General features: G+C 45.8%; 53 protein-coding genes (1 of these 53 running past the window's edge). 31 read left to right on the plus strand and 22 right to left on the minus strand.

What is annotated here, in order from left to right:
- Positions 1-54 precede the first annotated feature (54 nt).
- Positions 55-594 (minus strand): GNAT family N-acetyltransferase, encoded by a 540-nt coding sequence (locus TY03_RS14485; RefSeq protein ID WP_042371172.1) that lies wholly within the window; start codon positions 592-594, stop codon positions 55-57.
- A gap of 21 nt (positions 595-615) precedes the next feature.
- On the minus strand, positions 616-1,896 hold the full coding sequence (locus tag TY03_RS14490) for an IgA Peptidase M64 (protein WP_042371174.1): 1,281 nt from the start codon (positions 1,894-1,896) through the stop codon (positions 616-618).
- 152 nt (positions 1,897-2,048) lie between these two features.
- Here TY03_RS14490 and TY03_RS14495 point away from each other — a divergent pair, with 152 nt between their 5' ends.
- A complete protein-coding gene (locus TY03_RS14495; protein ID WP_042371176.1) occupies positions 2,049-2,525 on the plus strand; it encodes an Lrp/AsnC family transcriptional regulator in 477 nt (158 codons plus the stop codon).
- Between the two features lies 1 nt (position 2,526).
- Here TY03_RS14495 and TY03_RS14500 read toward each other — a convergent pair whose 3' ends face one another.
- The 6 genes from TY03_RS14500 to TY03_RS14525 form a co-directional block, all read right to left on the minus strand.
- A complete protein-coding gene (locus tag TY03_RS14500) occupies positions 2,527-3,015 on the minus strand; it encodes a dihydrofolate reductase (protein ID WP_042371178.1) in 489 nt (162 codons plus the stop codon).
- A 37-nt stretch (positions 3,016-3,052) separates the two neighbouring features.
- Positions 3,053-3,847 (minus strand): thymidylate synthase, encoded by a 795-nt coding sequence (locus tag TY03_RS14505; protein ID WP_042371179.1) that lies wholly within the window; start codon positions 3,845-3,847, stop codon positions 3,053-3,055.
- A 45-nt stretch (positions 3,848-3,892) separates the two neighbouring features.
- Complete coding sequence (gene cls / locus TY03_RS14510) at positions 3,893-5,053, minus strand: cardiolipin synthase (RefSeq protein ID WP_394330891.1); 1,161 nt, start codon at positions 5,051-5,053, stop codon at positions 3,893-3,895.
- A 290-nt stretch (positions 5,054-5,343) separates the two neighbouring features.
- Positions 5,344-5,673, minus strand: a complete 330-nt coding sequence (locus TY03_RS14515; RefSeq protein WP_042371183.1) for a DUF5056 domain-containing protein — start codon at positions 5,671-5,673, stop codon at positions 5,344-5,346.
- Entirely contained in the window at positions 5,657-6,205 is a 549-nt protein-coding gene (locus TY03_RS14520; RefSeq protein WP_042371186.1) for an RNA polymerase sigma factor, read from the minus strand. Before TY03_RS14520 ends, TY03_RS14515 begins: the two co-directional genes overlap by 17 nt.
- Positions 6,202-6,870, minus strand: a complete 669-nt coding sequence (locus tag TY03_RS14525; RefSeq protein ID WP_042371187.1) for a DUF6249 domain-containing protein — start codon at positions 6,868-6,870, stop codon at positions 6,202-6,204. Before TY03_RS14525 ends, TY03_RS14520 begins: the two co-directional genes overlap by 4 nt.
- Before the next feature lie 106 nt (positions 6,871-6,976).
- Between TY03_RS14525 and TY03_RS14530 the strand changes: the two genes are divergently transcribed.
- Positions 6,977-8,425, plus strand: coding sequence for a methyltransferase RsmF C-terminal domain-like protein (locus tag TY03_RS14530; RefSeq protein WP_042371189.1), 1,449 nt, complete (start codon positions 6,977-6,979; stop codon positions 8,423-8,425).
- Between the two features lie 37 nt (positions 8,426-8,462).
- Here TY03_RS14530 and TY03_RS22490 read toward each other — a convergent pair whose 3' ends face one another.
- From TY03_RS22490 to TY03_RS14550, 5 genes are read right to left on the minus strand one after another with little or no spacing between them, the layout of a single operon-like run.
- Entirely contained in the window at positions 8,463-8,603 is a 141-nt protein-coding gene (locus tag TY03_RS22490) for a hypothetical protein (protein WP_154663602.1), read from the minus strand.
- A 27-nt stretch (positions 8,604-8,630) separates the two neighbouring features.
- A complete protein-coding gene (locus TY03_RS14535; protein ID WP_042371427.1) occupies positions 8,631-9,821 on the minus strand; it encodes a TolC family protein in 1,191 nt (396 codons plus the stop codon).
- 8 nt (positions 9,822-9,829) lie between these two features.
- Positions 9,830-12,958 (minus strand): efflux RND transporter permease subunit, encoded by a 3,129-nt coding sequence (locus TY03_RS14540; RefSeq protein WP_042371191.1) that lies wholly within the window; start codon positions 12,956-12,958, stop codon positions 9,830-9,832.
- Positions 12,959-12,990: 32 nt separating this feature from the next.
- Complete coding sequence (locus tag TY03_RS14545) at positions 12,991-14,181, minus strand: efflux RND transporter periplasmic adaptor subunit (RefSeq protein WP_042371193.1); 1,191 nt, start codon at positions 14,179-14,181, stop codon at positions 12,991-12,993.
- A 54-nt stretch (positions 14,182-14,235) separates the two neighbouring features.
- On the minus strand, positions 14,236-14,637 hold the full coding sequence (locus tag TY03_RS14550; protein WP_042371428.1) for a DUF6769 family protein: 402 nt from the start codon (positions 14,635-14,637) through the stop codon (positions 14,236-14,238).
- Positions 14,638-14,845: 208 nt separating this feature from the next.
- Between TY03_RS14550 and TY03_RS14555 the strand changes: the two genes are divergently transcribed.
- The 4 genes from TY03_RS14555 to TY03_RS14570 all read left to right on the plus strand — a co-directional run bounded on the left by TY03_RS14555 (position 14,846) and on the right by TY03_RS14570 (position 21,623).
- Positions 14,846-16,129 carry an IS1380 family transposase gene (locus TY03_RS14555; protein ID WP_042366226.1) on the plus strand — a complete coding sequence of 428 codons (1,284 nt, stop codon included), beginning with the start codon at positions 14,846-14,848 and terminating at the stop codon, positions 16,127-16,129.
- A 250-nt stretch (positions 16,130-16,379) separates the two neighbouring features.
- Entirely contained in the window at positions 16,380-19,526 is a 3,147-nt protein-coding gene (locus TY03_RS14560) for a SusC/RagA family TonB-linked outer membrane protein (protein WP_042371195.1), read from the plus strand.
- A gap of 21 nt (positions 19,527-19,547) precedes the next feature.
- A complete protein-coding gene (locus TY03_RS14565) occupies positions 19,548-21,092 on the plus strand; it encodes a SusD/RagB family nutrient-binding outer membrane lipoprotein (protein ID WP_042371197.1) in 1,545 nt (514 codons plus the stop codon).
- A 21-nt stretch (positions 21,093-21,113) separates the two neighbouring features.
- Complete coding sequence (locus TY03_RS14570; protein WP_042371199.1) at positions 21,114-21,623, plus strand: lipid-binding protein; 510 nt, start codon at positions 21,114-21,116, stop codon at positions 21,621-21,623.
- 324 nt (positions 21,624-21,947) lie between these two features.
- Here the strand turns inward: TY03_RS14570 and TY03_RS14575 are convergent, their stop codons facing one another.
- Positions 21,948-22,346: a response regulator gene (locus tag TY03_RS14575; protein WP_042371201.1), complete on the minus strand. Its 399-nt coding sequence runs from the start codon at positions 22,344-22,346 to the stop codon at positions 21,948-21,950.
- A gap of 112 nt (positions 22,347-22,458) precedes the next feature.
- Between TY03_RS14575 and TY03_RS14580 the strand changes: the two genes are divergently transcribed.
- From TY03_RS14580 to TY03_RS14590, 3 genes are all read left to right on the plus strand, one after another.
- On the plus strand, positions 22,459-24,096 hold the full coding sequence (locus TY03_RS14580; protein WP_042371204.1) for an ABC-F family ATP-binding cassette domain-containing protein: 1,638 nt from the start codon (positions 22,459-22,461) through the stop codon (positions 24,094-24,096).
- A gap of 112 nt (positions 24,097-24,208) precedes the next feature.
- The gene (locus tag TY03_RS14585; RefSeq protein ID WP_042371206.1) at positions 24,209-24,439 is read left to right on the plus strand and encodes a hypothetical protein; all 231 of its coding nucleotides are present in this window, start codon (positions 24,209-24,211) and stop codon (positions 24,437-24,439) included.
- Positions 24,440-24,638: 199 nt separating this feature from the next.
- Complete coding sequence (locus TY03_RS14590; protein WP_042371430.1) at positions 24,639-26,381, plus strand: S41 family peptidase; 1,743 nt, start codon at positions 24,639-24,641, stop codon at positions 26,379-26,381.
- A gap of 77 nt (positions 26,382-26,458) precedes the next feature.
- Here the strand turns inward: TY03_RS14590 and TY03_RS14595 are convergent, their stop codons facing one another.
- Positions 26,459-27,505: a hypothetical protein gene (locus TY03_RS14595; protein WP_042371208.1), complete on the minus strand. Its 1,047-nt coding sequence runs from the start codon at positions 27,503-27,505 to the stop codon at positions 26,459-26,461.
- A gap of 232 nt (positions 27,506-27,737) precedes the next feature.
- On the opposite strand from TY03_RS14595, the gene TY03_RS14600 reads away from it, so the two are divergent.
- From TY03_RS14600 to TY03_RS14615, 5 genes are all read left to right on the plus strand, one after another.
- Positions 27,738-27,974: a hypothetical protein gene (locus tag TY03_RS14600; protein WP_042371210.1), complete on the plus strand. Its 237-nt coding sequence runs from the start codon at positions 27,738-27,740 to the stop codon at positions 27,972-27,974.
- Between the two features lie 354 nt (positions 27,975-28,328).
- Entirely contained in the window at positions 28,329-28,601 is a 273-nt protein-coding gene (locus tag TY03_RS21965) for an NVEALA domain-containing protein (protein WP_074434185.1), read from the plus strand.
- Between the two features lie 143 nt (positions 28,602-28,744).
- Positions 28,745-29,773 carry a hypothetical protein gene (locus TY03_RS14605; protein WP_148335669.1) on the plus strand — a complete coding sequence of 343 codons (1,029 nt, stop codon included), beginning with the start codon at positions 28,745-28,747 and terminating at the stop codon, positions 29,771-29,773.
- A gap of 101 nt (positions 29,774-29,874) precedes the next feature.
- Entirely contained in the window at positions 29,875-30,870 is a 996-nt protein-coding gene (locus TY03_RS14610; protein ID WP_042371214.1) for a TolB-like 6-bladed beta-propeller domain-containing protein, read from the plus strand.
- Between the two features lie 100 nt (positions 30,871-30,970).
- Positions 30,971-32,023 (plus strand): BF3164 family lipoprotein, encoded by a 1,053-nt coding sequence (locus TY03_RS14615; RefSeq protein ID WP_042371215.1) that lies wholly within the window; start codon positions 30,971-30,973, stop codon positions 32,021-32,023.
- A gap of 271 nt (positions 32,024-32,294) precedes the next feature.
- Here the strand turns inward: TY03_RS14615 and TY03_RS14620 are convergent, their stop codons facing one another.
- Entirely contained in the window at positions 32,295-34,538 is a 2,244-nt protein-coding gene (locus tag TY03_RS14620) for an inorganic phosphate transporter (protein WP_042371217.1), read from the minus strand.
- A 79-nt stretch (positions 34,539-34,617) separates the two neighbouring features.
- On the minus strand, positions 34,618-36,732 hold the full coding sequence (locus TY03_RS14625) for an RNA degradosome polyphosphate kinase (protein ID WP_042371219.1): 2,115 nt from the start codon (positions 36,730-36,732) through the stop codon (positions 34,618-34,620).
- A 53-nt stretch (positions 36,733-36,785) separates the two neighbouring features.
- Here TY03_RS14625 and TY03_RS14630 point away from each other — a divergent pair, with 53 nt between their 5' ends.
- From TY03_RS14630 to TY03_RS14645, 4 genes are all read left to right on the plus strand, one after another.
- Positions 36,786-37,277: a metallophosphoesterase family protein gene (locus TY03_RS14630; RefSeq protein ID WP_042371221.1), complete on the plus strand. Its 492-nt coding sequence runs from the start codon at positions 36,786-36,788 to the stop codon at positions 37,275-37,277.
- A gap of 82 nt (positions 37,278-37,359) precedes the next feature.
- Positions 37,360-38,223 carry a glucose-1-phosphate thymidylyltransferase RfbA gene (gene rfbA, locus TY03_RS14635; RefSeq protein WP_042371224.1) on the plus strand — a complete coding sequence of 288 codons (864 nt, stop codon included), beginning with the start codon at positions 37,360-37,362 and terminating at the stop codon, positions 38,221-38,223.
- Positions 38,224-38,244: 21 nt separating this feature from the next.
- Positions 38,245-39,381 carry a dTDP-glucose 4,6-dehydratase gene (rfbB, locus tag TY03_RS14640; protein WP_042371226.1) on the plus strand — a complete coding sequence of 379 codons (1,137 nt, stop codon included), beginning with the start codon at positions 38,245-38,247 and terminating at the stop codon, positions 39,379-39,381.
- 70 nt (positions 39,382-39,451) lie between these two features.
- Entirely contained in the window at positions 39,452-41,008 is a 1,557-nt protein-coding gene (locus TY03_RS14645; protein WP_394330888.1) for a sulfatase family protein, read from the plus strand.
- Between the two features lie 9 nt (positions 41,009-41,017).
- On the opposite strand, the gene TY03_RS14650 is transcribed toward TY03_RS14645, so the two are convergent.
- Entirely contained in the window at positions 41,018-41,914 is an 897-nt protein-coding gene (locus TY03_RS14650; RefSeq protein ID WP_042371229.1) for a 1,4-dihydroxy-2-naphthoate polyprenyltransferase, read from the minus strand.
- A gap of 78 nt (positions 41,915-41,992) precedes the next feature.
- Between TY03_RS14650 and TY03_RS14655 the strand changes: the two genes are divergently transcribed.
- From TY03_RS14655 to TY03_RS14670, 4 genes are all read left to right on the plus strand, one after another.
- The gene (locus TY03_RS14655) at positions 41,993-43,039 is read left to right on the plus strand and encodes a metallophosphoesterase (RefSeq protein ID WP_042371231.1); all 1,047 of its coding nucleotides are present in this window, start codon (positions 41,993-41,995) and stop codon (positions 43,037-43,039) included.
- Between the two features lie 29 nt (positions 43,040-43,068).
- A complete protein-coding gene (locus TY03_RS14660; protein WP_042371233.1) occupies positions 43,069-43,392 on the plus strand; it encodes a PAS domain-containing protein in 324 nt (107 codons plus the stop codon).
- A gap of 193 nt (positions 43,393-43,585) precedes the next feature.
- The gene (locus TY03_RS14665) at positions 43,586-44,527 is read left to right on the plus strand and encodes a hypothetical protein (protein WP_042371235.1); all 942 of its coding nucleotides are present in this window, start codon (positions 43,586-43,588) and stop codon (positions 44,525-44,527) included.
- The gene (locus TY03_RS14670; RefSeq protein WP_042371237.1) at positions 44,524-45,717 is read left to right on the plus strand and encodes an acyloxyacyl hydrolase; all 1,194 of its coding nucleotides are present in this window, start codon (positions 44,524-44,526) and stop codon (positions 45,715-45,717) included. The genes TY03_RS14665 and TY03_RS14670 overlap by 4 nt, the downstream gene beginning before the upstream one ends.
- Before the next feature lie 6 nt (positions 45,718-45,723).
- Here the strand turns inward: TY03_RS14670 and nadD are convergent, their stop codons facing one another.
- The 3 genes from nadD to TY03_RS14685 are packed head-to-tail and all read right to left on the minus strand — an operon-like array spanning position 45,724 to position 47,803.
- Positions 45,724-46,311 carry a nicotinate (nicotinamide) nucleotide adenylyltransferase gene (nadD, locus tag TY03_RS14675; RefSeq protein ID WP_042371238.1) on the minus strand — a complete coding sequence of 196 codons (588 nt, stop codon included), beginning with the start codon at positions 46,309-46,311 and terminating at the stop codon, positions 45,724-45,726.
- 26 nt (positions 46,312-46,337) lie between these two features.
- The gene (gene gmk, locus TY03_RS14680) at positions 46,338-46,904 is read right to left on the minus strand and encodes a guanylate kinase (RefSeq protein ID WP_042371239.1); all 567 of its coding nucleotides are present in this window, start codon (positions 46,902-46,904) and stop codon (positions 46,338-46,340) included.
- A gap of 20 nt (positions 46,905-46,924) precedes the next feature.
- Positions 46,925-47,803 carry a YicC/YloC family endoribonuclease gene (locus tag TY03_RS14685; RefSeq protein WP_042371240.1) on the minus strand — a complete coding sequence of 293 codons (879 nt, stop codon included), beginning with the start codon at positions 47,801-47,803 and terminating at the stop codon, positions 46,925-46,927.
- A gap of 193 nt (positions 47,804-47,996) precedes the next feature.
- On the opposite strand from TY03_RS14685, the gene tsaB reads away from it, so the two are divergent.
- The 9 genes from tsaB (at position 47,997) to TY03_RS14730 (ending at position 57,369) form a co-directional block, all read left to right on the plus strand.
- Entirely contained in the window at positions 47,997-48,689 is a 693-nt protein-coding gene (tsaB, locus tag TY03_RS14690; RefSeq protein ID WP_042371241.1) for a tRNA (adenosine(37)-N6)-threonylcarbamoyltransferase complex dimerization subunit type 1 TsaB, read from the plus strand.
- A gap of 13 nt (positions 48,690-48,702) precedes the next feature.
- On the plus strand, positions 48,703-49,320 hold the full coding sequence (locus TY03_RS14695) for a DUF4290 domain-containing protein (protein ID WP_042371434.1): 618 nt from the start codon (positions 48,703-48,705) through the stop codon (positions 49,318-49,320).
- Positions 49,321-49,366: 46 nt separating this feature from the next.
- A complete protein-coding gene (gene murA / locus TY03_RS14700) occupies positions 49,367-50,671 on the plus strand; it encodes a UDP-N-acetylglucosamine 1-carboxyvinyltransferase (protein ID WP_042371242.1) in 1,305 nt (434 codons plus the stop codon).
- On the plus strand, positions 50,668-51,204 hold the full coding sequence (rimM, locus tag TY03_RS14705; protein WP_042371243.1) for a ribosome maturation factor RimM: 537 nt from the start codon (positions 50,668-50,670) through the stop codon (positions 51,202-51,204). The genes murA and rimM overlap by 4 nt, the downstream gene beginning before the upstream one ends.
- Positions 51,204-52,064, plus strand: a complete 861-nt coding sequence (locus tag TY03_RS14710) for a M23 family metallopeptidase (protein ID WP_042371244.1) — start codon at positions 51,204-51,206, stop codon at positions 52,062-52,064. The genes rimM and TY03_RS14710 overlap by 1 nt, the downstream gene beginning before the upstream one ends.
- 3 nt (positions 52,065-52,067) lie before the next feature.
- On the plus strand, positions 52,068-53,240 hold the full coding sequence (locus tag TY03_RS14715) for a 1-deoxy-D-xylulose-5-phosphate reductoisomerase (protein WP_042371245.1): 1,173 nt from the start codon (positions 52,068-52,070) through the stop codon (positions 53,238-53,240).
- 16 nt (positions 53,241-53,256) lie between these two features.
- Complete coding sequence (rseP, locus tag TY03_RS14720) at positions 53,257-54,612, plus strand: RIP metalloprotease RseP (RefSeq protein ID WP_042371246.1); 1,356 nt, start codon at positions 53,257-53,259, stop codon at positions 54,610-54,612.
- Positions 54,613-54,859: 247 nt separating this feature from the next.
- Positions 54,860-55,945 (plus strand): DUF4621 domain-containing protein, encoded by a 1,086-nt coding sequence (locus tag TY03_RS14725; protein WP_042371248.1) that lies wholly within the window; start codon positions 54,860-54,862, stop codon positions 55,943-55,945.
- Between the two features lie 23 nt (positions 55,946-55,968).
- The gene (locus TY03_RS14730; protein ID WP_042371251.1) at positions 55,969-57,369 is read left to right on the plus strand and encodes a DUF5723 family protein; all 1,401 of its coding nucleotides are present in this window, start codon (positions 55,969-55,971) and stop codon (positions 57,367-57,369) included.
- 78 nt (positions 57,370-57,447) lie between these two features.
- On the opposite strand, the gene TY03_RS14735 is transcribed toward TY03_RS14730, so the two are convergent.
- Positions 57,448-57,671: the 3' end of a YkgJ family cysteine cluster protein gene (locus tag TY03_RS14735; protein WP_042371253.1), read on the minus strand. The gene runs 259 nt beyond the window's last position; 224 of the gene's 483 nt are visible here — the last part of the coding sequence; its start codon lies off the right edge, out of view — the gene reads right to left on this strand; its stop codon occupies positions 57,448-57,450.

Here is a 57,671-nt window from a genome sequence, read left to right on the forward strand (position 1 = left end):
TAAAAATGATTTTAGACGCCCTTTTTTTATCTGTTCGTTTTTGATCTGGTTGCTTTAGTCAGCAACTACATTATATACCTCGCGGTATAGAGTCTGTTTTACCTCTTCGAAATCCTGTTCGGATTGAAGATTGCCATATACCATTAAGTGCATGGGCAAAAAGCCGTCGCCCGCTTTATAGGGAGGTTGCTGATATTCATTATCCCAAAGAACAAATCCTTGTCGTTTGTAGAAATTAATACGACGTTGTGCCATTTCTTCGACCGGTTCCTCTACCTCAAGTACAATCGGTTGCCGAATCTGTTGGCAGATATGTTGCAATACCTTTTGTCCGTACCCTCCGTTACGCTGATCGGGGTGTATGGCGAAGTGCTCAACGTAATAGAAACGTTCGAAATTCCAGTAAGTGATGAAACCGACAGGTGTGTTATCATCAAAAATGAGGTTGTTGTGAAAATGACCGGTTTGATCGGTGTAGTTGCGAAGATGCGATAATTCGCGGTATTCTTCGGGGGGGAAGGCTGCAATAAGCAACCTCTCCATGAACGTGTAATGCTCTGTATCAGCCGTGCTGATCGGTTGAAGTCTGATCATAAATATAGTTTGAATTGGATATTATTTATCTGTATAAAACTCAATCATTCTGCGAAGTGCACGTTGGCAAACAGGACAGAACGTTGGATATTCGTTCGTGCGCATTCTACAGTCATTTGCCGGACGATAGATGCCCTTAGCCGAGTAGCCTCCACCCTCGTATACTCCTACCGGAAAAGCATCTTTACTTGATACCGGGGTAGGAATAGGCGTAGCGACCGGAAGCATATCCTGCCATTTCTCTGCAAAGTTGACACGGGTTGTGATATTCTGCTCCCAAGGCTCTACAGAAAGAGGGTAAGTGTCGGTCATGACATCGTTGTCGTAAAAGTACTCATCGCCCAATCCGCCGAAGCTATGGCCGAACTCATGCACTACTACCGGTTTGAAAGTAGGGTGATGCGCTGCGGTCAATGTGTATGAGTTATAGATGCCTCCACCTCCATACTCCTTGGTGTTTACAATGATGATGATATGCTCGTAAGGTATACCGGCCAATGCTTCATGAATCGATTTCACGCGACTTGTGGTCAAGTATCGATCTGAGTAAAAGGTATCGAAGTGTGAGCTGAAAGCGGTTTGTTTCCAATCTTTTTTGCGGGGCACGCTCACTCCACTATCTTTGGATGGGCTGGCTACTGCCACTATATTGAACTTCTCCTTCATCGACTTGAATGGCTCGTAAAAGAATAAACTTTCGCAAGTAGCAGCGGCATCTTTATAAAACAGTTCCATTTCTGCTTCCGTATAACCTTCGGCCAGAATTGCCACATCAATGCAATCTTGTTCGCTACCGCTTCGTTGCATGTATTTATGCGGAGTAATATGAGATAGACCACGTTGGTGAATGAGGATGTCGTTTGGGTGTATCGTATGCTTCAAGGTGGCGATAACTTGGTGAGATGCATTACGCAATGTAATCTCAACTTCGGCGGTGCGTTGAGGATACGGTAATAGAAATGTGTTTTCGAATGCTTTGGCAGTCGTTTTGGCCTCGTCGGTACTCAACCACTCCTGAAATAGCGATGAAAATGAGGTTTTATAAATACAATCGTTGGTTGCAGAATCGCGTACAATGATTTCACCGTTTCCCTTTAGAGGCAATTCGGATAAGCGATGTTGCCTTCCGGCCCAGGTGGGTAACTGAGATAATTCGTCAACAAAAATTGTTTGCTTTGCAGCATCACCGCTGAATATATAATCAACACGTAACGTTTTATTAAGGAAATGGTCGGCAAAGTTTTGGGCATTCAGTGCGAATGTCAACATAAACGAAAGGCAAAGAGTAAGGCATTTTTTCATATTTGGTGTATATTTATGTTTCTACAAAGGTACAAACTATTATCGACTTATTCTATTTTAGGAAATAAAAGTAATAAATCATAGTATTTATTGAGCGGAAAATAGCTAACTTTGCATAAAAAGATTCAGGTTTAAAACAAATTGATTTAAAAATGGGACATCATCAATTGGATGCTTTAGATGAACAGATTCTGAAGCTGATTGCGGATAATGCACGTATTCCTTTTCTGGAAGTAGCAAGAGCGTGCAATGTATCTGGAGCAGCAATTCATCAGCGTATTCAGAAGTTAACGAATTTAGGAATATTAAAAGGTTCGGAATACATTATTGATCCGGAAAAGATAGGGTATGAAACATGTGCTTATATTGGTATCTATCTAAAAGATCCGGAGTCATTCGACTCTGTAACCAAAGCGTTGGAGAATATTCCGGAAGTGGTGGAATGTCATTTTACTACCGGGAAATATGATATGTTCATTAAAATTTACGCAAGAAACAATCATCATCTGTTAAGTGTAATCCACGATAAGTTGCAGCCATTGGGCTTAGCACGTACAGAAACGTTGATTTCTTTCCACGAGGCTATCAAGCGCCAAATGCCGATAGTTATCGATGTAGATGAGGATTAATTTATTTTCGGGCGTAATCGACAAAAGCATAAGAGCAGAGATGTTTTTCATCCACAGGATGAACTTCTCTGCTTTTTTCTTTCCATACAGTTGGAGAAACTTCGGGGAAGTATGCATCCGCTTCCGTAGCCGTATCGTCAATCTCGGTGAGGCAAAGCTCGTCGGCCAAAGGCATTGCTTGCTGATAAATGCTTGCTCCGCCGATAATATATACCTTCTCTTCCGCTTGACAGCTTTCTAACGCAGCTTCAAGGGATGAAAAGACCTCGGCTCCCGTACACTGGGTAGCCGGGTTGGAACTTAGAACAATATTTCTACGGTTAGGCAATGCTCCCTTGGGTAGAGACTCGAAGGTTTTGCGCCCCATGATGATGGTGTTTCCGGTTGTGAGTGCTTTGAAGCGTCTCAAGTCATTGGGTAGCCAGAAAAGAAGTTTGTTGTCGAAGCCGATGGCGTTGCGACGATCGATAGCGGCAATGATACTTATCATGGTGGGTGGAGCGTTTGAGAGTTTAAAACGGATTAAATTAAATAGCAACTTTTCCGGCGATGTGCGGATACGGATGATAATCGACTAATTCAAAGTCTTCAAACTTGAAATCGAAGATACTCTTTACATCCGGGTTTATTTTCATTTGTGGCAACGGACGGGGCTCGCGGCTTAGTTGCAACTCTACCTGTTCTAAATGGTTGAGGTAAATATGAGCATCACCGAGGGTATGTATGAAGTCTCCCGCTTGGAGTCCGGTTACTTGTGCCATCATTTGCAACAATAGTGCATACGAGGCGATGTTGAAAGGCACTCCTAGAAAGATGTCGGCACTGCGTTGATATAGTTGCAGACTCAGTCGTCCGTTAGCTACATAAAACTGAAAGAAGGCATGGCATGGGGGAAGATTCATTTGATCCAAATCTCCTACATTCCAAGCACTAACGATGATTCTTCGTGAGTCGGGGTTGTGCTTGATCATCTCTACTGCTTCGCTGATCTGGTCGATAAAGCCTCCGTTGTAGGTAGGCCATGAACGCCACTGATAACCATAGATATGTCCTAAATCGCCCTTCTCGTCGGCCCACTCGTTCCAGATACGAACGCCATTATCTTGTAGGTATTTTACATTGGTATCTCCTTGAAGAAACCAAAGTAACTCGTGTATGATGGACTTTAAGTGTAGCTTCTTGGTTGTCAGACAAGGAAATCCCTCATCTAAATTGAACCGCATCTGATGTCCGAAAACACTAATGGTGCCTGTGCCTGTGCGGTCACTCTTCTCTGCACCTTCTGCGAGTACACGGTTGAGTAGGTCTAAATATTGTTTCATACGGCAAAGTTATAAAAAATGCAGCGAGTTAAAAAATATACCGGGCTATAAAAACGGAGTGAATATATTAGCAAACCAGCCAACGAACTTTCTCCATGGGGAACGCTTTTTCCAATACTCCGGGGTGAGTTGTGTGCAGTTAGCAATGTCTTCATCGAACATCTCATTGAGTTCTTGTGTCACCTCCTTATCGAAAATAAAAGCATTCGTTTCATAATCGTATCGTAGGCTTCGGCTGTTGAGGTTGGCAGTGCCAACGGTACAGAACTTATCATCGACCATCATAATCTTTGAGTGATGGAAGCCTCCATTGTATAGGTAAATGGTCGCTCCCCGCTTCATCAGTTTATGCACTTTGTAGAGCGATGCATCGGGTGTAAAAGGAATATCGGACTTGGAAGAGATCATAATCTCGACCTTCGTACCGCGATCAATAGCCATATTTAGCGTTTTACGGATAGAGGAAGTGGGCACGAAATAAGGATTCACAATCCGTACATTGTGTTGGGCGGCATAGATAGATACTGCATACGAGTGGCTCATGATGCGAGTCTGTGTTTTGGGCGTACGATCTACGATGGCTACCGTTGTGTTGCCTGCGCTATCTGCCGCCTGAAAATAAACATCCCCTTCGATCTTTTGCTTGGTCGTTTTGTTCCAAATGGTGAGAAAGATGCGTTGCAGGTCTTCCACTGCCGGCCCTTCTATATGTATATGCATATCGCGCCATGCACCGATTTCGGGTAGTCCCTGTATGTAGTAATCGGCAATATTCATACCTCCGGTGTATCCGATACGTCCGTCAATGACTACAATCTTTCGATGATCGCGGTGAGCGGCATGGTTGATGTACGGGAAGGTAAACGGATCGAACTTAACTATTTCAATGCCTCGGCTGCGGATCGAATCGAGGTGCTCTTTCTTGAGCGGTTGGTTGTTCGACCAATTGCCAAAGGCATCGAACATAGCCCGCACCTCTACACCCTCCTTTGCTTTCTCGGCCAGCAGGTCGAATAAAGCATTGGCTATGGAGTCGTTTCGAAAGTTAAAATACTCGAGATGAATATGGTGTTTGGCTTCGCGAATATTGGCAAAGAGGTCAATGAACTTTTCACGTCCGCTTTTGAGTAACTCAACCTTATTATGATGTGTGATGGGTACGTTGGCGTGCTGAAAGAAGTCAAGCAATACGGTATCGCTTGGTATTTGACTTACGTCATGTAATTGCACCAGTAAACTATCTTTTTTCTCCGTGCCGGTGCTACTTAAAGAAACGAGTAATAGAAGGATGAATATAATTTGTCTCAAACTGTTTTTTCTTAAGGGTCATTTTATGAAGAAAACAAAGATACAACTTCTCTGTTCTAGGCTTCTTTTGGTGATCGATAAATTTATTGTAAATTAACAAAACACGGTACTATTGAGCCGGTGCATCCACGACCTGCATAGTCTATGGATGCACCGGCTCAACGGTACGGTGCGGTAATACGCTGTCTTTATTGCACCATGGCCCACGCTTTGCGTACTCCCAGAAAAGCGAGTACGATTACAGCGATAAGCAATGATCGAGGGTCGATGCTTGTGGTACTGCTTTGTACGATCGATACAAAAACATCGCGCAAGGTCGAAATGATTCCTTGAAATCCATCACAAACAAAGAATAAGGCAATAGCCACCAGCGTAATAAACACTGCCCATGCCTGTGCCAACCGATTTACCCGATGGGGTAGCTTCCGGAGTACCCGGCGGCTGAATCCGTTGTCTGCTATCTCTTTTTTCTCTGCAGCGAAGAAATCGCGCAGGAGTTTGTCATCTGTTTCCGTCATAGCCGTTTCTTTTTAAATAGGTTGCTAACTTCTCTTTTCCCCGCGAGAGATGGCTCTTCACCGTTCCCGTCGGTATGCCTGTTATGCCGGCAATTTTATCTATGCTTACATCTTCCATATAAAATAGGGTGATGCAGGTTCGTTCCACTTCTTTCAGCATTTTGAGCGACTGATATACGTCCATTTGTTGCCCCACATTTTCCTGTTCGGTACTGTTCATCACATCTACCTCCCGGGCATCGAGGTCTGCCGTCTCTTTTCGACTGCGAATATAATCATAAAAAACATTATAAGCAATTCGATAGAGCCACGTCGAGAAACTCGATAGGTTTTTAAAGGAAGCAAGGCTGGTATATGCTTTTATGAACGTATCTTGTGCCAAATCGTCACTCAACTCGCTATCGCCACAGGTCTGGTTCAAGAAGAAGCGCCGGATGGGCGACTGATACTTCTGAACCAGCTGGTCGAAGGCTTTGGTATTCTTAAATACCACGACCTGTGCGACTAACGATATGTCGTTGAGTTGACTCATTTCTCCTCGTTGGTAGGGTGTTGATTGCGTGCTACCAACCATTGTCCGATACCGGTAAACATAACCAGCAAACCGATACAACCGACGCCAAAGCTATTGGTGATGGCCCATAGGAAGATGAATAGTCCGATGCCCAGGCAGATGTTTTTGATCCCTTTCGAGCGTGTATCCAGATTCAGGCTCTCCTTGAATACACCTTCGGGGATGGGTTGTCCGGCAGCCAAGGCTTGTTCTACCAATTTATACCGTGCTTTCTTGCTGCGGTAGCGGAAGTAGAAAGCCAGAAAGATGATAAAGAGCGGGAAACCGAATACGAACAGGAAGGTGATGGTAACCACTGTAATGGCCATATTGGCTGCATCTTTGGGTACGTTGAGGTCGTTGAAGAAGTCGAAATCATGATTGCTGCTATCGCTATCGGTGCTTTCGCTGCTTCCCACATAGGTACTGTCATCCGGAGTATCGGTAAACTCGGCGATGTAGGTAGAGTCGTCATTGTCGGCACTCGATACGGTTACCGCACTGCCTTTCGGGGCAGGGGTTGTTTGGGTGACACTTACTTTTACCTTACCAATGGTGTCTTTAAGGATGGTTGTTTTCTGTTGTGCCATTGCCAACGAACAGAGGGTGGATACGACCATCAGGCTCATAAGAATACGTTTCATATCTTTTGTTTTTATTGTTTCTTTGCGAGTTAGACGTAGTTAATATCACGGAAAGTTGCAAAGAGACGAAATAATTTTGATATTTGCACCCATTAACAGTATAAAGATGAACTTACCCGCCCCGTTTGCCCTATCGAGCCGTGCCCTGTTGGGCGACGAAGAGTACGAGAAACTAGCCATTGCCTTGCAACAGGAATCCCCCGTAAGTGTGCGACTGAACGAAGCCGTGCAGGTAGATGCCGGGTTGAATGTGCCGCTCTCCGAGATTCCCTGGTCTACTGCCGGACACTATCTGGAGCAGCGGTTGACGTTTACCTTCGATCCCCTCTTTCATGCCGGATGCTACTATGTGCAAGAAGCCTCGTCGATGTTTGTCGAGCAGGCCTTGAAGCGCTACCTCCCTACTGCTCCGGTGGTGATGCTCGATCTCTGCGCAGCCCCGGGCGGCAAGTCGACCCATGCACGCAGTGTATTGCCGCAGGGCAGTTTGTTGGTTGCCAACGAGGTGGTTCGCAACCGTTCGCAGATACTTGCCGAGAATCTTACGAAATGGGGACACCCCGATGTGGTGGTAACCAACAACGATCCGGCCGACTTTACACCGCTCACCTCGTTCTTCGATGTGATCTTGACCGATGTGCCCTGTTCGGGCGAGGGAATGTTTCGCAAAGACCCCAACGCAGTCGAAGAGTGGAGCCCCGAGAATGTAACCGTCTGTTGGCAACGGCAGCAACGCATCCTCTCCGATATCTGGCCCTGTCTTCGTCCCGGCGGTATGCTGATTTATAGCACCTGCACTTATAATACGAAGGAGAACGAGGAGAACGTGCGCTGGATGTGCGAGGAGTTTGGTGCCGAGGTGCTTGGGCTCGATGTGCCCGATAGTTGGAACATCACCGGCAACCTTTTGCCCGATGCCGACTTCCCCGTCTATCGCTTTCTGCCCCATCGCACCCAAGGCGAGGGGTTCTTCTTGGCCGTGGTTCGTAAACCCGAAACGGCCTGTGCCGAGCGTTCATCGGCTTATGAAGCGACCGAGCGTGCCCCATCTGCCAAACGGAAGAATAAAAAAAACACCCCTCCCACGCCCCCTCTTGTATCGAAAGAACAGTTAGCCTTGGCGAAGAGCTGGTTGCTTGCCCCCGATGATTACGAACTGTCGGTGAGCGGTTCCGTTGTTTCCGCTTTCACCCGTACCCGTTCGGGCGAGCTGGCTTCGCTCTCTTCGTTGCTGCGCATCGTGCAGGCAGGCGTTACGCTGGGCGAGGCAAAGGGCAAGGACTTGATTCCCAACCACGCTTTGGCCATGAGCCGGGTGCTCAAACCGGGTGCTTTTCCTACCGAAGAGGTGAGCTACGACCAAGCCATCGCCTACCTGCGCAAAGAGGCCATCTCCTTATCGGAAACAGCCCCTCGCGGTTATGTGTTGCTTCTGTACAAACAGGTTCCGTTGGGTTTTGTGAAGAATATCGGCAACCGTGCCAACAATCTCTACCCCCAAGAGTGGCGCATCCGCAGCGGCTATCTGCCCGACGAGATACGGACACTTTTCTAAGGGTCCGGACAGGTCTAACATCACCCTTACCTTGATCCTACATCACCCTTACCTTGATGTAGGATGAGGGCAAGGGTGATCCTACATCAAGGTAAGGGCGATCTAACCTCGGTCCGTCACTGTGATAGCCTCGATCCGTCACTAAGGCTACCTCGGTGACGGACTTGTCTTTTCTCACCCTTTCGACTCTCCTTTCTCCCCGTTTCTACAACAATCCCTTATAGATTCTGGCCACTGCCTTTTGGTACTGATTCTCCAGCAACAGGTAGTTCTGGCGGCTCTGATACACGACCGAGAGCTCCACGAAGTACTCGATCATGTTGATCTGCCCCCCTGCCAATGCCTGTTTGAGCAAGGAGAGGTCTTGCTGCGCCTCGAACGTCTTCCGGTACTCTTCCATCGAGGCGTACAGGCTTTGGGCTTCGGTGTACGCCTGCGTCAGTTCCGAAGAGACCTGCGTGGCAGTATTCTCCCTGAGCAGATCGATGTTGAGCGACTGCGCACGGGCTGCTTTCACCTTGTTCCGATTCTGAAAGAGGGGGAAGGAGAAGCCCACCACCACGCCGTTGAAGGGCTCGCCCGACTCCGTATTGCGTCGATAACCCAACTCCAACTGCGGCAGCCAGTTCTGTTTGTTCACCGCCACCTGCTTGCGGGCTACGAGGCTCTCGCTGGCCAAGGTTTGCAGCGTAGGGTCGGTGGCCAAGGCTTCGCGGCGCAAGGCTTCGTAGTCTGCCGGCAGCGTTACCGACGGATACGTAGCGAGGTCGACCGCCAACGGTTGATTGCCATTCAGCGCCGTAAGTGCCTCCAGCTTGTTGCGCAGAGCGGTTTCGTTCATGGCGGCTTCGGTCTTTACATTGAGCAGTTCGAGGTTTATCTTGTTCGTCTCCAACCGATTGGCATCGCCTGTGGCCAAGCGACGGGCATAGACCTTCGACAGCTCCTCGGCATTGCTCCTTCGCTCGTTCAGCACCTCTTTCTGCTGTTTGAGCCAGATGATGTCGAGGCAGAGCTCTTTGGCTTGCAAGAGGATGTCTTGGCGCATCCGGTTCTGCTGCCCGTCGAAAGAGGTGGCGCGAAGACGGTTCAGCTGCGCCCGGCTGGCATAGAGCGTGGGAAAGTCGAACGCTTGCGAAACCACCAGCTCGCCAATCGTATTGTTCTTGTCCTTATTGCCCCACAGATGGGCATACGACAGGGTAGGGTCGGCCAGGTTGTTGTCGCTCCTTGCCGCCAGTTTCTGCGAGGCGATGAGTTGCGCATTGGCCTGCAACTCCTTATTGTTTGTTTCGATGCCACGGAGTATGCGGTCGATACCGTGGTCGTTCTGAGCCGCCGCTCCGAGGCTTAGAGCCAGGAGGGCAGCGGTGGTGAATCTCTTGATATGTTTCATATTCATTGTTATGCATTAATGGGGTTCATGTCTTCTGCCGGAGTTTGCGCATCGCTCTCTTTGCGGCGCATCATCAAGTAAACAATCGGGATGATGAAACCGTTCAGGAAGGTCGATGTTAACAATCCTCCGAGGATGACTTTGGCCATGGGGCTCTGAATCTCGTTGCCCGGCAGCGATCCGCTCAGTGCCAGCGGGATGAGTGCGAGGGCGGATGAGAGTGCCGTCATCAAGATCGGGTTTAATCGGTCGAGCGATCCGCGGATAACGCTCTCGCGGATGCCCATCCCCTCTACCTGCTGGAGGTGGGTGTAGTGGCTGATGAGCAACATACCGTTGCGCGTGGCAATGCCGAAGAGCGAAATGAATCCGATGATGGCCGGTATGCTGATATCGCTCGCGGTGATGATCAGTGCAAACACGCCTCCGATCAGTGCCAGAGGCAGGTTGAGGAGAATAACGGCCGACTCTTTGAGGTTGCGGAACTCGTGATAAAGCAGCAGGAAGATGACCACGATGCTCAGGCACGAGGTCAGTGCCAGTGTTCGGCTGGCTGCCTGTTCGCTCTCAAACTGTCCGCCGTACTCGATGTGGTAACCCTCGGGCAGCGTTACCTTTTCGTCGATTTGCGTCTGGATGTCTTCGACCACGCTGCGCAGGTCACGTCCGTCAACATTGGCCGATACCACAATCTTGCGCTTTACATTCTCGCGGCTGATGGTGTTCGGCCCCATGGTCGATTGCACTTCGGCTACGTACGATAGCGGAATCTTCTGCCCATCGTCGGTGTCGATCATCAGGTTGCGTATCTTATCCATCTCGTCGCGGTTCTCGTTCTTTACCTTGACGATGAGGTCGAAACTCTTCCCCTTCTCGTACACCTGCGAGATTACATCGCCTGCCAGAGCCGTATTGATGTACGCTCCGAATTCGGGCAAGGTGATGCCGTACTTGGCCAGCATCTCGCGTCGCGGCACAATCTTGAGTTGCGGACGCTCTATCTGTTGCTCCACGTTGAGGTCGGCAATGCCCTCTACGCCCGATATGGCTCCTTTGATCTCGTTGCCCAAGGCGAACATCCGGTTCAGATCGTCGCCAAACAGTTTGATGGCGATGTTTGCCTTCGTGCCCGACAGCATGGCGTCTATGCGGTGCGAGATGGGCTGCCCGATCTCTATATTGACCCCGCTCAGGGTGGACAGCTTGGCACGTACATCTGCCATGAGCTCGGCACGCGAACGATCTGTCAGTTCGAAGGGAGCTTCAATCTCGGAGGTGTTTACCCCCAGTGCGTGCTCGTCCAGTTCGGCACGGCCTGTCTTGCGGGCTACGGTTCGTATCTCGGGGATGCCAAGCAGCAGCTCTTCGGCCCGATGCCCCAGTTGGTCGCTCTCTTCGAGCGAAATGCCCGGTAGCGAACTGATGTTGATCGTAAACGACCCCTCGTTGAAGGGAGGCAGAAACGACCGCCCCAGGGTGAAGAAACAGCCCAGTGCCACGAGGAAGAGGGCAATGGTGCTACCCAGCGTGATGCGTCTGTGAGCCAATACCCAGAGCAGTGCCCGTTCGTACACCTTCTTCAGATGGCGCACTACGAAGGCCTCGCGCGGAATGCGATCGCCCTTCTCCCGACCCAAGAGGTAGGAGCAGAGTACGGGTGTCAACGTCAATGCCACCACCGTAGAGGCAAAGAGTGCCACGATAAAGGCAATGCCAAGCGGCACGAGCATACGCCCCTCCATACCGGTGAGGAAGAAGAGCGGCACGAAGCTCACCACGATGATGAGTGTCGAATTCAGAATGGGCATACGCACCTCTTTCGAGGCGTTGAACACTACCTGACGGATGCTCAACCGCTCTTCCTGCGGCAGCATCCGGTTTTCCCGCAGTCGTTTATATACGTTCTCTACGTCGACAATCGCATCATCGACCAGCGAACCGATGGCAATTGCCATACCGCCGAGGCTCATCGTGTTGATGGTCAGCCCCATCCAGTTCAGCGTCAGGATGGAGACAAGGATCGAGAGTGGGAGTGTGACCAGTGAGATAACCGTTGTTCGCACATTGGCCAGAAACAGAAACAAGACGATCACAACGAATATCCCCCCTTCGAACAACGACTTCTGCACGTTGCTGATCGAGCTCTCGATGAAGCGGCTCTGGCGGAATATGTCGGTAGACACCTTGACATCTGCCGGAAGGTTCTTTTGCAGATCGGCAAGCGAGACAACGATCTTGTCGGTCAGTTCGAGTGTGCTGGTAGCCGGTTGTTTGGTTACGGTGAGCAGTACGGCCGGTTTCCCCCTTTCCGAAGCAGTACCCAACTTGGGTGCTTTGGGGCCGATAACCACATCGGCAATGTCGTCGAGCATCACAGGCATGGTGCCGATTCGTTTCACCACGGCACGCCCCAACTGTTCGATATCCGATGTCGACAGCACACCACGTACGATGTATTCGTTGCCGTATTCGTAGAGCACTCCGCCGTTTGCGTTCTGGTTCATGCCTTGTGCGGCGGCACGTGCTTCGTCCATCGACACACCGTAATGGCGCATACGTTCGGGATCGAGCTGAATCTGATACTCTTTGAGTTCACCGCCCAGTACGGCAACCTGTGCCACACCCCCTGTTGATAGCAGACGCGGGCGAATGGTCCAGTCGGCCAATGTACGCAGATCGATCATGGAGGTGGAGTCGGCCGTTAACCCGATAATCATCACCTCGCCCAAGATAGACGATTGCGGGCCCAAGGTGGGTTTCCCCACGTTTCCCGGCAATGATTCGGCAGCTACGGCGAGTTTCTCGCTTACGATCTGCCGTGCCAGGTATACATTCGTGCCCCAGTCGAACTCTACCCATACCACAGAGAACCCTGCGGTAGAGGAGGAGCGCACACGACGCACACCTGTCGATCCGTTGACGGCTGTTTCAACAGGAAACGTCACCAACTGTTCCACCTCTTCGGCTGCCATTCCTCCGGCTTCGGTCATAATGACCACGGTCGGTGCATTGAGGTCGGGGAATACATCGACTTCGGTATTCATGGCGGTATAAGTGCCGCCAATGAGCAACAACATCGAGGCAACAAGCACCAGGATGCGGTTGTTCAGTGAAAACTGTATGATTTTATTTAGCATAATTTCTTGAGTTATTGATAATGGAAGCGTGCTTAATGTTCGTGACTATGTCCGGGTATGGCTTTACTTGCCGATGCAAGCCGCACTTGATAGGCCCCTTGTGTCACAACACGATCACCGCTTTTCACACCCGAAAGAATCTGTACTTGTTTCCCGTTGTCGGCTCCCAGTGTCACTTCCTGTTTCTTGTATCCCTCTTCGTCCAGTTGCAGGTACACAAAGAAGCTGCCCTGCTCTTCGGTCAATGCCGTTCGCGGCAAAGCGATCACCCCCTCCATCGGTTTCGACAGCAGATACACTTCGACAAACGAGCCGGGAATGATATCGCCCCGGTTGTCGAATTCGAAGGTTACGGGCACATAAAACGATCCATCGCCGGTAGCCTTTCCAAACGATAGCAACCGGCCGTTGAGCTCGCGAAGTGCATAGACCTTGCTATCATACGGTGTCAGGAAGTTGGCCGATCCGATGGTGCGCAGTGCCGGATAGTACTTCTCCGATACTTCTGCACGCAGAAAGAGCCGGCGGTTTTGCGTAATGCTTACCAAAGGCTGGCCGATGCTTACATAATCGCCTTCATTGACCAGGATGCTTTTTACGAAACCTCCGATAGGAGCGGTTACTGCCTGTCCGCCTGCCGAGTGGTTGCGAGCCAATGCTTCGTAGCTTAACCGTGCATTTTCGTAGTTCTGTTCTGCCTGAGCAAACTCTTTGTCCGAAACGATCTGGTTTTTTACCAACGCCTTCATGCGTTCGTATTCTTTCTTGGAAATATCATAAGCAATGCGGGCACGCTGTACGGGGTCGCCATCGGCAATGTTGTTCGAAGAGAGAGTCACAAGGGTTGTGCCACGAGCCACGCTCATGCCCTCTGTTACCTGTCCGCGAAAGGAAACCACACCCGCTACGGTGGCTACAGCTACCGACTCATCGCCTTGTGCGGCCAGTACCCGTCCGCTGGTTTTGATGACTTGCTCGAATACGACCGGTTCGATGGTATGTACCTGTACTCCGGCTGCATCGGCTTTCTCTTTCGGGAAAACGATTTCGTCGGCATGCTCACCGCTCTCTTCTTCGCCTTCGTGTCCTGTCGTTGTACTCTCTTTGCTGTGGTTATCAGCTTCTGCTTCGTGATTGTGGCCTTCGTGACCATTGCCCGTGGAGGTGTTGCAAGAACCCAATGCGAATAACGCAAGAGTTCCCATAAAGATAAGTTTCTTCATTATGGATAAATGATAAAATGAGTAATCTGTGATAGTTTGCTTGTAAAAGCGTGTTTACGCTACCACACACGGGGGTGCACGAAGACCGAAGACACGAAGAACATTCGCGCCGTGTAGTCGCTCAAGGTAGGCAGCATCGCGATCGATACAGCTCTCCAGAGGCTGAAGGAGGGTTTCAATGAGGTAGTTGGTGAAGAGTGTAGTCACAAAAACATATTGTGGGTGTACACTGTCTGTTTGCGCATTGGGTGTCGAAGAATCGAAATGTGCCATGCATCCGCTGTCGCAACAAGCATCTTCATTTTGATGATGTATCGGACACTGTTCCTCGGAAGATAAGTCGCCTTTCAGGCAAATCACTCCTTTGGCATGGTGATGATGGGGTATAACGGGCATCACCAACATAACCATGCTGACGAGGAAAAGAAGTAAGTAAATAGCCCGTTTTTGTTTCATATCATAATTGAATAGCATACAAAGATAGTTTATTTATAAAATAATTGTTTTTTTTATAAACAATTTTAATCTATCCCTTAAATCCGCAGTCATATTATTTTCAGAGAATCCAAACACTTGAGGATGAATAACATCCTCAAGGTTTGGTTATGTCACAAGATTCACCTAAATTAGTGCTACCAAACAAACCATAAAGGTACTTGTGCATATGACAACAAAAATAGCCATAAAATCAGATAATATCACTCCTTTTGGGGGTATATTTTACGCAATGGATGAATTTTCTCGTTTAGGACTGAATTCCGTGATCGATAAATCTTTAGGATTACGTTCTTCCTACGCCGGTTACCAATATAGCGAAATTATTTCGAGCCTATTTTGGATCTACTATTGCGGCGGTGACCACATCGAAGATATCGGCAAACACCTTGGCAAACATCTTGAATTACGCCCGGATACTGAAATCCCCAGTCCGGATACTTTATTGAGAGGCATAAAAGAACTCGCAGAATTGGATATCCACTATACTTCCCAAAAAGGAGCAAGCTATGCTTTCAATAAGGCGGAACAGCTTAATAGTTTGATGCTCGATATGCTCCTTCAAACAGAACAACTCAAGCCAAACACGCTTTATAACTTGGACTTCGACCACCAGTTTATTCCCACAGAAAAGTATGACACTCAGTATTCTTACAAGAAAAAACGTGGTTATTTCCCCGGCACGGCAACTATTGGTGGTAACATTGTTGGTGTGGAAAATCGGGCCGCAAACGCAAATGTCCGTTTTCGTCAAGCGGATACGCTCCAACGGACTTTTCGTCGTTTGGCCGATAGGGGAATATTCATAGACCGTTGCCGGATGGACTGTGGTTCTTATTCGGAAGAGATTATCCGTATGACACATGGCTACTGCAACAAGTTCTACATACGAGCCGGCAAATGTCAGTCTCTGTATGAAGAAATGACGAAAATCACAGATTGGAAAAAAGAAGAAATCAACTTCGAGAATTATGAAGTGACCTCCATACCTTTTACTTCCTTTTTGCAAGAAGAAAACTACCGACTTGTTATTCAAAGGCAAAAGCGTAAGGACAACCAATTGGACCTATTTGATGGTGAATACACCTATCGGTGCATCTTAACCAATGACCATGAAAGTTCTGAAAAAGACATTGTACTCTTCTACAATGCTCGTGGAGCCTGTGAAAGAACATTCGACATGATGAATAACGATTTCGGGTGGAGTCATCTTCCCTGTTCATTCCTCAAAGAGAATACAGTATTCCTGCTACTTACAGCCATGGCTAAAAACTTTTATGCTTACCTTATTGAGAAGGTTGCAGCCGTGTTTGAAGATATTGAACCGGTAAGCCGAGTCAAACGATTTATCTTTCGATTCATTACAGTTCCTGCGAAATGGGTAAAGACAGGCAGACAATGGGTACTCAATATTTATTCCGACAAACCATACAAGTTGCTTTGGAGTCCGTAAAAACAACTTTTCGTGGGATTACTTATGCCTTCAGCTAACTGGGGAAAGGGGAAGCTATGCCCTATAACCTGAAATCAAGGAGAAAAGCAGGGGGAAAAGCTACGAGTAGGAACTATTAGGTGAATTAAATCGCTATTTGAATCAGTTATAAATTAGCTGCGGATTTGAGGCTATCTATCGTTCTTTTTTGTATATGATAACTTTTAAAGAGAGAAAGAGAGAATGATTTAGTTAAAATTAAGACGTATTTATGAAAAAAAGATTTAAGTTGTTTCTGACCTGCCTTATCATAGGCGTTGGTCTGGTTACGGCTCAAACCTCCAAGGTAACAGGTGTTGTTATCTCGGCAGAGGACGGGGAGCCAGTTGTGGGAGCATCCATTTTAGTTAGCGGTACTACGTTAGGAACGGTAACTGATATTGATGGCAAGTTTACGATTATTAATGTTCCGGAAACGGCCAAAACATTGCGTATATCATATGTAGGTATGGTTTCGCAAGATGTAGCCATTCAAAAAGGAATCATGAAAATTACGTTGCAATCAGATGCCAAAGCGTTGGATGAAATCGTTGTAACAGCTATGGGTATGAAGCGTAGTGAGAAAACGCTTGGATACTCCGCTTCTACCGTTAAATCCGATCGTTTGGACGTGGCCAAATCGGGTTCGGTAATGAGCGGGTTGACCGGAAAGGTAGCAGGTGTGCAAATTTCCACTGCCGGTAACACAGGAACATCACAAAAGGTATTGGTGCGTGGTATTGCCTCGCTCAATAGTAACTCTCCTCTTTATATTGTCGACGGAGTGCCTCTCGACAATGGTCGCATTGGTAACAATGCTGCCGACTTTGGTAATGGTGCCAATGATATCAATTCCGACGATGTAGAGTCGGTTACCGTATTGAAAGGTGCTTCGGCTACTGCTTTGTACGGATCGCGTGCTGCCAATGGTGTAATTATGGTTACTACCAAGAAGGCCGGCATCGAAAAGCTATCCATTTCGTACGACGGAACGTTCTCAGCCTCCAACGTATTGCGTGTTATGCAGACGCAAGACCGTTTCGGTCAAGGTTGGGGATCATGGGATCGTGCCGAGAACGGATCTTGGGGACCTGCATTGGACGGTACTATGCACGAGTGGGGATCAAACAAACTCAAAGACCCGATGGTAAAACCCTTCTCGTATGTAGAGCATAACCTACGCGACTTTTACCAAACCGGTTTCGAAACCAACAACAATATCACTTTACGTTATGGAAACGAAAATGTGGGCGTGGTCGGTTCGTATGGTAACCTTTCGTCGAGTGGAATCTTGCCCCTCGATGGAGATAAATATGCCCGTAACACCTTCTCGGTTCGTGGGTATGTGAATACCAAACGCCTCACGATGGATATGTCGCTGAACTATGTTCGTAAAGATATTCGCCGTACCGAAGGCATGGATATGGAGTTGTTGCAGCACGCGGTCGATGTTAGCTTCGTCGAGCAGAAAGACTATAATGATGTGCGCTATAATACCAACAATTATTATACCTGGTATGCGCAGAATCCATATTGGATGATCGATAATTATAAATATAACTATCAGGACGATCGTATCTTCGGTAAGTACGAACTCTCTTACGAATTGATTAAAGGATTGAAGGCAACCGGTCGTTTAGGTGGCGATTTTACCAACTATCGTATCGAGAACTCGAACCCTATTTTGAAATATGCCAACGGCTCGTATAGTAAATCAGGAGGTAAGTCGGAAGAGATAGGTCATTATTCGGAGTTCCGCTATGATCGTTCTCAGATTGATGCTACCGCATTCCTTTCGGCCGATTATCAAGTGGGCGACTTCTCGCTTAACGGAACAGCCGGTTGGAACTTGAATCAACGTACCTACGGCTATACGGGTGGTACAGTAGACGGATTGGAGATTGAAGGTTGGTACAACCTGCTCAACACTTCTTCTGCTGCCGTTGCCGATTCTTATACCTCGAAGCGTCGTCTTATTGCTGCCTTTGCACAAGTCGAGGTAGGGTATAAGGAGTTTCTGTTCTTGAACTTGTCGGGTCGTAACGACTGGTCGTCGACCTTGCCAATGGGCGATAACAGTTTCCTTTATGGTGGTGCCAACGCCTCGGTCATTCTTTCTGAGCTTTTCCCGAAGCTGAAAGAAAATAAAGTAGATTTCCTTAAGATACGCGCCGCTATTGGACAAACCGGTAATGATGCCGATGTATACAAAACAAGTGATTGGTATCGCATGGCCAATTTTGCCGGAACAGCCTCCAGTTATAACTATTATACTTCACTGCCTTTTGGAGGAGTATTGGGAATGACCTCTAATAATACGGTAGGCAGCAAGACGTTGAAGCCTGAGATAACGACCGAATACGAATTTGGTGTATCGGGCAATTTCTTTGGCAATCGCCTTACGGTAGACTTTGCTTACTACAATAAGCAAACAAAGAATCAGATTATATCTGCCACATTGGCTCCCGAAACCAGTTATGTGTTCGAAACCCGCAACGTAGGAAAGATCGAAAACAAGGGTGTGGAATTGATGGTTAATGTCGTTCCTTTGCGCACTACCGATTGGGAATGGACCTTAGGTGCTACCTTCTCCAAGAATAAGAGCAAAGTAAAAGAGTTATGGGATGGTCTTGATGAATATACCTTTACCACTTGGCGTGGTGTGGACTATGTGCTCAAGGTAGGCGGTCCGGTAGCCCAGTATCGCATACCAATGGCCAATCGGGTAACTGATGAGAAGAGTCCGTTCTTTGGCTATACCATTGTCAATAATAATGGTTTCCAATCCGATAGCCAGACGGAAAAAGAGTACGTAGGTTCCTCTCAACCCGATTTTGTGATGGGTTTCAATACAGTATTGAAATATAAGAATTTTACGTTCAGTGCTACGGCAGATTGGCGCAAGGGTGGTTATATCCTCTCTAATACCTCTTACATCACCCACTTCAACGGAAACTCTACACAAACGGTATTCAATGAACGCAACGCTTTCATCTATCCGCACTCTGTAAAGGTAGTCGGCGGTAAGTATGTTGAAAACAACATTCCTATTTATAATTCCAATATGAACTACGCACAAGGTAACTATTCATATAGCCCGCAGGCTCGTCGTGAGTTTATTTTGCCGAAGGATTATTTTAAATTGCGCGAAGTTTCGCTCTCTTATACCTTCCCTAAGAAACTACTCGATAAAACACCTATCAAACAGCTTGTGGTCAGTGTAGTAGGACGTAATTTACTGTTGTTTACTCCGAAAGAGAATAACTATATCGACCCCGAAGCCAGTAACTTGGGCAACGATCTGCTCTCCGAATTTGGAGAAACAACCGGAACCAGTACTACACGTAACTTTGGTGGTAGTCTGAAAGTTGTATTTTAATCACTCAAAACGAATGAATCAATGAAAAAGTATACATATTTAGCCGCCTTTTTAATAGGCACCTTATCGTTGTCGTCGTGCGAAAGTTTTCTCGACATTAACGACAATCCTAATTATCCGACTTCGGTGAACATAGAGGCGCTTTTGCCGTCGGCTTGTGCTTCTACCGTTGCCCAACTGGGTTGGAACGGATGCACCATCGGCACCATGTGGCTGCAACATACTACTCAAGGAAACAGTACCAACCAGTACAATACCTTGGTTAACTACAGTCTTTCGGTAAGTTCGTTCAATGCTTTCTTTACCAATGCTTATGCCAATACACTGCCCGACTTGGCCGAGATCATCAATCAGTCAGAGGATCGCAATGCATGGAACTATTGGGTTGTCAGTAAAATATTGATGGCTTATAACTTCCAGATGCTTACCGATTTGTACGAAGACATTCCCTTTACCGAAGCGTTGGATATCAAAGCATACCCTTATCCAAAGTACGATGACAGTAAAACGGTTGTTTATCCCGGTATTCTGGCTATGGTCAATGAGGCTCTTGCCAAAGAGGCCGATGCCTTGAATGAAACAAATCCTACGCTCGGTAAGTATGATATGTTTATGGGTGGAAACATTAAAAAATGGATTGCTTTCGCCAAGAACCTGAAACTGAAGATTCTGATGCGTGATTTTACAACCAATCGTGCAGCCATCGAAGCATTGCTTGCCGCCGGTGGATTTCACGAAGCTGATTGTGCGATGACGGTGTTTGAAGATGCCAGCAACAAAGGCAATCCGTTCTACGAATACAATATCCGTCAGCTCAATACGAAAGAGAATGTTCGTGCCTGCCATACGCTCAACGAATACCTGCTTACCTATAATGATCCGCGCATTGTTAATCTCTACGAGCGCACTGCAGATTCGGGAACTAGCGAATCGTTGCCATACAGCAGTATGTACGAGGGGCTTCCTTGTGGAACCAAACCCAGTTTGACCCTGATTCCTTTGGCCGAGTCATCTCGCTACAAGCAGGCTTATAGCGATCCTGTTTACCTGATGAATAAAGCCGAAATACTCTTACTAGAAGCCGAAGCTTACGCACGTTTGGATAATAAAGAGATGGCTCGCACCAAGTACGAGGCAGGCGTAACTGCTGCTTTCGACCGTTGGGAATCTTCCAGGGGTAAAGCTGCCTCCTTTATTGCTGCGGGAGGACCTTACGCCTTCAACGACACCTCGATGGATACGATGTTGAAATCGATTCTTACGCAAAAATGGGTATCGTATGCAGGAGCCAACTCACTCGACGGTGTGTTCGATCGCAACCGTACCGGTATTCCTACGATCAGTACCGCACTTACCGTTCGTGCATCCAATACTCCCGGCGATCACAAACTGACTCCCGGCTATGAGCTTGGCACATTGGTTGCTCCGGGTTCTACCGTTCTTGCTACGAATGTTTTCCCTCGCCGCATGTTGGTGCCTACGGCTTCGTCGCAGTACAATCCCAATGCACCCGAAACAAAGAATCTCGACGAGCCTATGTGGTGGCAAGTAGCTAAGAATAAATAATCACTTCAAATACATAAGTTTATGAAACAGATAACATATATATGCCTCTTTTTGCTTGCCACCCTTTCATTGGTGTCTTGCAACTCCGAAGACAGAGATTATGATATTGAATACACAGCCATCCACCCGTTGGGCGGACAGTATGTGGTCTCTATCATGAAGAATGGAGTAAAACTCATCGATAGCTATTGTACGCTCTCCAACACCACCAATAATGATGCCGATAAATGTTGGATTCGTATCGGTAGCTATACCACTGCTACTGCTTATGCCATTAATGGTAAGATTGCGTGTGATGTGCCCAACCTTACGTTTAGTGCAACCGATATAGAAAACCTAGCCGGCAATGTGGTTACTTCTACGCATAAGTTTACGATTACGAATGCGAAAGTAGAGCTTAAAGGAATCAAAGCACCTTCGGGTACAATCGCCGATAAGATATCATTTACCTACACCACCACAAAAGATCCGGGTGTGGTTTATACCGTCGAAGGTTGGCGCTATACCGGGTGGCCCGAGGATGACTACTAATTTTTGACTTTACATTAATTGAACAAGAAAAGCCGCTTCGTGATGAAGCGGCTTTTCTGCTTGTTATATGTTACTTCTTTTTGAAAATTCACGACTTTTTGGATAGTATTGAATCGCTTCGGATAATCTTTCTAGTATTTTATCTATCTAGTAATCAGTTGTTTTAATGAAAACGTATTCTTGCATGCCAAAAGTACGTACTTTATGCTGTGTTAATATACTAGTTATTAGAGCATAGAGTACGTACTTTTATATCGAAAGAAATTATTGTCTCTGCTTAGAGGTAAAATATACTGTCAAACGGAAAATCGGATTATCTCGGCATTACCATGTAATGTTGGGCAGGTAGTTAGATAAGCACCCTCTTAGTATGCCCAGCGTAATGGGTTTTACTAAAACCTCTGTGGCTCCGCAGCGCATTGCATTCTCCCTATCCGAGCTGAAAGCATAAGCTGTTTGCATGATAATCGGAATTTCCTTGTCTTCAGAACGGATCACGGTGGTGGCTTCCAATCCGGTCATGATAGGCATTTTTATATCCATCAGAATGGCTTGGGCTTCTTTGCCGTTTTCGCGGAATAATTGAATGATTTCTTCACCGTTTCTGGCCCATAATAATTCGCATTTTTTCCCAATAATGGCTTTTATTAATTTAAAGTTACTGTCGTCATCCTCAGCGACTAATACTAAGGGACGAAACTCTTTTATTTCTTCATTTTCCATAATAATCTACATTTTGCTTTCTGCTATACGTCTTAGTGCTTATTTCTGCGCGCAAGTTATAAAATAAAATGATATAAATGCGTATCTTTGCGCCTCAATTTAAACAACCAATATGATTTCAGTAGACGGACTGGCCGTAGAATTCGGCGGCACCACCTTATTCAGTGATATTTCTTTTGTAATTAATGAGAAGGACCGTATTGCTCTTATGGGCAAGAATGGAGCAGGAAAGAGTACGCTGCTCAAAATCCTCTCCGGTACTCGTCAACCCACTCGTGGTAAGATCTCGGCTCCGAAAGAATGCGTTATCGCCTATCTGCCCCAACACCTCATGACCGAGGACGGTCGTACCGTATTCGAGGAAACAGCACAGGCTTTTGCCCATCTGCATGAGATGGAAGCAGAGATGGCCGAAATCAATCGCCAGCTCGAAACCCGCACAGACTATGAAAGTGATAGCTATATGGAGCTTATTGAGCGGGTGTCTACGTTGAGCGAAAAATTCTATTCGATCGAAGAGACGAACTACGATGCCGATATTGAAAAGGCACTTCTGGGCTTGGGATTCACTCGCGAAGACTTCAATAAACAGACCAGCGACTTCAGCGGTGGATGGCGTATGCGCATCGAACTGGCTAAATTGCTGCTTCAGAACCCCGATGTATTGTTGCTCGACGAGCCTACCAATCACCTCGATATCGAGTCGATTCAGTGGCTCGAAGACTTCCTGATCGGCAACGGCAAGGCGGTAGTAGTTATCAGCCACGACCGTAAGTTTGTCGACAACATTACGACCCGTACCATTGAGGTAACCATGGGGCGCATCTACGACTATAAAGTAAACTATTCTCAATACCTACAGTTGCGTGCCGAACGCCGGGTGCAACAACAAAAACAGTTTGACGAACAGCAGAAATTCATTGCCGAAACCACCGAATTTATCGAACGTTTCAAAGGTACTTATTCGAAAACGCTTCAGGTGCAGAGCCGCGTGAAGATGCTCGAAAAATTGGTACTTCTCGAAGTCGATGAAGAAGATACCTCGGCTCTTCGTTTAAAGTTCCCTCCCTCGCCCCGTTCGGGAAACTATCCCGTAACGATGGATGCGGTTGGTAAAACCTATGGCGAGAAGAACATCTTCAGCAATGCTTCACTTACCATTGAGCGAGGCGATAAAGTAGCCTTTGTGGGCAAGAACGGTGAGGGAAAATCTACGTTGGTGAAGTGTATCATGAAGGAGATTGAGCACGACGGAACACTGACACTTGGTCATAACGTTCAGATTGGTTATTTTGCACAGAATCAGGCATCACTACTTGACGAAAACCTCACCGTATTCCAAACAATCGACGATGTGGCCGTTGGCGATATTCGTAACAAAATTCGCGATTTGCTCGGTGCTTTCATGTTTGGTGGCCCCGAAGAGTCGATGAAGAAGGTGAAAGTACTTTCGGGTGGTGAGCGTACGCGTTTGGCCATGATCAAACTGCTGCTCGAACCGGTTAACTTGCTTATTCTCGATGAGCCTACCAATCACCTTGACTTGAAAACGAAGGATATTCTCAAACAGGCTCTTGTCGATTTTGATGGCACGCTCATCGTCGTATCTCACGACCGTGACTTCCTGGATGGATTGGTGACGAAAGTATACGAGTTTGGAAACAAGAAGGTTACTGAGCATCTTTCGGGTATTTATGAGTTCCTTGAGAAGAAAAAAATGGATTCTTTGAGCGAATTAGAGAAAAAGTAATCTTTTTTATCTTTTGATAAGAATTTTAGGCTAACAACTTATGAAAAAAAAAACGTTCTTTGTATGCTAGTTTTTAAACAAGTTTAGTTATTCACTTTAAAGATTTAATCGTATGAAAAAATTAATGATTTGTGCTGCTTTCGTTGCAGCAATGTGCGCTTTCTCTACTGTCAATGCCCAAGAGGTGAAGAAAGAAACAAAGAAAGAGTGCTGTACTAAAAAAGCCGAGTGCACGAAAGATAAAAAAGAATGCACGAAAGACACGAAAGACTGCACAAAGAAAGCCGATTGCAAGAAAGATGGCAAAGCTTGTTGCAAAAAGGAAACTCCCAAAAAGAAATAAGAGTTTAATAACTTATAAGAAAGAGAGCATACCGCATCGACGGTATGCTCTCTTTTTTTAACCTGTTGTGTGCGCTTCTCCGTTCAGCTTATGAAGCCTAAAGCTGGAGTCTTTGTACAAGGTGTTTAAAATATTTTTTGATAATTATTCTTTTGTTACGAAATTAATGGTAATTTTGGCAATTCCTAAAATTAAAAGTATGAAAGCATTGCGTTGTATTAGTATCTTATGTATGTTATTGGTCGTTGCAAGTTTTAATTCTTGTAAAGACGATGACGATAAATCAGTTAGTGGAATAACCGACCAAAGTTGGCAGAAAGGTAGAGCTCTTGAAATTACTCTAGGGAAAGAACTATCGGTCAGTTTCAATGCAAACGGCGACTGGGAGGCAGCCTCCGGATCGGAATGGTGCAAACTGTTGGATACAGAAGGTAAGTCCGGAAAAAGCACGTTGCGCATCATGACGGCTACAACGACCAATGCGTCGCGCACTGCCACCATTACCGTCAAAGTGAAAGGATACGATTCAGAAAGCTTTCTGGTTATTCAGAATGAAACAGGAGACGCTGTTTCCGAAGATATGGAGATCAATGTTCAAGTTGATCAATATTTGCGGGAGATGTATCTTTGGAATGACGAATACAAGACCTTGCAACTGGACTTTACAAAAGACTACATGAGTTTCTTTTACGATGCATTGGGAAGCATGAAAACCAATACATTGGACAAGAAATTTACCTCTCCCGGTGAATATAGAATCTTCTCGTTTATCGAAAAGAAAAACTCAATAGCCTCATCCCGCAGTACCAAAATAGTGGAAAAAGAATTGGAGTACAGTTTCGGAATAACTGGAGTTACTCCTCTTTATGTAGAAGACAATGTTTATAATTTCTGTATTCAAGGCGTATACGCTAATTCGCCTGCCAAAGCTGCCGGTTTGAAACGCGGTAGTATCATTACACAGATTAATGGTGGAAACTTAACCTCCGGAAATGTCAATGATTATTATATGAAGTTGTTGTATCCAAGCTCAGTGGCTACCCTCCAAATTACAGACTATGATCATAAGCAGACGTCGATTACCTCTACACCGATGTATGTTGACCCTGTTATCCTCAAACAAGTCAAAGAACTCAATGGTCACCGAATCGGCTATCTCGTTTACAGTAGCTTCGATGCAGCTTTTGATGAGGAATTATTCGAGGCATTCAAGTACTTCAAAAGTCAAAATATTACTGACCTTATTCTGGATTTACGATATAACGGGGGTGGACACACGATGTCTGCCAATTTGATTGCTTCATGTATTGTCGGTGCCTCGGCTACCAACAAAGTCTTTTCAAGCCTGCGCTACAATGCCACCCGAATGAAAGCAATGAATGACAAACGTGACGATCAGTACTTTATGTACGATAACTACCCGAACCTAGGCATCTCACTCGCTGCCGGCGACTTAGGCCTTACTCATGTTTATTGCCTGGTAGGTAGTGGCACTGCTTCGTCAAGTGAACTCGTCATCAACTCCTTGAGAGGCATCAATGTGGAAGTTACTCTTATCGGCGAAAAAACAACAGGCAAGAATGTGGGCATGGAACCCGAAATGATTACTGCCAAGGGAAACACATACATACTCTATCCCATTACATTCCAATCTTACAATGCTAAAGGCTTTGGAGACTATGAAGCCGGTTTCATACCCGACAAGGGGATGGACGAAAGCGATCCGTTTGGAGAAGAAGAAGTTTTCTATGTATATAGAGAGTATGGTTCGGATAGAGAGTTCTTATATGCCGAAGCAGTGAAAATGATTACCGGCATAGATATACTACCTCAAAGTCGTAGCATTGCAGCGTACTCCATAAAGGGGAAAAAACAGAAAATGCGTACACCGGTTAAACACGGATTCGATGGTATGATTAAGATTCCTTTAGAACAATATTGATATCTGACCTTTTAAAAAAGTATAGTCTACCCGCTTTTGCTCAACTGTTGGCACAGCAAAGAGTGAAAGCGGGTAGACTATTGTTTAGTTGAATGCACTTGTAGACGATAGAAGTCTTTATTTTCCATATCTATGGCTATTTTGTACGGAACACCTGTTTCGGCCAATCGTTTATTGAGTCGATAGATGGCAGTGGTCATATTGCTTTGTGCATCTTCGCCATGCCTTTTTGTCCAATACCTCTTTAGTTTTATTTTTTCTACACGGTTTTCTTTTGCTTTCATGAACATCTGCATCAGGTCGCGCAACTGTTGAGGTAGTTTTATTCTTTTTTCTCCATGTAGTAGAAAATGACCGTGCAAACGTAACGTTGCTACCTCTAACGGAAGTGCCTCTTCCTCTTCTATGTTGCTCGTGGAGATTATTTCGTCGTTGTTCCTACTTTCTTCCGGTATTTCTTTTCGTTTCAATAAGACGATGTATATGAAAAGAATGCCACTTAAGATGATGATTTCCAGTGCCAATAGAGCATATATAAGCGCTTTAGGCATTAGTCTCCAAAGTGTGTAGCCGGAATAATCCACGTATCCAAAGTATGAAATGTGGTTCAAACTTTCGTGAATAGCATAATGTACGCGGCTATTCAGGTTCATTTTCGGCATGCTCTGAGCCATGTCTGTGCGTATTTTGTTACGGTAATCTTTTGCATGTATGTAGACTGCGTTGGGAGCATGAATGCCTCTCTTATTTAACAGCTTTTCAAAGCATCTCCTTACATCTTCACTATGCAAGGCCCTCGTCGATAGCAAATAAACCTGCCGTTTGTTAGACAAGGTCGTTTCAATATCTGTTATTTTGTTATAACAAATATATGTAGTGTCTTGTAGTGTGATTTTGTAGCGTTGATAAGTTCCTATTTTTTCCGGTTCATGGCTGCCTCCCCAGAAAGGAATGTCTTTCGTTCTAAAAGAGGCATTCTCTTGTATAGCTTCCTGTAAAAGAGATTGAATTTGTTCCTGAATATTGGTTTTCGTATACTCTAATCCATTATGTATGGTTATGTAAATTACTCCTCCAATGAATAGGAAAAGCACACTTAGAAAGTAAATAGCCGTTTTTTTCATGTGTTTGTGTTTTTAAGGTGTTTATCCGCAAAAATAAGCAAATCTGATGATTATGCAAATTTAATAGCTGCTAAATGCTTATTTATAGCTACTTATCTTTAGTTTCTTCTATGTTGATTATGACTGTAAATGTGATTTTGATCTATTTTATGATTCATTTTGTGACTCCTATGTCTTGGAAGAGTAAATTCCAGAATTTATCTTTGTTTCATAACCATAAAAGACTGATAATATGAATGTTAAATTAAAACGTAGCAAAATGCTAGGAGCTTTGCTCATAATTCTATTTACAGCAGCTCTTGTGCAAAATGAGGGGCATAGACAAAACGATATATTACTAATGGATATAGAAGCGTTAGCAGCAGGAGAAGGAAATATTGCAATACGATGTATAGGTATAGGCTCTCTCGATTGTCCGGTTAGCAATCAAAGAGTATATAGAATCACTGAACCCCTTCGCCAATATTAGTTTTATATTATTTCTCTAAATAATCGTTTGTATAGTGATAGGTTCAAGTAGTATAAACCCGTTTGAAAAGAGTGGGCAATCTAAGCCTTTATAGTTACTGTCCACTCTTGGAAAACTCGTAATTTATAGAGGTATCATAATAAAAGAAGGGGAATGATCTATGTCGCTCTAAAACAGAAGGTCATCCACTTTCTAACACCAAAAGAAAGGAGATTTGCCAAATAAGAAAGTCGTTACTTCAGGATTTAGAATAAGCGAATGCAGCATTTTCTTTTTCTACGGAAAAGGTGGTTTCCCGAAAGAGAGTCACAAGTGAATAATATAATAATAACTAATCTCATAAACAATTAATTTATGAACAAGAAATTTTTTGCGATCCTGATAGTTGCTGTAGCTGCAATGTTTGCAGGCTATAATATATATCAGTCACAGAGAACAGTTGCTATGTCAGATTTGGCATTGGCTAATGTTGAGGCTTTAGCTAGCGGTGAAGGAGATGGAGGGAATTCTGTAACTTGTTATAGTTCAAGTCAATCAAAATCTGGTGCTACTTATTATGATTGTGGCAATTGTTCTAAACAATTCAATTCAAAAGGGGTTGGATCGTCTTCTACTTGTAAGACTTAATGTAGAATGATAAAAGGTGTGTCAACAGCCGAATTTTATTCAACTGTTATTACTTTAGTAATAGCTATATGTTTTTTCTACTTTTGGCACACCTTCTTGTCTGGATACTATTCTTATTGGTTATCTGTAATATAAATATCGTTATGAAATATATTTTCATCTTCTTATTATCTATTCTTGCTGTTGCTTGTGAATATGATAACAATTTGTTTTCCGGCAAATTAGTGCGGGTAGACGATTTTGAAAAAGAATCTTATTTGAATGGAGAAATGGTTGAAATAGATACTGTGGGAACCTTTCAGATCGACTTTCTGAGTTCGTATATGATTACAACATTGTATAAACTGCCTTATTTTATTAAGGTGTATGATAGTCAAAAAAGATCTTTTTTAGGGAACTTTGCTTATAAGGGTAATGGTCCAAACGAGTTTCTTGGCTTTAGTGTTTTGAATCAACAGCAGGATTCTGTATTATGGATTCAAGATTATTATAAAAAGGAATTAACGGGTATTGATTTGCATAAAAGTATTGATGAAGGAGTTTTTGCTGTAAAAAAGAACTTTGATTATGAGAAAGTAGTGGATCCTTTGCAGGTCTTTTATTGTAATGATTCTTTGCTGCTAATTAAGAATCTCGATTATGAAAAAGGGGTTCAGTATGCTAAGTTTAATCCTTTACGTCCCAATCAAGAAGTAAGTCCGATTTTCATGTATAATACTGTTCTGTCTCAGCAAGATTTAAATGTGATGATGAGTTTAGCTGATTGTTTGAAACCGGATGGCAAAATGATAGCTAGCCTAACAGGCGTACTTAATCAAATAGATATATTGAGTTTGGAGGATAGCACAGAGAATATATCTGTAAAAATGGGTGCTAGCCCAAGTACCATAGAATATATCAGAGAAAATAGAGATAAGTTGTACGATTACTATATTTCTCTACCTCGATGTAATGACACTTTGATTTTTGCATTGTACCGTAATAAAGAAAAGAATGATAGGCTCGAATTTCATGTGATTAGCTGGACAGGTAAGGCATTGTTTAGACTCTTTGTCCGTGAAGATTTACGCGATTTTAATATTGATTGGTTGCAGGGAAAGCTTTACGGGATTACGAAGAGTGATATTGTATATGTGTATGATGTAAATAATATTATAAATAGCACGGTTTAAAAGTAAAGTCTAAATTAATCCAAACAAGTGGAAAGTATCGAAAGTAATATATCGTGCCCTGGTTATTGCGTCGATATTTTCCCTTTTGAACAAAAAATAATATGAAAACTATTTATGTATACCTGATTTTCCTATTGTTTATACTGTCCTGTAGCTCTTCGCATCGTTCTATTAATTTGGATGACGAAACGGAGATTGTTCCTCAACTGTTTAGTGATGAACTAGTCATGCCGCCTCCTACACAAATGCGATATTTAAATTCGCACCTACTATTTATGACTCCCAATGTGAGCTCTTGTATGTTGATTATGGATGAAAAGACCAAAAAGACAGTTGTATGGGGGCAGGTTGGGAATGGTCCGGATGATTTCTTTTCTATTTCTTGTGTAGGACAAGAAGGAGATAAAATGAAATTCTATGATACTAATCTACGGAAATATGCTGAGTACGAAGTATCCTTGCAAGACTCTGTTTATTTAAAGAGAGTTGAGACTCGACAGATAAATACAGGCTCTATTTCAGTGTTGAGTATACATGTCATGAGCAATGGTATGATCGTTGGATTTGCCGGATTGGGGAATGAGAAAATGTTTGTTCTGATGGATGAAAATTTTAAAGAAATTGATCGCTTTGGAGATTCACCGGTGAAGGGTCTTCCTGAAGATAATTTCATACAGCTTCATGGAGCTTTTACTTCCTATCAGAACAAATTGTTTTTTGCATCGCAGCCCACAGGGTATCTCGCTTGTTTTGTGATTAACGCCAACGGCAGTGTTGCAAAGCAGTGGGATAAGCTATTAACAGAACCTCTCTATGATGTAGGGGCATGGAAATGGGCAAAAGAAAATAAATGGGGCTTTTTTGATGTACAGGCCACCGAAAAGTATGTGTTTGCAGCGTTCAGTGGAAAATCACTATTGGACAAGGAGATATTGCCACAGAATATATTAGTCTTTACCCATGAAGGAGTGCTGATAAAAAATATCAAATACAAGAATGAGTACATAGGCCGGTTTACTCTTTCAGATAATAACAAACTATATACTATCGGAAAAGATCGTTTGATGGTGAGCGAATTGGATACTTGGGGGCTCTGAAATATTAATGGACAACAGCGCCTCCATCTCATCATCCGTGATATGCGCTGAGTTGAGAATAAAGAAAGCTGTTGTTGAGTTATAAATACCAAAGAAGATAATGAATAAATACATCTTACTATTATTTGGAGCATATACATTACTCTCTTGTTCTCAAAAGGATAAGTATCAAGATGCTCAGACTTTTGGCTTTGCTGATTTTGAAAAGGAAATAAGTATAGCAGGCAAAACGTTGGAATTTAATGATTTGGTTATGTACCCGAGTGCTATTCAGGTGTACGACTCAATATTAATTACCTTAGAAACGACTGGAGCAAAGCTATGTAATGTATACAATGTGCATACGAAAGAGAAAATCGGCGAACGGATCATGAGAGGACAAGGACCAAATGAAATGCTTATGCCCGAATTTATAGAGAATGATGGCTTGAGTGTGCAGATTCTGGATATGGCAACATCCGTTGCATATACATACGATGTAGAGGATTTTATTAAAAATCCGAATCCAGAACCGATATCCAAAGTGAAACTTGAAGAGAGTATCAATTCGGGAATGCAAGTATCGGGCAATAATATGATTGGCTATCCGTATTTCAAAGAGCGGCAATTGTACGTTTTCAATATGGATGGGAAGAAGGTAGGGGAGTTTGCCGAATTTCCATCATCTTCTATTTCCTATTCGGATATCGAAAAAACAGACGCTTATTATATGGGGTTTATTACCAATGGAAAGGATAAAACAGCTATTTGTTATTATATGACTGATCTGATTGAAATATATAATTCCAACGGTCTGCTTGAGAAGAGGATGCACGGTCCTGAACGTTTTTTCGCTTATTTCAATGAAACGAGCGACGGAGAAAACCTGTCTTCCAGTCCTGTGAAAGGAAGAAATAGAGACGCCTATTTTTCGCCTAAGCATGGCGGCGATCATTTCTTGGTTTTGTACAATGGGGGGTACATTGATGAGAAAGATCATAGCTCTTATTGTACCAAGATGTTCTCTTTCTCGTGGGATGGAACTCCGGGAAATATATATGTACTCAACGACCCCATATTTACATTTTGTGTGGATAAGCAACGTAAGAAAATATATGGGATAAGTAAAACGCCCGACTATCATATCGTAGAATATGATTGGAGCAAGGAATGAAATAGGAAAAAACCGATCGTCTTTCTGAAAAAGACCGCGAGAAAAATATAAAAGTTGGCGACTTTTCATCAAAAAGTCGCCAACTCTTGTGCAATAAATAGCACATTTTTAAAAACTTGATAGTTTCCGTACCCACCCCACAGCATCCTGTATGGTATGTTGACATAACCTCTTGCACTGTCGTGAATGGTTGTATGCTTAAGCATTCGGGGGCTGTTTTTCGCTTAGCGAAAAACAGCCCCCGAATCTATCCGGTAGTCACTATCTGTTTTTAGGCTTCGACTTGGAACTTACGGCTTACCTTCATCAGGTTAATAACGTATGTCACTACATTCTGTGCCTCTTGAATCATGGTGAGATAAACCATGCTTACTTTGATGCTTCCCGTTTGAGTCTGGATGCGTTGCAGCTCTTCGCGTTTGAGGTGAGAAAGCTGTGCATTCAGGTCATTGCCCTTGCGGATTTCATTCTCAAATCCGGTATAGTCGTTGGCTTCGAGTTTCTGGCGGCAAGTACGTATCAGGTAAGTGATGTCTTCGGCTACGTCGCTGAACTCACCCTTTTGAATCGTATCGAGCGGGTTGAAGTTATTGTCGATATGCTCCAGGCAAGGTTCGCATAAACGGGCGATGCTATATACCAGTTCGCTGGCAAAGTCGTTGCCCTGATAGTAATACAATCCTTTCTCGAGTACGGTATTGTTGTCGAGTTTGCACATGGCTGCCGTACCGGTGCGCTTCATTTGCTTGATGAGTTGCTTCTCGAACTTGGTGCTACCCATGGCACGGCGCAAACCGCGCAGGTTTTCGTGAATAAACGAGGTAACGGTGCGTTCGAAGGTATCTTCGGCATAAGCCAGCACCTTGGTCAGCTCCTCGCGGGTATGATCGCGCATCAACGCCAATGCCTCGTCACTGTCTTGGCTCTTCATTAGCTTCTTCAGTGTTTGGTTGCTCTGCTCTTTGGCTTTCTTCTTCTTATAGAGCAGTTGGCTGCGAATCAGCGTAAAGGCTGCCAGTGCAATAAGGATGATGATAGCCACTGTGCCGCCGAAGTTGATAAAAACGGCTACGATAAATGCGATAGTAAAAGCGGCAATAGCGGTTAAGAACCATCCGCCGATTACGCTAAGCACACCTGTGATGCGGAATACTGCCGAATCGCGACCCCATGCACGGTCCGAGAGAGACGAACCCATGGCGACCATGAACGTTACATAGGTAGTCGACAGGGGGAGTTTCAATGACGTACCCACAGCGATAAGCAGACCTGCCAGTACGAGGTTGACCGAGGCGCGTACAAGGTCGAAGGCGGCATCGTTCTCTATGATGGCTTCGTCTTTGCGGAAGCGGGTTTCGATCCATTGCTTGGTTCTTTCGGGTACGATGCGAGAGACTCCGTTGGCCATTCCTAAGCTGATGCGTACCAATGAACGCGCCATAGGGGTGCTACCAAAGCTCTCTTCTCCTTCGTCTTGACGAGACAGATCGACCGATGTTTTAATTACGTTGTGTGCTTTCTTCGAAGTACAGAGCGCGTAAACCATGATGGCTCCTGCTCCGAAGAGGAAATACCACGGTGTTTTGGCCGGTCCCAGAAGAGAGGTCATCAAGAATCCGTCGGGGCCTGCTGCGGTTCCGTTGGCAATGTAGTCGGTGAATGAGGAGTATCCCGCCAAGGGTACGCCGATAAAGTTGACCAAGTCATTGCCGGCAAAGGCCAATGCCAATGCAAATGTGCCCAGCAGAACGATCACCTTGAATACATTTACTTTCAGCCAGTGAAGTATCTGCATCAGGATGGTGAAGCTGATAAAGAAGGTGCTGATGATGAGCATTGTGTTCTCGGTAACCCACAACTTGTTCTCTTTGGTCATGAACGAGCTGTCTTTCAATCCTTTGATAAGCATAAAGTAGATGATTGCTGTGGCGGCAATACCACCGAAGATAGCAATGCTGTACTTCATCTTTTTCTTATAGTTGAATGTGAAGATCACACGGGCTATCCACTGTACAAGCATACCGAAGAAGAAGGCGATGGCTACGGATAGGAAGATACCCATGATAACGGATAGTGCCTTGTCGGTATTGATCAGATCGTTCATACCCAGTGTGTCACTGTTGTATGTTTTGATTAGTGCCAACGCAAATGTACCACCCAACAGCTCAAAAACGAGCGATACGGTAGTAGAGGTGGGCATACCCATTGAGTTAAATACATCGAGCAAAACCACATCGGTTAGCATTACGGCAAGCAAGATGCACATAATCTCGGCAAAGTAGAAATGTTCGGGTTGATAGATACCGTGTCGGGCGATGTCCATCATACCGTTTGACAAAGAAGCTCCGATGAAAACACCGATGGCTGCAATGAAAATAACGGTTTTGAAAGAGGCTGCTTTCGCACCTACAGCGGAATTGAGGAAATTAACCGCATCGTTGCTCACGCCGACCATGAGGTCGAAGACTGCGAGAACGAAGAGGAAAATTACGATACAAAGATAAATAGTCTCCATAAATGTGTATTCTGTTTTCTGGCTGCAAAGGAAAGAAATTCTTATTGCAGCGCGGTTTCATACATATTACAGATGTGTTTCATTTCGTGTGTTGCGAATGTGTTTCATTCTTCCTTTTCAGGTACTTATAGAAAGCGTATTGTGCGCGGATCGGTTTCTTGGTGGCGTTGTACTTAAATACATTTCGCAGATTCTCATCCACAAAGCAGGCTTTCTGATTGTCGGATAGCTGGGTTTTAAGCATATAGATCAGTTCGAGTCTGAGGTCGTGGTCGAGTATGGGAACCACAGCTTCGATGCGTCGATAGAGGTTACGCCGCATCCAGTCGGGCGAGCCTAAGAAGAGCTTCGGACTGCCTCCATTGTGGAAGTACCAGATGCGGGCATGCTCCAGAAAGGTGTCCACAATACGTGTGACGCGTATGTTCCGACTGTACTCCTGCCCAGGTATCAGGCAACAGATGCCGCGTACAATGAGGTCAATCTGCACACCGCATTGCGAGGCCTCGTATAGACGATCGATCATAACCGGGTCTTGCAGGGCATTTAATTTGAGAATGATGCGTGCAAAATGTCCTTTCTTGGCTTGCTCCATTTCGTGGTCAATGAGTTTGTTTAGTTCGGGTATCAGGTTGAAGCGGGCTACCAGCAAGCGGTTGAATATCGGATCTTTTTTGCCCATCAAGGTGCGGAAGAGGTTGAGCAGGTCGTTAACAATGATGGGGTTGGAGGTAAATAGTCCGCAATCGGCATAGAGTGTAGCGGTTCTCTCGTTGAAGTTGCCGGTGCTGATATAGGCGTAGCTGTTTACCTTCTCGCCATGAGTGCTGCGGCGGCGCACCAAGGCTACTTTGGCGTGTACCTTTAATCCGGGTATGCTATATATAATATGTATGCCTGCCGCCTTCATCATCTCGGCAGTGGCGAGGTTATTCTCTTCGTCGAACCGGGCTTTGAGTTCTACGAATACGGTTACCTTCTTCCCGTTCTGCGCAGCAGCTATGAGGGTGTTGATCACAGCCGAGTTTTCGGCTACCCGGTATTGTGTAACCATAATTTCGCGTGTAGAGGGGTCGTGCACCGCTTCGAACAGGAAATGTATGAAGTGCTCGAATGCATGATAAGGATAGTGGAGCAGCAAATCTTTTTGATCTACATACTGAAAGATAGACTCCTTCTCGTTGAGTCGGTTGAGCTTCATGGGTCGAGGCTTTTCGTTCTTCTCGATCTGCTTATTGGGATGAGGCAGGTAGCGCAGGTCTTCGTAATTGAGGTGTTCGCCACCGGGCATCAGCTCATCGCGTTGAATGTGGAAGGCGTCGACCAGGAAATCGAGAAAGTCCTGCGGCATCTCGCGGTCGTACACAAAGCGGCACACCGCACCTATCTTGCGCTTTTTTACTTTCTTCTTCACCTGTTCTACCAGATCGGCGCTGCTCGTGGTATCTTCGATTAAGATATCGGCATCTCTCGATATCTTGACACAATAGCTGCTGTCGACCTCGTAGCCCGGAAAAATGAGCGGAAGGTTGGCTTTAATGATATCCTCGATAAACATCAGGTAGTAGTTGCCTCCGTGCTGTGGCAGCTCGATAAAGCGGGGCACTTTGCTATAAGGCATTTTCATCACGAAGTAGCGAAAGGGTGCTTGCCCTGTTGAGGCAGCAGGAGCAACGGAAAGAGCGTCGGTCTGTGCTTTCGGTAACAGCCGAACGGCCAGATATAGGCGGTTGTCGCGCAAAAAGGATACGATTTCTCCTTTCGATACCGGCACGGGTTGTAGGTAAGGAAAGATCTCTTCGCGGAAAAAATCGCGTATGAACGGTTGATGAAACGGTTCTACGTGGCTGTTTTGGTAGAAGATAATGTGGTTCTTGCGCAGTGCGGGCAGTATCTTATGCTCGTAGATGCGGATACGGTCTTCCATCTGGCGGTTTACCTCGTTATTAATCTCCTCGACCAGCTCGCTGGCTGATTGTACCGTCTCTTCATCGCTCAATGTGGCGCCCGATGCCACTGCCTTATGGTCGGCTACCCGAATCTTATAGAATTCCTCCAGATTGGAGGAGTAGATAGAAATGAAATTAATGCGTTCGTAGAGTCCCAGTTGGTCGTCGTCGGCTTCCAGCAACACGCGATAGTTAAAGGACAACCAACTGATATCGCGTTTGAAGTATTGATTATTTCTTTCCATTGCATTAAGATTTTCCCAAATATACTATCTTTGTACAGATAAACAAAGAAAGTATGACAAGAATTGGATTATTATCGGATACGCATGCATTTTGGGATGAGAAGTACTTGCACTATTTTGAATCGTGCGATGAGATATGGCATGCAGGAGACATCGGTTCGGTAGAGGTTGCCGAGAAATTGGCTGCGTTTCGTCCGCTTCGTGCCGTATACGGAAACATTGATGGGCAGGAGATACGCAAGATGTTTCCGCAGGTAAATCGCTTCACGGTCGATGGTGCCGAGGTGTTGATGAAACACATTGGCGGTTATCCCGGCAATTACGACGCTTCGATTAAAGGTAGTCTGATGGTACGTCCGCCCAAGCTATTCATTAGCGGACATTCGCATATACTTAAAGTGAAATTTGACCGTACGCTGAACATGCTTCATATCAATCCGGGTGCAGCCGGACTTTCGGGCTTTCATAAAGTGCGTACCATGATACGATTTGTGATTGACAACGGTGAGTTCAAGGACCTTGAAGTGATTGAACTAGCCGGCTAATCGGTACGAATATCTTATTTTATTTTGTCATATCGGAATTCTTTCCGTTCTTTGTCTTCACACAGCATAATAAAAATAAATTATGAAAGGAATTATCCTCGCCGGAGGCAGTGCTACACGTCTCTATCCGCTATCCAAGGCTATTTCGAAGCAAATCATGCCGGTTTATGATAAACCCATGATTTATTATCCACTTTCTACACTTATGTTGGCCGGAATTCGGGAGATACTGATTATCTCCACTCCCCGCGATCTGCCTATGTTTAGCGAACTACTGGGCACGGGCGAAGAGTTGGGTATGTCGTTTAGCTACATCGTACAGGAGCAGCCCAACGGACTGGCGCAGGCTTTTGTGCTGGGAGCCGACTTTCTGGCAGGACAACCGGGGTGTTTGATTCTTGGCGATAATATGTTTTACGGACAGGGATTTTCTTCCATGCTTAAGCGCGCCGCCAATCTGGAGAAGGGAGCGTGTATCTTTGGCTATTACGTCAAAGACCCTCGCGCTTACGGTGTTGTAGAGTTTGATGAACACGGCAAGGTGGTCTCGCTCGAAGAGAAGCCCGAAGCACCTAAAAGCAATTATGCCGTGCCGGGACTTTATTTTTACGATGCCACCGTTACCGCCAAAGCTGCCTCGTTGGTCCCCTCTGCCCGGGGAGAATATGAGATAACCGATTTGAATAAACTGTATCTGACAGAAGATACGTTGAAGGTCGAACTCTTCGGTCGCGGCTTCGCTTGGTTGGATACGGGCAATTGCGACAGCCTGCTCGAAGCCTCCAACTTTGTAGCGACTATTCAGAACCGACAGGGATTCTATGTGTCGTGTATTGAAGAGATAGCCTGGCGCAATCAATGGATCTCGACCGCACAACTCATGACGTTGGGCAAAAGACTTGAGAAAACAGAATATGGCAAATACCTAATGGAATTAGCAAAATAATAAATCAACAGAACTTATAATATGAAAACCTATCTTGTGACCGGTGCAGCCGGATTTATCGGAGCTAACTATTTAAAGTATATCTTAGCGAAACATAGCGACATCAAAGTCGTAGTACTCGATGCATTGACCTACGCCGGATACTTGGGCACCATTGCCGACGATATAGACAACGAGCGTTGCTTCTTTGTAAAAGGAGACATTTGCAACCGCGAACTGGCCGACCGTCTTTTTGGCGAATACAAATTTGACTATGTAGTTAACTTTGCTGCCGAAAGCCATGTAGACCGCAGCATCGAGAATCCGCAGTTGTTTCTTACCACCAATATTCTGGGCACTCAGAACTTGCTCGATGCGGCTCGCCGTGCATGGGTAACAGGCAAAGACGAGCAAGGTTATCCCACCTGGCGCAAGGGCGTTCGTTATCATCAGGTATCTACCGACGAGGTGTACGGATCGCTTGGTGCCGAAGGGTATTTTCATGAAACCACTCCGCTTTGCCCGCACAGCCCTTACAGTGCATCGAAAACAAGTGCCGACATGGTTGTGATGGCTTATCACGATACGTATAAGATGCCGGTAACCATCACCCGCTGCTCCAATAACTACGGTCCTTATCACTTCCCCGAAAAACTGATTCCGCTCATCATTAAGAACATTCTGGAAGGAAAGAAACTGCCCGTATATGGCGATGGTAGCAACGTACGCGATTGGTTGTATGTGGAAGATCACTGCAAAGCCATCGATCTGGTAGTATGCAAAGGAGTAGAAGGCGAAGTGTATAACGTAGGCGGTCACAACGAAAAGACAAACCTCGAAATTGTTAAGTTGACCATTGCCACCATTCACCGTTTGATGACCGAACACCCCGAATACCGTAAGAAGCTGAAAAAGCAAGAGAAGAATGCCAACGGCGAAATCTCTATCGACTGGATGAATGACAGCTTGATTACGTATGTCAAAGACCGTCTCGGACACGATCAACGCTATGCAATCGACCCTACCAAAATAACCGAAGCCTTGGGCTGGTATCCCGAAACGAAATTCGAAGTCGGTATTGTGAAGACCATCGAGTGGTACTTGAATAACCAGGAGTGGGTCGAGAAAGTGACTTCAGGCGATTATCAACAATATTACGATCAGATGTACGGACGATAACCGTAGCGGTATTGATCTGTTTGTACAGACACTGACAAAATTAATTATATCATAAAACTAGAGAAACAAAATGAATCATCGATTTATGGCCTTTTGGGCGCCTCTAGCGTGTGCTTCTGTAGCACATGCAACAGGCGGGCAGCCTTCGTGCGAGAAGAGCAGTGAGAAAAACAGTCGTCCCAATGTCGTTTTTATCTATGCCGATGACATCGGCTTCGGCGACTTGGAATGCTATGGAGCAAAAAATGTAAAGACCCCTCATGTGAATCGACTTGCCGATAATGGTATTCGGTTTACCAATGCCCATGCTACGGCAGCCACCAGTACTCCTTCGCGCTATTCGATGTTGACCGGAAAGTATGCTTGGCGAGTGCCCGGTACCGATGTAGCAACCGGAAATGCGGGAATGATCATTCGTCCCGAACAATACACCCTGGCCGATGTATTCAAACAGGCCGGCTATGCAACAGGTGCCATCGGTAAATGGCATCTGGGGTTGGGCGACAAGGGAGGTGAGCAGGATTGGAATGCACCGCTTTGTGCTGCATTGGGCGATCTGGGCTTCGACTATTCGTACATCATGGCCGCTACCGCCGACCGTGTTCCCTGCGTATTCATCGAGAACGGCAAGGTGGCCAATTATGACCCTTCGGCCCCCATCGAGGTAAGTTATCGCAAACCGTTCGAAGGCGAACCGTTGGGCAAAGATCATCCTGAGTTGCTTTATAACCTCAAGTCGAGCCACGGACACGACATGGCCATCGTCAACGGAATAGGACGTATCGGGTATATGAAAGGAGGCGGCAAGGCTTTGTGGAAAGATGAAAATATTGCCGATTCAATAGCCAGCCATGCGATTGAGTTTATGGACAAGCATCAGCATGAGCCGTTCTTTTTGTACGTAGCAACCAATGATATTCACGTTCCACGCTTTCCGCACGAACGCTTCCGTGGCAAAAACAAAATGGGATTGCGAGGAGATGCCATAGCTCAGTTCGATTGGACCGTAGGGCAGGTGGTTGCAGCACTCGAACGGTTGGGACTGACCGAGAATACCTTGATCGTTTTGTCGAGCGACAACGGAGCCGTAGTCGATGACGGGTATCAGGACAGAGCCGAAGAATTGTTGAACGGACACCGCCCGACAGGCCCGCTGCGCGGCGGAAAGTATAGTTCCTTTGAAGGTGGAACGCGTGTTCCGGCTATTGTTTCGTGGCCGAAAGAGGTCAAAAAGGGCAAAGTATCGCCGGCCTTGGTTTCGCAAATAGACTGGTTGGCCTCTTTTGCTTCGCTTACCCAATCGGTGTTGCCGAAAAAGACAGCAACCGATAGTTACAATAACCTTGATACGTGGTTGGGCAAGAGCAGTAAAAGCAGAGATTGGGTTGTGGAGCAAGCTGCCAATCATACCCTGTCTGTTCGTACAGCCGATTGGAAATACATTGAGCCCAAGAGCGGGCCGGCCATGATTACCTGGGGGCCTAAAATTGAAACAGGAAACAGTCCCGATCCTCAATTGTACGACATGACAAAAGAAGGTGAGAGGGAGAATCTGGCTGCCAAGTACCCCGATAAAGTAAAGGAACTGCAACAGATCCTGGAACAGGTGCGAAGCAGTAAGGAATAAAAAGAACCGTTAGATACCCCACATCAGGGCTATCGATAGTAATATTCCCATGAGCAGCATATTGCGCGAGGTTTCGCCCAATATGCTGTTTAGTTTTTTACCGCTTCCAATCTTCACCATCTTTCGCCAGGTGACATAATGCAACGGCAGGTAAACCAGTATCGGAACGATAGCCGAACGATGCCCCTGAACGACGAATATCAAGCAGATGAGTGAGGCCGCCACTCCCAGTATCAAGTATAGATACCGCCCGAAAGGTTCGCCGAAGCGCACCACTACCGTCCGTTTTCCGCTTTGTGCATCGGCATCCCGGTCGCGGTAGTTATTAACGACCAATAGCGTGTCGATCAATAAGCCACAAATGATAGCACCCATCGTAACTTGTGGCGTCCAGCTCAACGCCTGTACATAATACGTACCGCCTACGGGCACGAAACCGAAGAAAACAAGCACCAATACATCTCCCCAACCGTTGTAAGAGAGCGGGTAGGGGCCGGTGGTATAAAAGAATGCGAATAGCACGCAGGCAGCACCCACCAAGAGCAATTCCCATCCGGCAAAGAACAACAGCGAACTGCCCACCAAGCAGGCCAAAACCACTGTCAGCCCAATGCCGCGAGTCATGGCTTGCGGTGATATCCATCCTTGCGAGCAGGCTCGTTCGGGACCCAGCCTGTCTTCCCGGTCGGTACCTTTCTTGAAATCGAAAAGATCGTTGATGAAGTTGGCGGCGATTTGCATCAAACCGGCAAAGAGAAAGCAGATGAGTGCCGGCAACCATTGAAAACGGCCGTCGGCTATGGCGAGCGCCGTACCTATCATGACCGGAATGATGGCGGCTGTCAAGGTTTTAGGACGTGCAGCCAGCAACCAGGCGTGAGGCGAATTGCGTCTTATTTCTTCCATGTATTATTGATAATTGAGCGTTGTTGAGGCAAAGATACTTCAAAATCTCGTATCTTTGCCTGCTCAATCGCAGAGAATATGAAGAAAATCCTATACCTACTTATCATTCTGCCTCTTTTGCTTTCCTCTTGTAAGTCAAAAAAGGCAATGGTATCCGTACCGCTTCCGGTACTTTCCATCGACTCAACCTATGTGGGTAACCCCGATGTAGTCAACCAATTATTTGCTCCCGATCATTCGCAACTCAAGCGACTCACCCCTGCCAAAAAGAAACGGACGGTAGCCGAAGCACCCGTTGTGGACAGCCGCATCGTTTCGCCTTCGATTGTGCTCAAAGGAACCGATGTGGTTAGTCGCGAAGTCAATGTATCGTCCGTTTATCCGGGCATCGACCGGGTGAGGCAGTATGAGTTTACCCACCGCGATGTGCCCGAGGCTTTCGAAGGTTTTCGTATTGCTTTTATCTCCGATCTGCATTATAAAAGCCTGTTCAAAGAGAAAGATTTGGCCAGCTTGGTGCGTTTACTCAACGCCCAGCGTGCCGATGTATTGCTGATGGGGGGCGATTATCAGGAGGGGTGCGAGTACGTGCCCGAGCTCTTTGCTGCCCTTGCACAGGTTAAAACACCCTTGGGCACTTATGGGGTGATGGGAAATAATGACTACGAACGATGCCACGACGAGATTGTTCGCGAGATGGAGCGTTACGGCATGCATGTGCTCGAACATAAAGTCGATACGCTGCGGCGCAACGGCGAGCAGATACTACTGGCGGGCGTGCGCAACCCGTTCGATTTGGGTAGCAACGGACAGTCGCCGACGCTTGCCCTATCGCCCGATGATTTTGTAATCATGTTGGTGCATACCCCCGATTACGTAGAAGATGTATCGGTGGCCAATACCGACCTCGCCCTTGCCGGACACACGCATGGCGGGCAGGTGCGCATATTCGGATATGCACCCATTATTCCTTCCCAATACGGTTCCCGTTTCCTGACAGGGTTGAAATACAACTCCGCCAAAATGCCTCTTATCGTAACAAACGGCATCGGCACATCCAATAAGAACATCCGTATCGGTGCTCCCTCGGAGATTGTCATCATTACGCTGCACCGTTTAAAATAATTTCTTTATTCACTTAAATGAAAACGACTATGACGTATGAATGGGCTAAAGAGATGAATTGCAACATAACAGTTTGCGATACAACAGGCAAAATTATCTTCATGAATGATCGGTCGCTGGCTAAATACGGCGATATCACCGGGCGGAATTTATTCGACTGCCACAATCCGCAATCGCAGCAAAAGATAAAGGAGCTGCTCGAAACAGGTGGGAGCAATTCGTACACCATCGAAAAGAACGGGCGGTGGCGGATGATTTACCAAACGGCTTGGATGCTCGATGGGATAGTAGCCGGTTTGGTCGAAATGGCAATGGATATTCCGGAGGAGCTACCTCACTTTGTTCGCAAGTAAGCGAAACGTAGGTTGTGTTCACTTACGATGGTCGTAACCTTTATCCCTTATGGTCGTAACCTTTGGGGTGGATGGTCGTAACCTTTGTGCTTTACGGTTAATCATGCCTTGGTGGAGAAAATACAACACGTTGTATTGGTTAATGTAAAAAAAACGATTACTTTTGCCTACAACGATTTGATAAACAGGTAATATGAAAGCATACTTTAATTTCACGACCTACATTCTCATTTTACTGAATCTTTATAGCTGCAACCCCGACGTGTTCATCGACGACTTCCGTTCATCTACTTCCCAACTGACTTTGGATGGGAATGGCGACGTTGCTGTTGTTCGTTTCAAGTCTTCCAATTGGAATGTATTAGGGATACACTCTTTTGATTCGAACTTCTCTTATTCATACAAAGTGTATGACGAGAATGGTCATCTGTTAACAGAAGACCAATTTCCACACTTGAAAGGATTCGGGAAGATTGTATGCGATGAAAAGCTCACGGACTTCGTTATTGAGCGTAGTGACCCGAACGAACTGAAGATAACAGTGGGTGAGAACGTCCGCCCCGCTCTCTTTAAACTCGGTCTGCTAGTGGGCAACGAGTATGAAACGCAGGAGATATACGTTGACATATTGCCGTCAGACAGGTATGTCTTCGATCATATCACCTATTCTTTAAATGGATACCATTATGCTCGAAAGAGTGAGGATAAAAAGAGTTTGATTGTAAACAACACTACCGATTTTCCCACTTCGGTAGTCTTTACTCCTTACGAGGATGTTCACCATGAGGTGACGTTCCAAAGCAATTCTTCCGAGGCTTTTCAGCTATTGGGCGAAGATAAACTCACCATCGAGATACCCAGTATCGAAGACAGGCGTTTGGTGATGAAGGGCGTGCAGGCACAATATGTTTCTAAGCTGCAAGCATTGCCTTTTCCCAATACGGAGCAGGGCACAATATCGGTTGCTCCCCATACCCAAAAACGCCTCACTCTGTTGCTTATGTATGACTGGTTTGAAACGGAGTACACTCTTTACGCCTTTCATCCCAAGACCAACAAACAACGGATTATCACCGGCGTGTTGGAAAGCAAAATGCCTGAATCATACTTCATAAAACGCGAGGATATCAAATGATTATAATTAGAAATGCCGAACGGCTACTGTACATTATTTGTTTGCTGATATTTTCGGCAATAGGAGCAACGTTGAACGCCCAGACAGGTGCAACGTCTCAGGTTGGTTTTGATATTCGCTCCGGCTATGTAGTTCCGACGCATCGCTTTCTGGCAGGAGATAATTTGCAGCAGCAAAAGATTGATCAATCACTGTCGTTGCATCTTAAGTACGCTTTTCGATTCGATAAAGCTTCCTATTGGGGGAAGATGTATCCCCATGCGTATCAGGGAATAGGTGTTTCGTATCATACTTTTTTCTCTCCTGCCGAGTTGGGCAATCCGGTGTCGGTATACGCTTTTCAAGGAGCACCTATTGTGCGGTTTTCGCCTCGGTTGTCATTCGATTACGAGTGGAATTTCGGGGCTTCTTTCGGTTGGAAGAAATACGACCCGCAATACAATTTACAGAATGAAGTGGTCGGTTCTAAAATCAATGCATACATAAATCTGGGTTTTGTCTTGAACTGGCAGCTTCATCGGCAATGGAGATTGGCAGCAGGCGTAGACCTCACGCATTTCTCCAATGGAAACACGAATTATCCGAATGCAGGTGTTAACATTATCGGAGGCCGTATCGGCATTGTGCGTACTTTTGGGGAGGATGCTGTGGTGGATGGAACAGCCGCTTCCAAACAGATGTCTGTGAAGCCGCACGTCAGCTATGACTTGGTGGTATACGGAGCCACTCACAAAAAAGGATATGTAAAAGATGGTACGCCGACTTTGATTCCCGGCTCGTTCGGTATAGTGGGGCTTAATTTTGCTTCGATGTATAACTTCAATAACTATTTCCGGGCGGGAGTCTCGGTAGATGCGCAGTATGACGAGGGTGCTAATATCAAGGACTACCAAATAGGAGGAAGCCCTTCGGACGATTTAAAGTTTTACCGTCCTCCTTTTTGTAAACAATTTGCAGCGGGGTTGTCTCTTCGCGCAGAACTGGTGATGCCTATTTTCTCCATCAATGCCGGTATCGGCCGAAATCTGATGTATAGTGGTGATGACATGAAAGGTTTCTATCAGGTTCTGGCTATTAAAACTTACGTCACCCGCCATATGTTTCTACACGTAGGATATCAGTTGAGCCGGTTCAAAGATCCCAATAACCTGATGTTGGGAATTGGATATCGGTTCCATGATAAGCGGTAAAGAGCGTTATCGCTTTGCAGAGCCATCTTCCTCCCGGATACGCCGGAAAGCGGCGGGATGCAGAAAGTACCTCACGTCTTTTTGAGCTGCCAACGATTGGCGAATGAAGGTCGAACTGATCTCGAATGTAGGCGAGTGAACCAAGCGAACGTTCTCGGGCAGTTCATCGGCTTGTATCGCACAGCCCGGACGGGGGTAGATCAATAGCTTGTTTTCTGTAATAATGCGTTGCGGCTCGCGCCATTGTTCGAAGAGATTCCAATTGTCCGAACCGATGATAAGGATAAACTCGCGTTCGGGGTAAGCCTCTTTGAGGCGGTCTAATGTAGTAATGGTATAGGATGGGCGAGGAAGGTGGAACTCGAAGTCCGAAGCACGAAACTTCGGGTAGCCTTCGATGGAGAGTTGCACCAGTTGAAGGCGCAACTCGTCCGGCCAAAGGTCTGTTTGTTCTTTCAACGGATTGTGCGGACTGACCATAAACCAGAGTTCGTCCAGCCCCTCAAACTCACATAGGTAATTGGCCAGTGCCAGGTGCCCGATGTGGATGGGGTTGAAAGAACCGCTGAATATTCCGGTTTTTTGCTTTTCCATACGTGTCCGTTGTTCTCTCCGACGGTTTATTCGGCCAGAAAATCCTTGATTACCTGCAAGGTATCGGCTTTGGCTTTCTCTAAATCGTCGTTAATGATTACTTTATCGAATTTGGGGGCAAAGGTCAATTCATATTCGGCCTTAGCCACCCGGCTCTCAATCACTTCGGGGGCATCGGTTGCACGGCCTATCAAGCGTTTACGTAGCTCTTCGATCGATGGCGGTTGAATAAAGATCGACAAGGCGCGGTTCCCGTAAAACTTCTTGATGTTGCATCCGCCAACCACATCTACATCGAATACGACGTTTTGTCCGGCGGCCAGTTGGCTTTCGACTTGTGCTTTGAGCGTGCCGTAATACCGGTCGGTATACACCTCCTCGTATTCGAGAAACTCATCGTTGCCAATCCGTTCGCGAAACTCATCGGGCGAAAGGAAAAAATACTCTATCCCGTGCTGCTCCGTTCCGCGGGGCGGACGGCTGGTAGCCGATATGGAGAAGGCGAGGTTTAAGTTTTGCGTCAGCAGGTAATTAATGATTGTCGACTTTCCTGCTCCCGATGGCGCAGAGAAAATAATTAACTTTCCATTCATACTCTCTTGGTTTCCGATACTTACATTACGTTCAGTACCTGTTCTTTGATTTGTTCAAGTTCGTCTTTCATCTGCACCACGATCTTTTGCATTTCTGCATGGTTCGATTTGCTACCCAATGTATTGATCTCGCGACCCATTTCCTGTGCAATGAATCCCAGCTTCTTTCCTTGTCCGGTGCCGTTCTCCATTGTGTTGATGAAGTATTTCAGGTGGTTCTTAAGACGTTGTTTCTCCTCGTTGATATCCAACTTCTCGATGTAGAATATAAGCTCTTGTTCGAGGCGGTTCTTATCGTAATCTACCTGAAGGGTTTTCTCCAGTGCATCGGTGATACGTTCTCTTACCTTGTCTACGCGCTCCTTTTCGTAGGGAGTAACCGATTCTAACAAACTGGCTATGTTTGCAATCTTCTCGCGGAACTTCTTTTCGAGGGCTGCACCCTCTTGTTTACGGAAGTCGAGCAAATGACCGATAGCCTCTTGAATACCGGCATATACATCTTTCCATTCATCTTCGGTGAGTTCTACTACTTCGGTTTTGGTCATCACGTCGGGCATGCGCAATAAGATCTGAAACCAATCACTTGGCACCGGTATGTTGAGGCTGTCGGAAATACTCAGGATCTGATTGTAATATCCCTCTACCAATGCTTGGTTGATGGGGGCAATGTTTTCCTGGTTCTCCTTTTTGTCGATCCATAAGCTGAAATCGACTTTACCACGTTCGAGCGTACGGGCTATTTCGTTACGAATTTCAATCTCCTTTTCGCGGTAGGCAGGAGCTATACGGGCCGATAAATCCATCGCTTTGCTATTAAGCGATTTAATTTCTATATTAATTTTCTTGTCGGATATTTCGGCGGTAGCTTTGCCGTATCCTGTCATGGAGTGTATCATAAGATGTATGATTAGTATATGACTGCAAAAGTACATGAATATTTTAAGATTATTGCGCTAAACGATAGAAAATCCAATTTCTCGTTCGGTGGTGGCGGTTTATTCGTCGTCGAATGTGCTTTAATTTATATCAGAATGCGGTAATATGGAAATAATGAACTAAATTTGCGTCAAGTTTACTAATTTGAATATTATGTCGTGTATCTTACATATTGAGACCTCTACCACAGTGTGTTCGGTAGCCGTGAGTGAAGACGGGCAGACTATTTTTGCGCAAGAAGACTTCAAAGGTCCTTCGCATGCTGTTCTGTTGGGCGTCTTTGTCGATGAGGCGTTGTCGTTTATCGATAGTCATGCCATTCCGTTGGATGCCGTAGCGGTGAGTTGTGGCCCGGGGTCGTATACCGGACTGCGTATCGGTGTTTCCATGGCAAAAGGAATTTGCTACGGACGCAACGTGCCTTTGATCGGTCTGCCTACGCTCGAGGTAATGAGTGTACCTGTATTGCTTTATCACGATTTGCCCGAAGATGCTTATCTTTGTCCCATGATCGATGCCCGCCGTATGGAAGTATACGCGGCTATTTACGACCGTGCGCTGAATGTAAAGCAGGAGATCGCCGCTGTCATCGTCGATGAAAACTCGTTTTTGGATGTACTGAATGAGCACCCGGTCTACTTCTTTGGCAATGGTGCTGCGAAATGCCGCGAGAAGATTACACACCCCAACGCACACTTTATCGACAATATTCACCCCTTGGCCAAGATGATGCTTCCTCTTGCCGAGAAGGCGGTGGCTGTCGAAGATTATAAGGATGTAGCTTACTTCGAACCTTTCTACCTGAAAGAGTTCGTAGCCTCTCTTCCTAAAAAACCATTACTTTAAAAATAGAATGAATATGTTATATAATACCCAACAGAAGCGAATGCCTCTTCCCGAGTATGGAAGAAGCATCCAAAATATGGTGAACCATGCTTTGACCATCGAAGATGCCGCCGAGCGTCAGCGATGTGCAAATTCCATTATCAATATCATGGGAAGCATGTTTCCGCACCTCAGAGATGTGCCCGATTTTAAACATAAGTTGTGGGATCATCTGGCTATTATGTCCGACTTTAAACTCGACATCAAATATCCCTACGAGATTATCCGCAAAGAAAATCTGGTAACTAAACCCGATGTAATTCCCTATCCCAGCACCAAGATCCGTTACAAACACTACGGCCGTACGCTTGAGGTGTTGATAAAGAAAGCTTGCGAGTTTCCCGAAGGCGATGAGAAGCGCAACCTGATTGCTCTTATCTGCAATCACATGAAGAAGGATTATATCGCTTGGAACAAAGATACGGTCGATGACCGCAAGATTGCCGAAGACTTGGCAGAGCTTTCGCACGGTAAACTTCGCATGGACGATGATATTATTCGTCTGATGGCGGACCGTTTGGCACAAAACTACCGTCCGCGTCAGAATCAGAGCAACGGCAGAAGTAACAATAATCCGAGACGAAAATATTAATTAGTGGTGAGTCGTACTCACCATTCATCATTCAGAAATCAACAATATGGCTTCATTTGTAATCGAAGGGGGGCACAGACTTTGTGGAGAGATTCATCCGCAGGGTGCCAAAAACGAAGTGTTGCAGATTATCTGCGCTACGTTGCTAACAGCTGAGGAAGTAACTGTAAGTAATATTCCCGACATCCTGGATGTTAACAACCTCATTCAACTGATGAGAGATATGGGGGTAACGGTAGCGAATCTGGGGCTTAATACGTATAGCTTCAAGGCCGATAATGTAGACTTGACATACCTCGAAAGCGATGAGTTTTTAAAGAAATGCTCGAGTCTTCGTGGCTCGGTCATGTTGATCGGACCGATGGTAGCCCGTTTTGGTAAGGCATTAATCTCCAAACCCGGAGGTGATAAGATTGGTCGTCGCCGCCTCGATACCCATTTTGTGGGCATACAGAATCTGGGTGCCGACTTCCATTACAATACGGAAAGAGGCGTTTACGAAATTGTAGCCGACCAACTGCACGGTGCAAACCTTTTGCTCGATGAAGCTTCGGTAACAGGAACGGCCAACATTGTGATGGCAGCCGTACGTGCCAAAGGAGTGACTACCATCTACAACGCTGCTTGCGAGCCGTACCTGCAACAGTTATGCAAAATGCTGAATCGCATGGGAGCGAAAATTAGTGGCATCGCCTCTAATCTACTCACTATCGAAGGAGTCGAAGAACTGCGGGGTACCACCCACACCGTTCTGCCCGATATGATTGAAGTGGGCAGTTTTATCGGTATGGCAGCCATGACCAAGAGCGAAGTGACGATAAAGAATGTCTCTTACGATAATCTGGGTATCATCCCGGAGAGTTTCCGCCGTCTGGGCATCCGGCTCGAGCAGCGCGGAGACGATATTTACGTTCCAGCACAAGAAAACTATCAGATCGAATCATTTATCGACGGGTCTATTATGACCATCGCCGATGCCCCCTGGCCGGGTCTGACACCCGACCTATTGAGCGTTTTGCTGGTCGTGGCTACGCAAGCCAAAGGCAGCGTGCTCATTCATCAAAAGATGTTCGAAAGCCGCCTTTTCTTTGTCGATAAACTGATTGACATGGGTGCACAGATTATTCTTTGCGATCCTCATCGGGCTGTTGTTATTGGACACAACCATGGCTTCAGGCTGCGTGGAGGCAATATGACTTCGCCCGATATCCGGGCAGGTATCGCTCTGCTGATTGCCGCCATGAGTGCCGAAGGAACCAGCTGTATTAATAATATCGAGCAGATAGATCGGGGTTACCAGAATATTGAAGGTAGGCTCAATGCTATAGGCGCCCGAATAACACGTATATGATAAGAAAAGAAGAAGTATATAAAATAGGACTTTTCAATAAGCCGCATGGCATACATGGAGAGTTATCGTTCACCTTTACCGACGATATTTTCGACCGTGCCGACTGCGATTATCTCATTTGTCAGCTCGACGGAATCTTCGTGCCTTTCTTCATTGAAGAGTACCGTTTCCGTTCCGATTCTACCGCGCTGATTAAACTCGAAGGAATCGACACTACCGAGCGCGCGCGCATGTTTACCAATGTCGAAGTGTATTTTCCTGCACGGTTTGTCGAAGAAGCAACTCCGGGCGATCTGTCGTGGGACTTCTTTGTCGGCTTCCGTATGGAAGATGTACAACACGGTGCTTTGGGTGAGATTGTGGATGTGGATACGACCACTGTCAACACCTTGTTCGTGGTCGAGAAAGACGGCGAAGAACTCTTAGTGCCTGCCCAGGAAGCGTTTATTGTAGGAGTTGATCAAGAACAGAAATTAGTGACAGTCGATCTGCCCGAAGGGCTGTTATCGCTTGACGAAGTGGAGGAAGTATAATGCCGAAGAGAAAACGCAGCAAAGTCTTTTGGAATAACTTTAAGTTTAAGTACAAACTTACCGTCTTTAACGAGAATACACTCGAAGAGGTGGTAGGTATTCATGTATCCAAGCTCAACGGCCTTTCTGTGTTATTATCCGTATTAACGGTTCTTTTCCTGATTGCAGCCGTTATTATCGCCTATACTCCTTTGCGCAATTACCTGCCCGGCTATATGAACAGTGAGGTGCGTGCGCAGATTGTAGAGAATGCTTTGCGCGTAGATTCGTTACAGAAGCTACTCGATCGGCAAAACCTTTACGTGATGAATATTCAAGATATTTTTAACGGTAAGGTGAGTGTAGACACAGTACAGTCTATTGACTCGTTGACTAATATGCGCGAAGACTCACTCATGGAACGAACCGAACGCGAAGCTGAGTTTCGTCGTCAGTATGAAGAAACGGAGAAGTATAACCTAACCTCTATCACTTCGCAACCCGATGTGGATGGACTTATTTTTTACAGACCTACCCGCGGAATGATTTCGGGTCATTTCGATGAGAGTAAGAAACATTTCGGAACCGATATTGCCGCCGATCCCAAAGAGAGCATACTTGCTACGCTCGACGGCACTGTTGTATTTAGTAACTATACCGCCGAAACCGGTTATGTGATAGGTATACAGCACAATCAGGATTTTGTTTCGTTTTACAAACACTGCGGGTCGCTACTTAAAAACGTAGGCGACAAAGTGCAGGGAGGTGAAGCCATTGCGCTGGTAGGAAATACAGGAACACTGACCACAGGCCCTCATCTGCACTTTGAGTTGTGGCATAAGGGACGTGCCGTTAATCCTGAAAAGTACATTGTATTCTAACCCATGAATAAAGAAATAAAGAAGAAACAGATAGCCATTCTCGGCTCTACCGGCTCAATCGGTACACAAGCCTTGCAGGTAATAGAACAGCATCCCGAACGCTACGAGGTGTATGCCTTGACAGCTCTTAATAAAGTAGAACTGCTGATTTCGCAAGCACGCAAGTTTCAGCCCGAAGCGGTGGTGATTGCCAATGAAGAAAAATACCATCAGTTAAAGGATGCGCTTGCCGACCTGCCCATCAAAGTGTATGCCGGTAGCGAGGCATTGTGTCAGATTGTCGAATCACAACCGATCGACATTGTGCTGACTGCCATGGTAGGATATGCCGGCTTGAAGCCGACCATCAACGCCATTCGTGCCGGTAAAGCCGTTGCATTGGCCAATAAAGAGACGCTGGTTGTAGCAGGCGAACTAATCAATGAGCTTGCCCAGCAGTTTCGTACCCCGATACTGCCGGTCGATTCGGAGCACTCGGCGGTGTTCCAATGCCTGGCAGGCGAGATCGGCAATCCGATCGAAAAGGTGATACTCACCGCCTCGGGTGGTCCTTTCCGCACTTGTAGTCTCGAGCAGTTGCAGTACGTAACCAAAGCACAAGCACTGAAACACCCCAATTGGGAGATGGGAGCTAAGATCACCATCGACTCGGCTTCGATGATGAATAAAGGGTTTGAAGTGATCGAAGCCAAATGGCTCTTTGGCCTACAGCCCAGTCAGATCGAGGTGGTGGTTCATCCGCAATCGGTGATTCATTCGATGGTGCAATTTGAAGATGGATCAGTGAAAGCCCAGCTCGGTTTGCCCGATATGCGTCTGCCCATTCAGTATGCTTTCTCTTATCCCGATCGCGTTGCCTCCACATTCGAACGGTTGGACTTCACGAAATGCACCAACCTGACGTTCGAACAACCCGATACGAAACGTTTTCGTAACCTCGCTCTGGCATACGAGGCCATGTATCGTGGAGGAAATATGCCTTGCATCGTCAATGCTGCCAATGAGGTGGTGGTGGCCGCGTTTCTGCGCGATCACATCAGCTTCTTGGGCATGAGCGATGTTATTGAACGTACGATGGATGCCGTTAGCTTTATTTCGACACCTACTTACGATGACTATGTGGCTACCGATGCCGAAGCACGCTGTATGGCCACTCAATTTATTCATAACTTATAATTCATAATTCAAATAAATGGAAACATTCTTAATCCGCGCCCTACAACTTATTATGAGCCTTTCGTTGCTCGTTATTATTCACGAGGGTGGACATTTTCTCTTTGCTCGTTTATTTAAAGTACGTGTCGAAAAGTTTTGTTTGTTCTTCGATCCTTGGTTTACGCTGTTCAAGTTTAAGCCCCGTAAGAGCGACACTCAATATGCCATTGGCTGGCTGCCGCTGGGTGGTTATGTGAAAATATCCGGAATGATCGATGAGTCGATGGATACCGATCAGATGAAGCAGCCCGAACAGCCTTGGGAGTTTCGCTCTAAGCCGGCTTGGCAGCGTCTGCTTATTATGGTGGGTGGTGTATTGTTCAACTTCCTGTTGGCGCTTTTTATCTATTCGATGATTTTGTTTACCTGGGGCGATGAGTACGTTCCGGTTCAGAAAGCACCCTTGGGTATGCAATTCAATGAAACAGCCAAATCGATAGGTTTCAGTGATGGTGATGTATTGATTTCGGCAGATGGTGTGCCTTTTGTTCGTTATGACGGCGATTTGATTACCCAGATAGCTGATGCCCGCGAAGTAACTGTGCTGCGCAATGGTGTCAAAGCTTCTGTGTTTATTCCCGAAGGTATGATGCAGCGTCTGATGGGTGACAGTGTTCGTTTTGCCACCTTTCGCTATCCTTTTGTCGTTGACAGTCTGATGGCTCAGTCGCCCGCCATGCTGGCAGGTATGCAGCCCGGAGACAGTATTATTGCGCTCGACGGACAATCGGTCGGGTTTGCCGACTTTAAAATGGCAATGGCAGATCGTCAGAAGAATGCGGTTGCTTTGAGCAACGATAGCGTGAACCCGCACCTTGTTAACCTGACGTATGTGCGTGCCGGTGTAACCGATACGATCACTCTGCTTACCGATTCCACTTTTCATATCGGAGCTATTCCGGTGATGAATACCGGCCGTTTGCTGCCTGTGGTGAAGATGAACTATAGCTTTATCTCCTCCTTCCCCGCCGGTGTTGAGCTGGGTGTGAAAACCCTCAAAGGCTATGTGGGCAATATGAAATACCTGTTCTCTAAAGAGGGAGCCAAACAGTTGGGTGGCTTCGGAACCATTGGTAGTATCTTCCCCGCTACCTGGGATTGGCATCAGTTCTGGTACATGACAGCCTTCTTGTCCATCATACTGGCATTTATGAATATTCTTCCTATTCCAGCTCTCGATGGAGGTCATGTATTGTTCCTTTTCTACGAAATCATAGCTCGCCGCAAACCCAGCGATAAGTTCATGGAGTATGCTCAAATGGTGGGTATGTTCCTGCTATTCGGTCTGCTTATCTGGGCGAACTTTAATGATATTCTTCGGTACTTCTTTTAGTCGTATCGCTATTCCCATATAGGAGAATGAATCTCCTGCTTATGCCAATTGGATGTTTCAACAAATACGTTTGAAACATCCAATTGGCATTTTATATTACAGATATATTTCAATATTCTTCTATAATCCATTGATATAGATTGATTCGGAAACGTATTTTGATAAATATAATTTATCAAAATAGATGAATTATGTGAATAAATGATTATTTTTGCAACGATTTTAAATAATACAAAAACGATTATAAATGGTGAAGAATACGAATATGAGAGTCGGCAAATATGCATGGATCGTAGCTTTGAGTTTTTTTACGTCTTGCGTAGACAGCAAGTATAATTTGGGCGATCTCAATACCGATGATATAACAGTGGGCAATGAGTGGTCTATTCCCTTGGGTACCGGAGTGATCAAGGTAGACGAGGTAATTGATCTGGAGCAAGTTGTCGAGTTGAAAACGACTCCCGAAGGCAATTACTACATGCGTTTTGAAGACTTTGTAGATGTGCCGAAACTGGTTCCCGGACTTAGAAGCTCGTTGATACCCGCCGGAGGTATTGCGCTACCGGTTGTTCGCTTTCGGATAGATGGGTTGCATGAGATGTTTCCCGATAATTTTGTATTGGGCCTCGAAAATCCATCGCTTACGATCAAAGGTAATGTAATCGGGAGCGGTCTAATTGATGGTTCGCTGAAGCTGACAGGCAGTGAAGGAATATATGAATCGCCAGCGGGCTCTGTTTTTACAACGACCTCTGCCTTTGCACTCGAATCTCCTTCTTATTCGGTCACAATCAAAAAAGACTTGGATAAGCTGATTGAGGGAACGCCTCAGCAGGTGGATGTTGCGGCTACGATACTCTCTGTGGGTGCAGGCATTACCGATATCACGCGTTTCGACTATACGCTCGATCTACCTTTTATTCCATCCGAGAAGTTCCGTGCCAAGAGCACAGAAACGATCAAGAATGCTTTTGACGAGTCGCTGGTCGACTACCTCTTCTCTTCGGGTACGACTACTATTTACGGAACCTTCGATAATGAACTTCCTTTTAATATCGATGTGAAAATGTATATTACCGATGCCGAAGGCAAGCGTCTCGATATTGACTTGCCCACGCAGAAAGTAATAGGCGTTGGACCGCAAGAGGTCTCTTTCGCCTTTCAGCCAAAAGATATGCCCAAGATGAAAACTGCATGCAATATCGAATTGGAGTTTGCTCTCTTTGGTCGACCCAGTGATATCACTTCATCGGTGAAAGATCATTATTTGAATAAGAACCAGAAAGTGACGATGGTACTTAAGTTAAAAACGACCGGAGGCATTAAACTATAATTTCAAAGCAAGAGAAAACACCTATGAAGAATTTATTGACTCACTATAAGTCGGCATTGCTGGCTACTATCTTATGCTGTTCGGCAGGTGCCGGCGAATTGGCTGCTCAGCAGTCTCGAACTTCGTATTTCATGAAAAGTTCTACGGTTAGAACCTTGCAGAATCCTGCATTCAGACCCGAACGGGGCTATGTCTCTATTCCGGTGTTGGGCATGATGAACCCTTCGTTCTCGACCAACGGACTGACGCTCGATCAGCTTGTTTACCCCAAGGGCGATGAAACCGTTCTGTTTTTAGATCCGTCGGTCAATACCGATGATTTTCTGCGAGGACTGAAAACGGACAATCGTATTTATACCAGTGTGAATACACAGATTCTCGGTGCCGGTTGGTATTCGGGACAAGGGTTTTGGTCGGTCGATCTTTCGCTGAAATCCAATGCCAGTATGAGCGCACCCAAAACCTTGTTCGAATTCATGAAGAAAGGCAACGGAGTGGAGGGTACTACTTATGATATCAACAACCTGAAAGGTACAGCCGAGGCTTATCTGGAAGCGGGCGTAGGCTACTCGCGTCCCATCAACGATAAGTTGACGGTCGGTGGTAAGTTTAAGTTCTTGTTGGGAGGCGGATCGGCCGAAGCACAGATCGATCAGTTGCACGCTGTGATGAATGCCGGACAGTGGAACATCACCTCGCAAGGTACGATGAATGCTTCGGTAAAAGGATTGAAAACCAAAGAAAAATTAGACAACGAAGGCAACCCCTATATCGACGGTTTCGATGTTGATGGTGGGGGTATAGCCGGCTACGGTGCAGGTATCGATCTGGGTGCTTCGTATCGGTTGACAGACAAAATCACCCTTTCGGCTGCACTGCTCGACTTTGGTTTTATCAGTTGGGGAAAAGGGGTGCATGGCGTGGCCAACGGCAATTTCAACTTTGACGGGTTCGATTTGGTGGTCAATGAGTCGGCTTCCGATAAACCCAGCCTAAGCGATCAATTCGATTCGATGACCGATGATCTTGAAGCCTTGATTCATTTCCGCGAACAAGGTCGGAAGAAACGCACAACCATGCTGAGAAGTACCTTCAATATCGGCGGCGAATATGAACTGTTGAAAGATAAACTCACCTTCGGGCTTTTGTCGAGCACCCGCTTTTATCAGCCCAAGGCTTATACAGAGCTTACACTCTCTACCAGCTATCGCCCTATCAACTGGTTCGAGGCTGCATTGAGTTACTCCTTTATCCATAGTCAATTCCAAACCTATGGATTGGCGCTGAACTTCTCTCCTTGCTGGATCAACTTCTTTGTCGGTTCGGACTATATGTTGACCAAGGTTTCGTCGGAATTTATTCCGGTCAAGAGTACCGCTGCCGACTTCTATTTCGGTATCAGCGTTCCGTTGAGCAGAAGATAAGCGTACAAACGAAAACAGATTGGCATGCCCTGTCTCCTTGAGCATAAAGTTCAAGGGGGCAGGGCATGCGTTTTTCTATTAAAACTCCCGTTTTAGCCGTTCCAAGATATTAAATACCGCAGGGCAGGTCGAAGCGTTGCGCACCGTTAATGCATGGATTTGGTGAAATTTCTTCCGGTCGGTATGCGGATACTCCCGGCAGGCCTTGGGGCGGTCTGCATAGATAAAGCAATAATTGTCGGCAGCCAGAAACGGGCACGGCATCTCTTTGAATACATAATCGCCATCTTCGTCAATACGTA

This window comes from Bacteroides neonati (assembly GCF_000499785.1).
GTDB lineage: Bacteria > Bacteroidota > Bacteroidia > Bacteroidales > Bacteroidaceae > Bacteroides > Bacteroides neonati.

What these genes read in the sequence shown, in the direction of transcription:
- TY03_RS14550 (WP_042371428.1), bottom strand. Translation starts at nt 14,637, where the DNA reads ATGAAACAAAAACGGGCTATTTACTTACTTCTTTTCCTCGTCAGCATG.
- TY03_RS14730 (WP_042371251.1), top strand. Translation starts at nt 55,969, where the DNA reads ATGAAGAATTTATTGACTCACTATAAGTCGGCATTGCTGGCTACTATC.
- TY03_RS14645 (WP_394330888.1), top strand. Translation starts at nt 39,452, where the DNA reads ATGAATCATCGATTTATGGCCTTTTGGGCGCCTCTAGCGTGTGCTTCT.
- tsaB (WP_042371241.1), top strand. Translation starts at nt 47,997, where the DNA reads ATGTCGTGTATCTTACATATTGAGACCTCTACCACAGTGTGTTCGGTA.
- TY03_RS14580 (WP_042371204.1), top strand. Translation starts at nt 22,459, where the DNA reads ATGATTTCAGTAGACGGACTGGCCGTAGAATTCGGCGGCACCACCTTA.
- TY03_RS14695 (WP_042371434.1), top strand. Translation starts at nt 48,703, where the DNA reads ATGTTATATAATACCCAACAGAAGCGAATGCCTCTTCCCGAGTATGGA.
- TY03_RS14610 (WP_042371214.1), top strand. Translation starts at nt 29,875, where the DNA reads ATGAAAACTATTTATGTATACCTGATTTTCCTATTGTTTATACTGTCC.
- TY03_RS14520 (WP_042371186.1), bottom strand. Translation starts at nt 6,205, where the DNA reads ATGAGTCAACTCAACGACATATCGTTAGTCGCACAGGTCGTGGTATTT.
- TY03_RS14600 (WP_042371210.1), top strand. Translation starts at nt 27,738, where the DNA reads ATGAATGTTAAATTAAAACGTAGCAAAATGCTAGGAGCTTTGCTCATA.
- TY03_RS14665 (WP_042371235.1), top strand. Translation starts at nt 43,586, where the DNA reads ATGAAAGCATACTTTAATTTCACGACCTACATTCTCATTTTACTGAAT.
- TY03_RS14495 (WP_042371176.1), top strand. Translation starts at nt 2,049, where the DNA reads ATGGGACATCATCAATTGGATGCTTTAGATGAACAGATTCTGAAGCTG.
- TY03_RS14655 (WP_042371231.1), top strand. Translation starts at nt 41,993, where the DNA reads ATGAAGAAAATCCTATACCTACTTATCATTCTGCCTCTTTTGCTTTCC.
- TY03_RS14715 (WP_042371245.1), top strand. Translation starts at nt 52,068, where the DNA reads ATGAATAAAGAAATAAAGAAGAAACAGATAGCCATTCTCGGCTCTACC.
- TY03_RS14545 (WP_042371193.1), bottom strand. Translation starts at nt 14,181, where the DNA reads ATGAAGAAACTTATCTTTATGGGAACTCTTGCGTTATTCGCATTGGGT.
- gmk (WP_042371239.1), bottom strand. Translation starts at nt 46,904, where the DNA reads ATGAATGGAAAGTTAATTATTTTCTCTGCGCCATCGGGAGCAGGAAAG.
- TY03_RS14625 (WP_042371219.1), bottom strand. Translation starts at nt 36,732, where the DNA reads ATGGAAAGAAATAATCAATACTTCAAACGCGATATCAGTTGGTTGTCC.
- TY03_RS14485 (WP_042371172.1), bottom strand. Translation starts at nt 594, where the DNA reads ATGATCAGACTTCAACCGATCAGCACGGCTGATACAGAGCATTACACG.
- TY03_RS14515 (WP_042371183.1), bottom strand. Translation starts at nt 5,673, where the DNA reads ATGACGGAAACAGATGACAAACTCCTGCGCGATTTCTTCGCTGCAGAG.
- TY03_RS14660 (WP_042371233.1), top strand. Translation starts at nt 43,069, where the DNA reads ATGACGTATGAATGGGCTAAAGAGATGAATTGCAACATAACAGTTTGC.
- TY03_RS14565 (WP_042371197.1), top strand. Translation starts at nt 19,548, where the DNA reads ATGAAAAAGTATACATATTTAGCCGCCTTTTTAATAGGCACCTTATCG.
- nadD (WP_042371238.1), bottom strand. Translation starts at nt 46,311, where the DNA reads ATGGAAAAGCAAAAAACCGGAATATTCAGCGGTTCTTTCAACCCCATC.
- TY03_RS14710 (WP_042371244.1), top strand. Translation starts at nt 51,204, where the DNA reads ATGCCGAAGAGAAAACGCAGCAAAGTCTTTTGGAATAACTTTAAGTTT.
- TY03_RS14525 (WP_042371187.1), bottom strand. Translation starts at nt 6,870, where the DNA reads ATGAAACGTATTCTTATGAGCCTGATGGTCGTATCCACCCTCTGTTCG.
- TY03_RS14620 (WP_042371217.1), bottom strand. Translation starts at nt 34,538, where the DNA reads ATGGAGACTATTTATCTTTGTATCGTAATTTTCCTCTTCGTTCTCGCA.
- TY03_RS14535 (WP_042371427.1), bottom strand. Translation starts at nt 9,821, where the DNA reads ATGAAACATATCAAGAGATTCACCACCGCTGCCCTCCTGGCTCTAAGC.
- TY03_RS14560 (WP_042371195.1), top strand. Translation starts at nt 16,380, where the DNA reads ATGAAAAAAAGATTTAAGTTGTTTCTGACCTGCCTTATCATAGGCGTT.
- TY03_RS14585 (WP_042371206.1), top strand. Translation starts at nt 24,209, where the DNA reads ATGAAAAAATTAATGATTTGTGCTGCTTTCGTTGCAGCAATGTGCGCT.
- rfbA (WP_042371224.1), top strand. Translation starts at nt 37,360, where the DNA reads ATGAAAGGAATTATCCTCGCCGGAGGCAGTGCTACACGTCTCTATCCG.
- TY03_RS14540 (WP_042371191.1), bottom strand. Translation starts at nt 12,958, where the DNA reads ATGCTAAATAAAATCATACAGTTTTCACTGAACAACCGCATCCTGGTG.
- TY03_RS14505 (WP_042371179.1), bottom strand. Translation starts at nt 3,847, where the DNA reads ATGAAACAATATTTAGACCTACTCAACCGTGTACTCGCAGAAGGTGCA.
- TY03_RS14670 (WP_042371237.1), top strand. Translation starts at nt 44,524, where the DNA reads ATGATTATAATTAGAAATGCCGAACGGCTACTGTACATTATTTGTTTG.
- TY03_RS14570 (WP_042371199.1), top strand. Translation starts at nt 21,114, where the DNA reads ATGAAACAGATAACATATATATGCCTCTTTTTGCTTGCCACCCTTTCA.
- TY03_RS14630 (WP_042371221.1), top strand. Translation starts at nt 36,786, where the DNA reads ATGACAAGAATTGGATTATTATCGGATACGCATGCATTTTGGGATGAG.
- TY03_RS14605 (WP_148335669.1), top strand. Translation starts at nt 28,745, where the DNA reads ATGAAATATATTTTCATCTTCTTATTATCTATTCTTGCTGTTGCTTGT.
- TY03_RS21965 (WP_074434185.1), top strand. Translation starts at nt 28,329, where the DNA reads ATGAACAAGAAATTTTTTGCGATCCTGATAGTTGCTGTAGCTGCAATG.
- TY03_RS14685 (WP_042371240.1), bottom strand. Translation starts at nt 47,803, where the DNA reads ATGATACACTCCATGACAGGATACGGCAAAGCTACCGCCGAAATATCC.
- TY03_RS14490 (WP_042371174.1), bottom strand. Translation starts at nt 1,896, where the DNA reads ATGAAAAAATGCCTTACTCTTTGCCTTTCGTTTATGTTGACATTCGCA.
- TY03_RS14615 (WP_042371215.1), top strand. Translation starts at nt 30,971, where the DNA reads ATGAATAAATACATCTTACTATTATTTGGAGCATATACATTACTCTCT.
- rfbB (WP_042371226.1), top strand. Translation starts at nt 38,245, where the DNA reads ATGAAAACCTATCTTGTGACCGGTGCAGCCGGATTTATCGGAGCTAAC.
- TY03_RS14650 (WP_042371229.1), bottom strand. Translation starts at nt 41,914, where the DNA reads ATGGAAGAAATAAGACGCAATTCGCCTCACGCCTGGTTGCTGGCTGCA.
- TY03_RS14595 (WP_042371208.1), bottom strand. Translation starts at nt 27,505, where the DNA reads ATGAAAAAAACGGCTATTTACTTTCTAAGTGTGCTTTTCCTATTCATT.
- TY03_RS14575 (WP_042371201.1), bottom strand. Translation starts at nt 22,346, where the DNA reads ATGGAAAATGAAGAAATAAAAGAGTTTCGTCCCTTAGTATTAGTCGCT.
- TY03_RS14590 (WP_042371430.1), top strand. Translation starts at nt 24,639, where the DNA reads ATGAAAGCATTGCGTTGTATTAGTATCTTATGTATGTTATTGGTCGTT.
- TY03_RS14530 (WP_042371189.1), top strand. Translation starts at nt 6,977, where the DNA reads ATGAACTTACCCGCCCCGTTTGCCCTATCGAGCCGTGCCCTGTTGGGC.
- rseP (WP_042371246.1), top strand. Translation starts at nt 53,257, where the DNA reads ATGGAAACATTCTTAATCCGCGCCCTACAACTTATTATGAGCCTTTCG.
- TY03_RS14500 (WP_042371178.1), bottom strand. Translation starts at nt 3,015, where the DNA reads ATGATAAGTATCATTGCCGCTATCGATCGTCGCAACGCCATCGGCTTC.
- murA (WP_042371242.1), top strand. Translation starts at nt 49,367, where the DNA reads ATGGCTTCATTTGTAATCGAAGGGGGGCACAGACTTTGTGGAGAGATT.
- TY03_RS14725 (WP_042371248.1), top strand. Translation starts at nt 54,860, where the DNA reads ATGGTGAAGAATACGAATATGAGAGTCGGCAAATATGCATGGATCGTA.
- TY03_RS14555 (WP_042366226.1), top strand. Translation starts at nt 14,846, where the DNA reads ATGACAACAAAAATAGCCATAAAATCAGATAATATCACTCCTTTTGGG.
- rimM (WP_042371243.1), top strand. Translation starts at nt 50,668, where the DNA reads ATGATAAGAAAAGAAGAAGTATATAAAATAGGACTTTTCAATAAGCCG.